The organism is Zhongshania guokunii (genome assembly GCF_040892635.1).
Classification (GTDB): domain Bacteria; phylum Pseudomonadota; class Gammaproteobacteria; order Pseudomonadales; family Spongiibacteraceae; genus Spongiibacter; species Spongiibacter guokunii.
In genome coordinates this window covers 230,687-288,357 of record NZ_JBFRYA010000003.1, presented here as the reverse complement: position 1 = coordinate 288,357, position 57,671 = coordinate 230,687, and the positions used below count along the sequence as shown (strand labels likewise).

Below are 57,671 nucleotides of genomic sequence, written 5' to 3'. Positions count from 1 at the left end.
TCGACAATGGCGATGTGCAGCTCACGGTCTCAAACTCTGGTGACTGTCAGGTAAGAACGTTCGAAAGCATATCGAGCTTGCTCAAAGACCCAGTAGTAAGTTACCAAGATCTATTGGTTAATGAGCCGGCGCTGCGGCACATGCTGCAATTGGCAAATAACAAGTTAAGTGAACTGCGTGGAGACATAGCGAATGCTGCCGGTCTGGTAGTTGCCAGTACTATTGACCATGCTTACCTGGTGGCAGAGATATTAAATGCGCTCGGTGAAACGGCAATGGTTGTAGCTAGCGATAGCTTAGATGCTCGCAATCGAATTCAGCGCTTCAGAGAGGGTAACCAGCGATGGATTGTCGCTGTTGGGATGGTGGCCGAAGGCACCGATATTCCGCGCCTACAAGTATGTTGCCATGTAAGCCGCATTCGCACGGAGCTTCATTTTAGACAGGTTTTAGGCAGGATTCTGCGTCGTATCGGTGGTATCGACAAATATGCATGGATGTATATCTTTGCAGAATCCTCTTTGTCAGAGTTTGCAAAGAGGGTAGCAGAAGACCTTCCTCACGATCTTGCCGTTTTGCCAGCAGTTGAGCCAGCATCAGTAATTAGTGTGGGGGCACCTATAGAAATTAGTGGTAGCGACAGCCTTGTCGAGGAGGAGGCGGCGTATCCCCTTGTGTCAGGGGAGCCCGAATCTAATGAAACCGAATTCTACTTCCATAGGACCGCGCGCGAGCTTGCTTTTTCAGAGCACTTTCGCCATCAGTTACTTGCTATCTTCTGAGCTTATGTCATTCCGAAGTGAGTGCTTTCAGCCTCTACCTTCCTTTGTCGGCTTAGCACTTTCGTAAAACGACTATTAGCTATTTTCGGACAGGCATTCGACCGCAGATAAGCGGAGCGGTGTTATATGTCCGCTATTGAAGCCAGACTCCCACAATCCGCAGCACCGGAACCACAAATCTAATCCAGAGTTTGACCTACAGAGCCGTAAAAGCTAATTTAGCTACCAATAACATATATCACGTTGAACAGGATGTTCACTTCGCACTCTGGTTGCCCACAACCGCAGTCACAGCGAACAAATGTCGCGTCATCTATACAACCTAATGAGGCTAATACCCTTGATGTTCAAGGAACGCACTACATGAGTGAAAACGGTAGCACCCAAACCCCTAATAATCTGGCTGCATTTTGCTGGTCTATTGCCGATCTTCTGCGGGGTGATTTTAAACAGAGCCAATATGGCCGTATTATTCTTCCCTTTACCCTGTTACGTCGCCTTGAGGGGGTATTAGAGGGCTCTAAAGAACAGGTGCTGGCTGAACTGGACAGAATTCAAGCCATGAGCCTGCCGGAAGAAGCCCAGGAAAAGCTCTTATTACGGGCAACCGGTGGTTTATCGTTTTTTAATACATCTAAGATGGACTTGTCTAAGTTGGGCGAGTCTGGCATTAAGGCAAACCTGCAAAGTTACATTCAGTGCTTCTCTAAAGACGCCCGTGAGATCTTTGAGTATTTCAACTTCGCTGAATTTATCGGCCAGCTCAATGACGCCAACTTGTTGTATAAGGTGGTACAGCGCGTCAGGCAAACTGACTTAAGCCCTAAGGCCATTTCCAATCACGATATGGGGCTGGTCTTTGAGGAGCTGATACGCCGCTTTGCTGAGGGATCAAATGAAACAGCCGGTGAACACTTTACGCCCCGCGACATCGTACGTCTTACCACCTCCCTGGTATTTATGGAGGATGATGATGCACTGACCAAGCCAGGCATCATTCGCACCATATATGACCCCACAGCGGGCACGGGGGGCTTTTTGTCCTCTGGCATGGAGTATGTGCACGAACTTAATCCCGACGCCAAAATGGTGGCTTACGGGCAGGAGTTGAACCCTGAGAGTTACGCCATCTGTAAGGCCGACATGCTAATCAAAGGCCAAGAGGTGAATAACATTAAACTTGGTAACACCCTGTCTAACGATCAGCTTTACAGTGACAAGTTTGACTACATGTTATCCAACCCGCCTTTTGGGGTGGACTGGAAGAAGATTGAACAAAGCATCAAGGACGAAAATAGCATCAAGGGTTTTGAGGGGCGTTTTGGCCCTGGTTTACCCCGTGTATCAGATGGCTCTCTGCTGTTCCTCTTGCACCTCATTAGCAAGTTACGGGACAAAGGTGCTGGCGATAGTGCTAGTAGCGGCGGTGGCCGTATTGGCATTATCCTTAATGGCTCCCCTTTGTTTACAGGCGGCGCCGGTTCCGGTGAGTCTGAAATTCGCCGCTATATCCTCGAAGCAGATTTACTTGAAGCCATCGTCGCTCTACCCACAGATATGTTCTACAACACCGGCATTGCTACTTATGTATGGGTGCTGTCCAATAAGAAAGCCCCTGAGCGTAAAGGTAAGGTTCAGCTAATCAACGGGGTTAATCTCTGCGGTAAAATGCGCAAATCCCTTGGCTCTAAACGTAACGAAATGAGCGAAGAGGACATTGCCACGATCACTCGTACCTTTGGGGCCTTTGAAGTAGTAGATGCCCGCGAGCTAGACAAACCCGCCGAGCAAAAAAGTAACCGTGGCCGTCAGGCGGCTAATTCCAAAGCCGAAGTAGCCAAAACCTTCTCCAGTAAAATCTTCGCCACCCATGAATTTGGATATCGCCGTATTACCATCGAGCGCCCGTTACGAGAGTCGTATCAGTTCAGTGACGAGCGCATAGCTGAGCTGCGCTTTGCCAGTAAACCCTTTAACGCCCCCATGAAGTGGGTGTATGAGCAATTTGGGGCCACCTGGTCTGACGATGTTGATTGCAAGGCTTATGGCGTGTTGCAGGAGCATGCTATTGAGATACGTGCCTATATCAAAAGCCATTTCACTGACTTAAAAGAAAAACAAATTAAAGACCTGCTCGACAGTAAACTTTGGTTGGCACAAAAGCACATCATGCTTAAAGGAAAACAACTGCAAGCCGCCATCGGTACAGCCCAGCATGACGATATGAACGGCTATGAGGCTGTCTTAAAAGCCGCCTGCAAAGCTCAAGGCATATCCCTTGATACTAAGGAGAAGAAGCACCTAACTGACGCCGTAAGCTGGAAGAACCCAGCAGCAGAGAAGGTTATTAAAAAAATCCACACAACGACAGCCAATCCCCTTTATGGCTTATTTGAAGTAACACTTAAGGGCAAGAAGCAAGTCGTGGAATACAAAACAGACGGTGACCTGCGTGACAATGAAAACGTTGCACTAGACCCCAGCCAGCCGGTCAATGCGCTTAACGAAGCGTATTTTTTAAAAGAAGTACAGCCCCATGTGCTGGATGCCTGGATAGACGCCAGTAAGAAAGATGCCAAGGATCAGGAGATAGGCATAGTGGGCTATGAGATCCCCTTTAACCGACATTTTTACCAGTACCAGCCGCCCAGAGATTTAGCAGCGATTGACGCCGACCTTGATGTGGTGAGCGCGGAGATTATGGCTCTGCTACAAGAGGTGCATTCCTGATGGCAGGTAAACAGCAAGCATACTCTGAGTATAAAGAATCTGGTGTGGGCTGGATGGGTGAAGTTCCGAAGGAATGGAGTGTTTTACCTTGTCGTGCGGTTGTTAAAAATATTGCTGATAAAAATGAAGGCGCTAAAGATCAAAACTACCTGTCTCTAATGGCAAATATTGGTGTAATTCGTTACGAAGATAAAGGTGATATAGGCAATAAAAAACCAGATGATTTGAGTAAGTGCAAAATTGTTAGGAAGGGGAATCTTGTTATTAATAGTATGAACTACGCTATTGGTTCATATGGGATGTCAGGCTACGATGGCGTTTGTAGTCCTGTTTATATCGTGCTTGATGCTAACTCTGAAGTTATCGAGCAGCGCTTCGCTTTAAGAGTTTTTGAAAATCGGCCATTTCAAAAATACTTAGCAACTTTTGGCAACGGTATCTTAGAGCACCGAGCTGCAATTGGTTGGGATGATATTAAAGGGGCATACATTCCATTACCGACTAAAGGTGAGCAAGTTGCCATCTTAAATTATCTCGACCATGAAACCGCCAAAATCGACACCTTGATCGACAAACAACAACAGCTGATCACACTACTCAAAGAAAAACGCCAGGCCGTTATCAGTCATGCCGTCACCAAGGGACTCAACCCCAACGCCCCCATGCGCGACTCAGGAGTTGAGTGGTTAGGGGAAGTGCCCGAGCATTGGGCGGACAGTGAAATTCGTTATATTATTCGGCAAATGGGTGGCGGCACGCCCAGTAAAGAAAGACCTGATTACTGGAATGGAAGTATACCCTGGGTTTCTCCCAAGGATATGAAGATTGATTATATTGATGACGCCCAAGACAAAATTACATCACAAGCCGTTCAGGAATCATCAACGAAACTCATACCCGTTGGAAGTGTTTTGATAGTAGTGAGGGGAATGATATTAGTTCACTCTGTGCCCGTAGCTCTCACGCAAAGTGAAGTAACAATCAACCAGGATATGAAAGCCCTAATTCCTATTAAAGGCATAGACGGCGAGTTTCTGTTGTTTTTTATTAAAGGGTTAAGAGACTTTATATTAGATTTAGTCGAGGAGTCTGCGCACGGGACAAAGTGTTTGAGAAGTGAAGCATTTGAGAGGATGAAAATAGCGACACCTGAACTTGAAGAGCAGATTGAAATTGTTGCGCAACTTAAAAAAAGAATAGGGATAGTTGATTCGCTAATTGAGAAAGCTAAATATGGTATAGAGTTACTTAGTGAGCGTCGCACAGCCCTCATCTCCGCTGCCGTCACAGGCAAGATAGACGTTAGAAACTGGCAATCTCCAGCCCCCACAAATAACAACAAGGAAGTTGCCGCATGAGTGTATTGTCAGGGAGTGGTAAAGCCAACGAGTTCACCTTTCAAAACGATATAATTGCGCAGCTGGTCGCCAACGGCTGGCTGCTGGGTAAACCCGAAAACTACAACCGTGAACTGGCCCTATATCCTGAAGACCTGCTGGATTTTGTACAGGAGACCCAGGACGAGCAATGGCAGAAGTTCACCGCTCTGTACCCGCATAACGCTGAGCAGACCTTTTTAGAGCGAGTCGCCACCCAACTAAACAAAGCTGACCCCAATGCCGCCAACAAGCAAATGCGTACCTTTGGCACTTTAGGGGCTTTGCGCCATGAATTGCGTGACCGTGGCACCCGTTTTAGCCTTTGCCAGTTTAAGCCAGAGCATGAACTTAACCCCGATACCTTAGCCGCCTATAAAGCCAACCGGTTACGGGTAGTACCTGAGCTGGTTTACTCCCCCTGGGCCACTGAAGAACATTTAGCCGAAACCGGCACCAAGGCCAAAGCCTGGCGCATTGATCTGGTGTTATTTGTGAACGGCCTGCCCGTGGTTACCTTGGAGTTAAAGTCGGAATTTAAGCAGGCGGTGCACAACGCCATTAAGCAATACAAAACCACGCGCTTTGCTACTGACCCTAACACCAAGAAGCCAGAGCCGCTGCTAACCTTTAAACGGGGTGCTTTGGTGCATTTTGCTGTGAGCCAATACGAAGTGTATATGGCCACTCGTCTGGAAGGGAACGACACCTACTTTTTACCCTTTAATAAAGGCACAAGTGAGGGTGGAGCCGGTAATGATGTACCGGACGATATAAACCAATACGCCACCGACTATTTGTGGAATGAGGTATTACTGCCGGATAACCTGCTGAACATACTTGCCCGTTTTGTGCATTTGCAGATTGAAGAAAAGGAAGACTGGGAGGGGCGTAAGTATAAAAAAGAGACCCTTATCTTCCCCCGTTACCATCAGTGGGACGTGGTCTCTAAACTGGTTAATGCCGCCCGTATTGAAGGGCCGGGGCATAAATACCTTATTCAGCACAGCGCGGGTTCGGGCAAGTCCAACTCCATTGCCTGGGTGGCACATCAGCTGTCAGCCCTGCGTGACGAGAACGGCAACAAGAACTTTGACTCGGTGATCATCGTTACCGACAGAACCGTGCTGGACGACCAGCTACAAGACACCATCTATCAGTTTGAACATACTGACGGCGTTGTTGGACGTATTAACAACAAAGAAGGCGATGGCTCAAAATCTGAAAAGCTTGCTAGCGCGCTAGAAAACTCGCAACCCATTATCATCGTTACGATTCAGACTTTCCCCTTTGTGCTAAAGGCTATTGAAGATAGCGTCAGCCTTAAGGAACGTAAGTATGTAGTTATTGCTGACGAGGCCCATAGCTCGCAAACCGGCTCCACGGCACGCCAGTTAAAAGAAGTGCTGATGGTTGATTCCAGCGACTCGGAAGAAGAGCTGGGCACAGAGGATATACTCGATGCTGCGGTAGCATCTCGCCGCGCCTCAGCCAACCTGAGTTATTTAGCCTTTACTGCCACGCCTAAAACCAAGACCCTTGAATTATTTGGTCGCCTGCCTAAGCCAGAAGAAGCGCCTTCTAAAACCAATAAGCCCGAAGCCTACCATGTGTACAGCATGCGCCAGGCTATTGAAGAAGGCTTTATTCTTGACGTACTAAAGAACTACACCAACTACAAAGTGGCCTATAACCTGGCCATGAAAGTAGCCAGTAACGACGAAGAGGTAGAGAGTAAAAAGGCTAAGGTAAAACTTAACCAATGGGTACGTCTGCACGACTACAACATCAGCCAGAAAGTACAGGTGATCGTTGAGCACTTTAAAAACAATGTGATGGGCTTGTTAGGTGGACAGGCTAAGGCCATGGTAGTGACCAGCTCCCGTAAAGAGGCAGTGCGCTATAAATTAGCCTTCGATAAGTACATCACTGAAAAAAGTTATCAGAAGATCTTTGCCATGGTGGCCTTCTCCGGTGAGGTGGAGTTTACCGACAAAGATCCGAATTCGTCGGGCATAATTGGCGACAAGTTTACCGAAATCAATATGAACCCCAACCTTAAGGGTCGGGACATGCGTAAGGCTTTTGATAGCGACGATTATCAGGTGATGATTGTGGCTAACAAGTTTCAAACGGGGTTCGATCAGCCCAAGCTGTGTGCCATGTACGTAGACAAAAAACTCGGTGGCGTAGAGTGTGTACAAACTTTGTCACGGCTAAATCGCATCTTCCCCAGCAAGGCCCAAACTGGCACCTTTGTACTGGACTTTTTTAACGACTCCGAAGAGATACTGGCGGCCTTTCAGCCTTACTATCAAACGGCTGAACTAGACGACGTATCTGATCCCAACCTTATCTTCGAGTTATTCGACAAACTACGAGAGGCGAAAATATTCAGCTGGTCTGAGGTGGAGCAGTTTTGTGATGCGTTCTTTGTGAAGAACAAGAGTAATGCCGCCATAGCGAATATCTGTAAACCGGCAGTACAACGATGGTCGCAGCGGTATAAATCGGCCGTAGAAGCCTACAAACAAGCCAAGATGATGTTTGAACGCACAAAGAAGACCAGTGATGCGGTATTGATCGCCAACGCTGAGAATAGCTTTAAGGACTGCAAGAGGGAAAAGGACGCGCTAGAGATATTCAAAAAAGATCTAGGCACCTTCGTACGCTTTTACGAGTTCATGTCGCAGATTGTTGATTATGACAACAAAGACCTTGAGAAGCTGAGCCTATACGCTCGTAACCTTCGCCCCATGCTGCGCGAAACAGTGGTAGATGAAGACGACATAGATCTAAGCAATGTAGAGCTAAGCCACTACCGCCTGTCTAAGATTAAGCAGCAAGACATTAAGCTGCAAGTAGACGATCCTGACAGTAAATTAGTGCCAGGAGAAGGGTTGGGTACGGCTAGCCCCAAGGATAAAAAGGAAGAATTCTTATCACAGCTGATAAACCGCTTAAACGAGCTGTTCATTACCGACCAGTTAACAGAAAAAGATATGGTGAACTACGCCTATACCATTCGCGACAAGGTGAGCGAGAACGATCGAGTGATGCAGCAAATTAGAAATAACAGCTCAGAACAAGCCATGCTAGGCGACTTTAGCACGGCCATTGATGACGCAATCTTAGGCAGTAGTGACGCGCACCAAAATCAAATGATGCAACTTTTGTCGGATGCAACGAAAGCCGCTGGTTTTTCTAAGTTGGTGTTTGATCTATTGAAACAACGGAATGATTGAGAATGCTTAGCAGCTTAGCTTAGATACTCACCCAGTGAGTCAAATAGTGCTTCGATTTCGATAGACCGTGCGCCTATCTCGGTCGCTCATTATCTTTCAATGTTCTCGGTTGGGTTGTTGGACCGCAAGCTTATTCTGCTTTGAGCGCCGTGAATTGAGGCCTCTAGCTCCCGAACCCTCTCCACAAGCATCAGGTTTTGAGTGAGAACCTTATCAAGTATCTCTTTCATTGCAGTCTCATTAGCCTTTGCTTTCTCGGCGGCACTGAGGGCACGACTAATGCGCTCCACGGTGGGCTGCGCGCCAGGCTTTACACCACCCCTCAAGCTGTCAATCCTTGCAATAAGTGGCCGGTGCGGCACCCTACTACGCTTAAGGTAGCCTTTATCAAACCCCGCTTCCACACTAACCATGGATGGGGTAATGTCGGCACTTCTGACACCCACATGCTCTCGACGATTGGGCCTACCATTAACAAGCCTTTCAAACGCATCTTCACATTTTTTCAAACCTTGAAACTTTGCCATTACGCAATCTCCATTACCGCGATTAAATTATTTTCTTTAAACGCGCGAAGTTTAGATATCTCTGAATTCAGAAGTTGATACTCGGCACTATCGGCTGCATAGCCTTTGAGTTCGTCAATCGTACTAGAAAGCATATTATGAACTTTGTCGCTGTTTACCACTGCATCACCACAGGATAGACAAGCTGTAAAATCACCCATCAACTGATCATCGCAGGGGCCAACTTTAGTGCAGCTGCCCAACAACGTTATACGATGGCTAATATCTCCGACAGCAGCCATTTTTTCAGTTTCCTCCCGCACTTCAAAGATGGTTATCTCACCCCTACCAATTCGCTTTTTCTGTTTCTCAAGATAAGACCCTGTGCCTCCAAGCGTCACCCCGTCATTGTCTAATACATCTTGAATAAGCATTTTTACTGCATTTATAGGCACAGCCATCTGATAATCATACGCAACATGACTCTCTGCCTGCCTTCGATGATCTTGAGTGTTACTAAATATAGAAAGGAACCGTTCATTTCCTCTGGAGTAATACTGGGCCATTAGTTTAGATAGCTGCTTAAACTGCGATGTTATTGTCGGACTCGTCACAAACTCACTGTTGCTAGCGTAAAAAGCAAGTGACCGACGAAATTGATGTGATGATAATGGCCAAGTATTACCAACATTAAACTTCTCTTCAACACTAAAATCCCTATCTGGATCGGTATTTGAAAGCTCAGCTAGATCTTCCGCTTTGATCTTAAATCTACCTTGAGCAATTAATTCTAAAAAACCTTTTTTCCCAGAATTTAGTGTTGATTCTGCTTTCATTTCTGCGTCTTTTTGGTGGATTATATGTGGACTGAGAAACAACGGAACTTCGTCTAATTTTTTACCATATAGCTGAGACAAGGCCTCACAGATACTTTGAGCTATAACTATTGTTTTTATAACGCGATCTGGAGCGAGCCACGTATCAGTTCTCTGATATCCGCTGTATTTAGTAGTAGATGAAACTAAACTTATCATGCGAGAAGAATCAATTATGTCTCCCTTGTCGTCGAAAAGCGCTGCATCAATTTCATGTTTTTGCACACATGAGTAAGGCACCCTAGCTCCTTCTTGGTCGCGCATTCCCGTATAGAAGTGCAGAGAGTGCTTCAAGACATACAGAATCTGTCGTATAAACTTCCCAAATTGCTTTCTATGTGGCCCAACTGACATAAACGTATTCATCATCAGGTCGTAGAGCCCGTACTCATTAAGAAGTTCTTCCATAGTTGGAAAAAATTCTATTTTACATTTTCTCTCATTTACGGGGATCTTGTAATAAAATTCCTTCTGCGCTCCAATACCATGCCCGCACCGACGATTATCCATTTCAAGAATCAGGGCCTTGATATTGTCGCGCAAAGGATATACGGCATCAACCAACTCGTCCAAACGCAACATAATCTCTAAATAGATACTCGATGGAATTACTGGATGTTGCTTATATTCTAATACCTCAAAATCAAAATGACTTTTTGAACAAACATTAAAACCGAGTTGATCTCGTCCTATAGCATTAAGCTTAGCCAACAGTTCGCCAGTCCTTTCGATGTGACCACTCCTTACGCCAATATGATTAAGATATGCAGCTAAATAAGAAGCATTCGACAAAAGGTCAAACAATGATACGACTTGAGAAAAGCGATTTTCTGACTTTCTTGCGCAGAATTCTGCCATAGAACGAACAGTAATGAAGACTTGATACATAGTCGACGCACTAGTCATTCCCAGCCTACCAGATCGAGGGGCGTACATTAGGCGAAATACGATCAACTTTAGTTCACTAATCAACTGTTCCTTCAAATCAGTATCTCGACAGTCGATATCAAAATGAAACTTACATATTTTTTTTGCGGAAAGACGGTATGGATTGAAGTCCCAAATATTCCTCCCATACACTGCAGTCGCTTTATTGGTAGCGTCTCGACATAGCACGAAATCTGGCCCTGGCGTGGAAATATAGTCATCCGGCGCAAGCCCTCCAATTCCGTTTTTAACGCCGCGATTATTGAAAAGCATATTCGCACGCGCATTCATTATAAAACCACTCCCATTTCCTCATAACGGCTAAGCCTAGATTCCCAAAATGGTGTTAGTATGCCCAACTCAAAGACCTCCTTTCTCACCCTGGCAATCACTTCACTTGTCTCCGGGTATAGCTCAGCAATTTTTTTAACTAGAGCCTCCACGCGAATACAAATATCTTTGAAAAGTTGCTCAGCCCTTTCAATTTCATCCGCACCGTTTCTGACTGCATCCATAACGTACTTTAAGCAGAATAGCTTTCTAATATCTTCTTCATCAGCATGACAAGCATAATGTACGCAATAGAGGCATCCGTACTGCGTGCCACAATTCGGTTCGATAGGTACGAATGCTTCTGCAGGCATTGGCTCACCAATTTCATCGCAGTGACCTACTATCGTAGATCTTGATTCAGTGTCTCCAGGAAGACGAACTTGAATAGTGCGGACTGATAGCTTAACTGCATTCCAATATTCCCCAAGTTCAATTTTCATGTCATCCGTGCTTGGAGTATCGTAATAATCTTCACTAGTTTGAATGCCGTGATTTAAAGCAGTTGCCGATTCAGATGCCCGTAATCCAATCTTTTTCAGAACAATACTTTTATGTTTCCGCATCTGAGTAGGCGTCACACTCTTTATATCAGGATCTAAAACGCTACCCGACAGCTGGCTAAATAATTTCCGCTGAAAATCAATCTTTAGTACTGCAGGGGAGGTAACAACCCCTCTAGAGTCTATATCCTGAAAGAACAAAAACTCACATTTACGCCCATTTAAATACCACTCTCGAAAGTCCATATATTCACGCAAAAGCTTTAATCCCTGCCGGCCACCAATAGGATAAGAAACAAGCTTTCCCGCTGCCCTAAACTTCACGGAAACTAGATCTTTCTTAACGGAGTCCGTTGACACATCAAGATTGGAACTGGTCTTCATACATACTAAATCACTGGAATTTATACCCGTAAGAGCTTGAATTAAAAGCGCGTAGCCACGAATCACTTTTTGAGCCAACTTCCTTCGGTACAGTGCACCTTTTTTATCGATATTATGAGCGGCAATATTTGATATTGCCCTCAGATAATCACGTTCAATTTTCCAAACAGGACCTAAAAAGCCAAGTTCATCGAGTTTATACAATCTATTATTAGCGGCATCAAAAAGTGAATGTATATCAGAAGCACTAACATACGGTGATATCGTGTGACGTGCATTGCACGGCAGCAACGTAACATCGTAAGCGCCGCAGTTGACCGTCAAGGGAAAATCACTGTTCATTAATGCCGCCCTCAGGTTCCTTACAAACGGAACAAGCGGCTTCAGGAAGCTCTCCACAACCTTATTCTCTGGTGCAGCAGAGGGCTTTCTTTGGCCTGAAATCGTGGGAACCCGAGAAATAAGACCCGCATGATCCTCTGGATACATTACCCTTAACAGCATTCTGCTTGTCGACTGAAACCTACGAGCGGTGGCTGGTGAGAGATCCTTCTTCCCTAATATTCTATCGTACAGTGAGTTACTGTATGCCGAGTATGCAGCTACGAATGACTGACAGTCCTCGGCGAATCTATCGTGGCCATTGTTATCAACCCACTCAACAAAATATTTAACTTCGGTGATAATTTTGTACATAGAGGTTTGTCTCTGCCCACTAACAGATAACACATCCAACAACCTCAAAACAAGTTCACGTCGTTTACGATCAAGCGAACTAACGTCTACCTTCCTGCCGGAGAGGATAGCGCCTCCACGAAACCCCTGGCGAATTATTTCGCGACGTTTGTAGCACAAAGCTCCAATATCAAAGGGTAGGCTTTTAACATTCTTATCAAATTGAATAAGTAGATTTTCAGGGTGAAGGTACTCCTCCCCGAAACCCTCCACCTTGATCACCTGAACATTTCTATCAGTAAAGAAATTCATCTCTGATCGTTATCCATCATGCTTCCAGAAAATAGAATATCCTCAAACAATTCTTGCGCCATGAATTGCACATCGATATTTTTAAATAGCTTTAAGTAGTTTTCTGTTGTCTCTCTACTCTTATGACTGAGCCTATTCTGTATGAAGCTTAAAGCTTCCGACTCACTTAATGTTCCGCTATCAATGCTTTTCTGAAGGCCTAACCAAAGCAGAAATGCATAGGTAGCACGCAGCCAGTGGTAGTAAAAATCTCTAGGGAAATTATCTGTCGCGCCTCTAAATATCTTACGTTTTAAATTATCAACAACCTGGCCTGATGGCCTTGACTTGACAATTGGATGCCTTGGGTCGTCAGTTGCCATGTAATAGCAGTTACCCTGATCAGACATAAACAAATATAGATCATCTTCTTCAAACTCAGGCAGGCCGGGATACTCCATTCTATATTTTAGTTTGAATTTCTCTCTACGTTTTCGAGACTGCTCACAATGGCCGTAGATAATTAATTCCGTCCTAAGCTGGCTTGGAATATAGATATTATGTTTCTTGCTATTTTTAGTGTTTATGAGCGTTCCTGGCCCGACCTGCAATTTATAGCTACCATCAGATTGTGGTTCCATATCAGACAGCATTCTTATATGTCTAAGCCTAATAGTCAGAACTGTTTGCTTCCTCGCACCCGTCAATAAAGAGAACAGGACTATTAACCGCTCGATTGGCTCCCATGAGCTACCATTAACAATTTTTTTAAGCTCAGATATTTGTTCTACATTTAACGGGCGCAGAACCTCACCGTCTTCGCGCACATAGCCAGTTGGAATCTTCGACGTCCCAGGTGTTCTTTTTGTCTGAGATCGCTTTAGAACTTCTCGGGAGCTAGAGTACTTATAACTCTGATAATAAACTCTGATAGTTTTTACTGAATCAACCCGCTCCATTTGTATACTTTCTGGGTGCCAGCTTCTTGAAGTGTATTCGTAGAAAGAGTAAACATCACTAGTATATTGATTTACAGAAGCAGCACTGAGAGCCCTTATTTCACACAAATAATAGAAATATCGATAGGTAGGCCTTGACGATAAACGCCTTCCACTAAAGTCCAGCCAGTCAAAACCTTCATCCTCCGTAAATAGCTTGTAATCCAAAAGTCTCGCAGCTTTACGGCGCGCATCATCGGTAGGCCTAGACATAACGTGCTTATTTTCAACGAGATAACACAGATATGCATTTGCTTCCCACCACGGAGTCCCATCGTCGTTGAGCAGAAAAGGCATGTTGTAAACATTTCTATTATCGTCACAGCCGATAAACTCGGGAGTGAGATATATGGGCGTATCAGAGCCGGCTAAAACCTGCTTAACCGCGCCCATTTTTTTTTCCGTTGAATAACTGCCAAATAGATCAGCAGCCACATCGATATTTAGGAGGCGGCCTCTATGTCGCGCGTTTTCATAGCTCACCTGCACCACCACTTCATTTAGTAAGTGTCAACTATGGCATGTTATGCGAAAGAGAGTCAACAGCAAGGTTATGTGGTGGTTTAGGATAGCGCCCCTTCATTTCCTTCTTAACATCGTGATAACTACCCTGCCAAAACCCCGCTAAATCTTGGGTAACTTGCAGAGGCCGCCGCGCTGGCGACAGCAGATGCAACAGCAAAGACTGGCGGCCATTACCAACCGCAGGGTTCACTGTGCAGCCAAACATCTCTTGCAGTTTTACCGCCAGCACCGGCGGGCTCTGGCTGTAATCAATTCGAATATTAGAACCTGACGGCACCGTAAAGCGCTCAGGAAACAAGCTATCCAGCGCCTGGCGCTGGGGCCAATCAAGCGTCGCCGCCAAAATCTCACCCATATCCAAGCGCTTAAAATCATTTAATGAATTAACGCCAGATAAATACGGCGCCAACCACGCAGCGACCGTGCTCAACAAAGCATCATCACTTAAATCAGGCCAGCCACCGGGCGGACAATTCAATTGCGCGGCCAACATCACTCGCGCCCGCCATTGCTGAACGTGATCGGGCCACTCAAACACCACTAGACCTCGACGCTGCACAAAGGCAAGTAGCGCCTCGGTCTTTTGCTCAAGTGAAATTGTGCTCAGAATTTCTCGCTGCCAAACTAGGCTGCCAACTAAATGACTGCGCTCAGCAATAAAGCGACCCTTGGCATCATTCCAGTCGGCGCGCTCAATCGCGTGTACGCGGCTCGCCAATAATCCACTAAAATGCGCTGGATTTAGCGCTGCCGCGAGCTGAATATAATCACTGCGCCCGCCCGCCGTGCCGCCCAAGCTGGCAACCACCAACCATGGCGCAGCATTTAGTGCATCCGCCTCACTCAAGCTGGCGGCGCGGCCATTACTTAGCACATAGTCGCGGCCGCGCTCGCGACGTTGTTTAGCAATACGATCGGGGTAGGCGTAGGCCAGCAGCACCGCCGGATCAATATCCACTGGGGCACCTTTCGCCCCGCCGCTACGCTCCAATATTCGGGCGTATTGTTGCTGTTGCTTTTTTAAGCGCGCGACAATACCTTGCTGCTGACGTTCGGCGCGCTGCTCACCTTGCAATACTGCCAAGCGAGATTGCATATCGGCATTGTCACGGGGACCAAAATCTCGCTCGCCCAGCAAGGCGGCAATAGCGCAGGCCAGGGGCGCCGATCCGAGTTCACGACCCTTTAGTAACATATGCGCTAACCGCGGATGCACTGGCAGCCCAGCCATAGCCTCGCCGTGTGGGGTAATTTGCAGACGGTCATCCCGCTGTGCTAGCGCGCCCAAGTCGACCAGTAAGTCCAAAGCTTGCTGGTAGGCGGCGGCAGGCGGCAAATCTAACCATGTTAATTGCGTGGGGTCGGCGATGCCCCAGCGCAGCAATTGCAAAGCCAGCGCACTTAAATCAGCTTGCAAAATTTCGGGCTCATTATAGGCCGCCAACTCATGCTGCTGCGACTCGCTCCACAGCCGGTAACACACGCCTTCACTTAAACGCCCCGCTCGACCAGCGCGCTGCTGAGACGAGGCCTTGGACAGGCGTTTGGTATTCAGCCGCGTCATACCGGTGCGAGGATCAAACGCTGGCACCCGCGCCAAGCCACTGTCGACCACCACGCGAATACCATCAATAGTCAAACTGCTTTCAGCAATACTGGTGGCCAATACCACTTTTCGATGGCCCGCCGGCGACGGCGCAATGGCCAAGCGCTGGTCTGCCAAGCTTAAATCGCCATACAGCGGGGCGACAATAACATCGTCGCCAACGCTATTTGCCAAGTTCGTCACGCAGCGCCGGATCTCACCCTGACCAGGCAAAAATACGAGGATACTACCCTGCTCATCACGCAGTGCATCCAAAACTATTCGACACACCCGATCCACTGTGTTTTGGTCAAACCGATACGGCTCAGCGTAGCGCAAACTGACTGGGTACTGGCGGCCTTCGCTGCGCAACACTGTCGCGGCAGACTCTGCTTCCGTGTTGAAAAGATCGGCAATACGGTCACCATCCAAGGTCGCCGACATCAACAAAATCTTAAGCGGGCTGTCGCGCAAATCGCCAAACAGGCTGCGCCCCTCTAGCGTGAGCGCGAGGCCTAAATCGGCATCGAGGCTGCGCTCGTGAAATTCATCAAAAATTAGCAGGCCAATACCTGCCAACGAGGGATCGTCTTGCAGCATGCGGGTTAGCACGCCCTCGGTAACCACTTCGATTCGGGTTTGCTCACTTATCGCGCTGTCCATGCGCATACGATAGCCCACGGTTTGACCCACCCGCTCGCCTAAAACATCGGCCATGCGCTCTGCCGCCGAGCGCGCCGCAATACGCCGGGGTTCCAACAGCAGAATTCGCTGATCCGCCAACCAAGGCTCTGTCAGCAAAGCTAATGGCACCCGCGTGGTTTTACCGGCGCCAGGCGGCGCCTCCAGCACTAATTCATCCGCGCGCGCTAAGACGCGGCGAATATCGGGAACAAGGGCTTCAATAGGCAAGTCAGCCATGCGTGGCATAGGTTCCAAGTGATTACAGTTGTTTCTAGAAGCGCAGTATAAAGCAGTTTGCCGCATGCTTGAGGGGAGACGCTAAAAACCAAGTTCGCTCGCGGCTAAAGCCGCAAGCTCACTGAGTGCTAAATCGCGGCTTTCGCCCGGCGCCAAACTTAAATCTAATTCAAGACTGCCGATGCGATGGCGATGCAGGGCTAAAACCTCATTTTGGAAACGGCCGAACATGCGTTTGACCTGATGGTAGCGGCCCTCGCGCAAACTCACCTCCGCCACGTAATCAGACACAATTCGCAGCTGCGCGGGAAGCGTGGTGACGTTCTCGTACTCAAAATACATACCCTCTGCAAAGGCCGCCACGTAATCGTCGGTTAATGGCTTGGCGACAGTGACGGTATACACTTTTTCAATATTGCGCTCTGGCAAGCTCAGTTGCCGCGACCAATGGCCATCATTGGTCAGCAATAATAGCCCTGTCGAATTAAAGTCTAAGCGACCGGGAATATGCAGTTGCCCGCGATCGTTGCGCGCGAGCAAATCTATAACCGTTGTATGCTCTTTATCTTTAGTCGCACTCACAACCCCAGAGGGCTTATTCAGCATCAGGTACACCGGCGTTTGCGCCTGCAGCGCGCAATCGTCAAGCCATACTTGGGAAAACTGAGTGATTAATTGCGCGATATCAGCAGCCACTTGTCCGTTTACACGAACTCGACCTTGGGCAAGAAGCGCTCTTACATCACCGCGTTTTATACCAGTCTGGCGACTGATAAAACGATCGAGGCGCGACTTATACGACGACAAAGGTAAACCAATTAAAATAACAGCATTGGATGGCACTATTGAACGGCATAAATATGGTCAATTCATTTTGCCGTGAGCGGCTTGGGGTGCTTCACATAAAGCAAGCTGCCGGTATCAAAGCCCAGCGAGCGCGCCTTATTTACAAAGCGACTAATCAATTCGTCGCTAACCACAGGGGTTCTTGCCAGTAGCCAAAGGTAATCTTTGTTATAGCCACTAACAAAGGCGTACTGATATTGATCCGGCTCTGCATCGCCATCAGCAGAAACTAAGCCAAGGTCGAACACGACATAGGATGAATAAAATGGCCCAAAAAACGATACTTTTAAATGAGCTGTCGACTCCTCGCCAACAAAATAAGCGCGCCCCTCAGCCTCACGCCATTCGCCGTCGGCCGCGGAATAACCGCGATTAACCACCTGAATACCACCATCATCTCGCAGGCTATACTCAGCACTAACCTGACTCAGACCGGCCTCAAATCGCTGATCTAAACGGGCTATTTCATACCATTTACCAAGATATTTGGTTTTATCAAAGCTTTGTACTGCTTCCACGCCACTAGGTAGCTTGGTACAAGCCACTAACAAAACTATAAAGACTAGGCTAATAAGCTTAGACATTCTCTCCCCCAGTAAACTCTACTTATGGGACACAGAATATCACAGACAAAAAAATCGGGCTGTGCTTTGAGCAATTATGCCCTAACACAGCCCGAGATCGACGGCGCAATAAACTGCGTCGAAACGGGAAACTAGACAACCGATAGTTAGCTGTGATCGTCCATTTCGTCTTGCACTTCCTCAACGCCTTCGTTGTAAGCGTCTTTAGTGTTTTCCACTCCCTGATCAATACTTTCGCCCGCCTTCTCTGCTGGCCCTTTCTCACAAGCTGTGACGGCAAACATTGCGCTAGCGATAACAAAAAACGCAACTAGAAATTTGCTGCTTTGAGTAGACTTTAAATTTGAAATTAATTTTTTCATGCTTAGCACTCTCCATGAGTAGATTCAGTTGTTAGGGATTTCTGTACTGAAAAAAACTTACTCATACCGAATAAATCACTTGAGTAGCGAAGCATTCAGCCTGACATTCCCTACAAACATCAGATCCCTACAAAGTAAGTTTGGAATACAACACGCGGAAATTTTAATTACCGCACCGAAATATTTGCATTCGGATGTTCTGACCAACAGATCATGCCAGATGTTCCTTAAACGACAAAAAATCCTTGGCAATCCGCATTAATACCAATTTGGCTAGCGAGAATAAGTACAGCTACTATCGCCAAGTCACAATAAATTTATTAATTTTCACCAAACTGCATTTGCAGAGCGAGCTCAATACCGCGACCTGCTTCAGGCGCGTAATCACGAATAAAAGAACTGGAACTGCGAATTTCTTTATCGCCCAAATTACGTGCTTTCAGCATTACAGTGTATTGTACATCGGCTAATTCAAACACGCGGGAAACCGTCGCATCAATACGCTGGTAGCTCGCGGTTGAAAGATCGTTGGCACCAACCTTGGTTTGCGCGCGAGCGTAAACCACACTCAAATCGGCCTGCCAGTTTTGCGCCTGCCAATTTAAACGTAGGCCGTCACGCGCTGGGGGTAAACGCGGCGCATTATCGCCATTGTCCAGTTCACCGCTGATGCGATCGCCAAACAAACCAAGGGAATACACCGCACTAGCACTGCGATACACCTGCCACTCAAGCTCATATTCTAAGCCCTGAAATATCGCATCTTTCTGGCGGTAGGCCAAAATGTCGACACCATCGAATTCTGTGCCGGTATTATCCAAATAAATGAAATCTTGGAAATGGTTTGAAAAAACGGTGAGCTTGCCATCTACCGTCTCGTATTCGGCGCGCAGACTCAAATCGACATTCTGTGCCTCTTCGCTGCGCAGCTGTGCATCGCCAATCTCAATTGCGCCGGTCGCGCCGTGTACTACATAACTGCCAGCGGTATTAGCAATATTAGAAAAACGCTCCTCTGCGGTTGGCGCGCGCCGCGAGCTTGAAAACGACAAAGATGCCGTCCAGCTGTCATTAAAATCATACAGTGCGGCTAATGATGCGCTCGTGCTATCGGTGTCGTAGTCAGCGATACTAGCGCCAGCCGCCGAAAGATGGTCTAGGTCTACTCGCACCCCCGCCTCTATAGACCAGCGCTTCGCGTGATAGTCTTCAAGCCAAAATATTCCGAGTTGGCGATTGGTATTCGCCGGCACGAAGGACTCCTCACCAAGGGCTGAAAAATCTGCTTCTAACCACTGCAGACCGACCACACCATGCCAATCGCCACCCAACTGGCTAGAAGGACGGTGAGCTAGTTCGAGACGCCCTGTCCACGCTTCCTTGTTGAAGGTCGTACCTATTTCACCACTAGCTTCAATTTCCTGATGTTGATAATCGCTATAGGCCAAACGCCAACGCAATAACTCTATGAAACCATCGAAATGTTGGTCTCCAGCGAGATCCCAGCGCTGTTGACTCACAGCCAGACTAACCCCCTCTTCAGCACCCTCATCCTCATGCACCTCTTCCTCAATTTCGTCTTCATTATGGTGATGATGGACTGCGGCGGGAATGCCGTAGACGTTATCTAACTCACTGTAACTTAACCCAACATATCCGCTATCAAAGTGGTATGCACTGCCCACGGTGCTACGACGAGTACGGCCATCAGCATTCGCAATATAGCCATCGCTGCTTTCATCGGTGTCGTCAATATTACGGGGGCTTACCGCTAATCCTGGAATTTCCGGCTTACCCCAGTCGCGATACAAACTGTCGATATGCACGGCCCAATTACCATTACCAACGTCCACCCGAAACACGCCACTGCGACCATCATCAACACCGCTATGGCGTATCTCGCCAGCCCCGCCAAAACCATCAACCGCCTTATTTGGCACGCGGCTGTCGATGACATTGATTACGCCCCCAATAGCACCGCCGCCATACAGCAAGGTTGCAGGTCCGCGCAGAATTTCGATGCTGTCGGCCAAGATTGGCTCTACCGAAACGGCGTGGTCGGCACTATTTGACGCTACGTCCAAGCTCGACAGACTATTCTGCAAAACCTGAACCCGCGGCCCCTGTTGCCCGCGCACTACGGGTTGGCCAACCGCTGGGCCAAAGCTCGCGCTGCTTAAGCCTGGCGAGTGATTTAGGGTTTCGCCAATTGTCGCCGCCGCTTGACGGCGCAACTCTTCACCACTCAGCACAGTCAAGGGCAGCGCGGTTTGCGCTTCATTTTTGTGGATAGAGGTGGTGACTAAGACGTGTTCTAGATGGGAATTTTCAGCTGCCACCACCCATAGAGGCTGGGCACAGGCACCCGCCAGAGAAATTATCATTTTCCAGTTCATTATGTGTTCCTGAGTATCTAATGTCATATAGCACTGCCCACACAAGACAAACCCGCCTTGCTCTGCAATACAGCGCTAAAAAAGCTCTACAGAAAGCATCAAGCTTGAAGTCGCTAGAAATCCACTGGCGCTCCGCGTTAAATTGCGCGCGCCGTCGATTTACTTAAACAAGCCGATGTTTCGCGAAATACGGTTTAGACAAAAACAACAGGAGGGGCCCGAGCGGGCGGGTGTAACACAGCACTAGCGCGTACGACCGCAGGTAAAGCCAGTTCATGACAACTAGGTACGAATGCAGGAGTATAAGTACTAAAGGGATCGCTTGTGGCCGCCGCACTACTGTAATGGCATACCACACACTCACTAATCGGAGTGTGTTCGGCAACATGAATATGATTACCCTGCAGCCATAGCGACCAGCTGAGGCACAGTAATAACAGTGCCGCCAGGGATAGGCGCTTATGCTGTAGGCTTAGATTCATGTGGGTTTGTGCAGTACTGCGTTAACAAGCGAGCGACTATGCTAACGCAGTATGATGGCCTCCGGCAATAAGTGCCGGAGGGGGCAGCTGTTTAAGCGTCGAAGTCGATACCTAAACGCCGGCCAACTAACTCATAAGACTCAACCACATTGCCAAGGCCTTGGCGGAAGCGGTCTTTATCGAGCTTTTCGCGAGTGTCTTTGTCCCATAGGCGGCAGCCGTCTGGCGAGAATTCGTCGCCAAGATGGATTTCGCCATCGCTAAACACGCCAAACTCCAGCTTGTAGTCAACTAGTAGCATGCCAGCGTCCGCAAACATCTTTTGCAGCACGTCGTTAACCTTAAAGGTTAATTCCTTCATGCGATCAAGCTGAGCATCGTTTGCCCAGCCAAAGGAGCGAATATGGAATTCGTTGATCATCGGGTCATGCAGGGCGTCGTTCTTCAAAAACATTTCGAAGGTCGGCGGATTGAGCTCCAAACCCTCTTCAACGCCTAAACGCTTTACAATAGAACCCGCTGCAATATTGCGCACCACGCATTCTATGGGCAGCATATCCAATTTTTTAACCAGCGCGTCGTTGTCAGACAACAGCTTTTCAAAATGGGTTGGGATACCAGCCGCCTGCAAGGCGTTCATAATGAAGGCATTGAACTTATTGTTCACCATGCCTTTGCGATCCAGCTGCTCTACCCGCAGGCCGTCGAAGGCCGAGGTGTCATTTCTGAAATTGAGGATATAACGGTCTGGGTCGTCAGTCTTGAAAACAGACTTTGCCTTACCGGAATACAACTCTTCGCGTTTTTCCATGGTTTGCCTCATTAGCACAAAAAGATCACGCTATATCTAGCCAGTCGAAACCAGCCTCTTGGTCGGCAGACAGCAGCGCGTCACTGTTTACCAACATCGGTTCTATCGCCATTCTCGCCAGCGCGGGCGTGTTGTTCTTTTCACTCAGGTGGGCAATGACCACATGTTGAAGCCGAGCAACTTCGGCATCTTCCAGCAAACTCGCGGCCTGCTGATTATTCAAATGTCCCCAATCACCGCCCACCCGCTGTTTGAGCGAATAGGGATAGGGGCCATTGGCAAGCATGGTCACATCGTGATTACACTCAAGTAGCAGTGCATCACAGTTCCGATAGTGCTCTCTGACGAAGGGCGTAATACTACCTAAATCCGTGAGCAGCCCAAATGTTTTTTTTCGGTAACTGAACACAAACTGACAAGGTTCGCGAGCGTCGTGGGGAACAGCCACCGGCATTACGGAGATACCGCCGATATCAATTGCTGTACCCAGTTCTAAATGCCGCCAGTGATGAGAGAGCCGCAGTTGGCCGTGCTCTCCCGTACCATAACTGCAATACACCGGCATTTTGTATTTACGCGCCAGCGGCAGCACGCCTTTGATGTGGTCGCTGTGCTCATGAGTCACCAGAATAGCGGTCAAATCACTCGGTGCTCGACCAAGCCTGGCCATGCGCCGCTCGGTTTCTTTAATGCTAAAACCGCAGTCGATCAGAATGCAGCTTTGCTCGGTTTCGAGCAGGGTAGCGTTACCTTTACTGCCACTACCCAGAGATGCGAAACGCACTAATACATATACCCCATGATGCGCTTCAACAGATTTTCGCGTTCAATGTCGCGAAGACGACGACCCTTCTGGTAGTTCAGGTAGATCAACGACTCGCCATTGGCTATTGGGCGCAGCTCAACAACATAGCGGCTCAAATTAGCGCGACGGGCGCTAAATAAGCGAGTGAACCAGCCCATTTCATCGGCCTCGGTGTCGCTGTAGTTCAACCAGTATTTATTCACTTCGCGGCGGTCGTCTTCAATTTCAAAGCCAGCTTTAACCAAAGCCAGGCCTAATGCAGCCCAAGCGCGATCCTCAGGTAGCTGCAGCCTTAAATATTGGCCATCGCCCTCTGGTGAACCTTCTAGGAAAATCTTGCCTTTACCGTCTGAGCGTTGAGCCAGCATCGACACCGAGGCATCTTGCTCGCTGTCGGCCAAATACTGGGCAACCACGCGCACCATCTGCGATTCACGCTCTAAAGAGTCAGACTGTACTGGCCATTGCTCGCCACCATTAATCTGGGTGAGAAGGTGTATTTCGCTCGTGCCTTTTTGCACACCTTGCTCCAGGCGGAAACGGAAGCGCTCGCGTGTATTGCCATCGCCGTTCGGGTCGCGCCACTCGGTTTCAATCGTAGACGTAGCGCCATCGGCACGAGCAACCTTTAGGCCCGCACGACCAAGGAAAACCCGCATCCGCGGCCAAACTTGATTTGGGTCACCGTCGAGCAATATCCAGCTTTTGCCTTCCAGAGTTTGAATTTTAACTTCCGCAGTACCCACATTTTTAGCCAAAGGCTCTGGGCGCTGCAATTCAAATTCGCCAGGCAATACGGTGTGAGTCTGCAGACCAGGCACGACGTATTTATCGTCCAACGAGGTTGAGCTAACACCTGGTGGCAACTCTAAGGGCGCGCTTAACTTGGCTTTGCGGTAGTCATTACCACGATCTCGAAATGCACCATCAGACGCGCAGCCAGACAAAACTGCCAGCCCCAAACTTACGGTCATTACTCTAAACACAGTGCTGTGCATATGATTGCTCATCTAGTCGATTAATCCCGCTTTTTGAAGGGCTTCGGTCACTTGTGGTTTGGCGGCATCGCTGAGCACGGTCAGAGGCAAACGAATACCATCTTCCATCATGCCCATAGCAAGCAATGCCCATTTCACTGGAATAGGGTTTGACTCTACAAACAAGCGCTCGTGCAAAATTCGCAGTGGCGCGTCAGCCAAGTCGGTGGCCGCTTTATCGCCCGCCATAGCCGCCACACACACAGCTTTGACCGCTGCAGGCGCGATATTGGCAGTAACCGAAATATTACCCTTGCCACCCAGCAGCATCAATTCTGCTGCGGTTGCGTCATCGCCAGACAATACATCTAATTTATCGCCAACGGCGTCAATCAGCTCTTTGCCCCGCGCTAAATCGCCTGTGGCATCTTTGATAGCAATAATATTGGGGTGTTCTGCTAAGCGGATAGTGGTCGAATTAAGCATGTCACAGGCGGTACGGCCCGGTACATTATACAAAATTTGAGGAATCGCCACAGCATTGGCAATCGCCATATAATGTTGATACAAGCCCTCTTGGGTAGGCTTGTTATAGTACGGCGTCACCAATAAACAGGCATCGGCGCCCACTTCACGGGCAACTTCGGTGAGTTCGATAGCCTCAGACGTAGAGTTTGCACCCGTACCGGCGACAACCTTGATACGGCCAGCCACTTGGTCGACACAGGCTTTAATCACCATCTTGTGCTCGTCCATGCCCAGAGTTGCTGACTCGCCAGTGGTACCCACCGCCACAATACCGTCAGTACCCTGTTCAACATGCCAGTCTATCAAGCGCGACAAAGCCTGCCAGTCTATACTGCCATCGCTGTGCATCGGTGTTACTAGGGCGACAATGCTACCCGAAATCATGCCTGTATCTCCAAAAATGGTGCAAGCCGCCAATGGTACTGGCCTGTGCCACACAGCTCAAGGGACAAATCACTGTAAGCTAGCGGAATCTCGAACGAATCCATGCAAACATGGTCTATAACGTATGTCTTGGTGGCGTTAAGACCTATAATGCACCGCGTTTTGCCCATGTGAGACAGGAGAAAAGTCAATGCGTTTCCTAGTGATAGTATTTCTGTTTATTTTGGCGCCAATGAGTATTGCCGACCCTTGGCGCACCGACCCGATCACGCCCATGGACGAACGTTACATGGACAATAGCCGCAAGGAGCTCAACGACCTTGCCCGAATTGAATTGGGCCGCAGCTTCGGCGAAGGCCGCGACAGCGACCTGAGACTGATGCAAACTCTGCTCGATCGCAAGCTGGTTAAAGGTGATCAAACTGCACTATTGCAGGCCATGGGCATTGTTATTGGCGACCATCTACGCAAGGAGCACAATTTAAAGTGGGTCATCTATATTGACCGCGTCGGCCGCAGCCGAGCGTTAGACGTGCCGATGAAAGACGAGGCCATATTCCCCGTCACGCAAATCTCTAGCCGCGCCGCGGTTGGCGCCGATGTTGACGTTAAAGCAATCTACGAACGCCTCGAAGGCGAAATTGCCCGCGCCAAAAAGAAGATCATCGTCCGCTAAACCCTCCTTTAGCGCACACCAAGAAAATAGAGTAGAACGGGGATGCTAATAAAGCTGATCAGGGTAGAGCTAACAACCATCCCCGCCACGGTATCCGGCTCCCGCCGGTACTGCATAGCAAGCAAATAATTAAACACCGCCGCAGGCGTTGCCGATTGCAGCAATACCACATTGCGGACCATGCCCTCCAAGTCTAGAACATATACCGTCGCCACGCCGCCCCCCAAACCGACCAATAGGCGCAGGCAACCCAGCCCTAGCGATTTACCCACGCCCTGCAGGCGCAGACTGCTTAAGGAAACCCCAAGGGTAATTAGCATAAGTGGAATCGAAATCCCGCCCAGCAACTCCAAGGTGTTTTGCAGCGCTAAAGGCAAATGCCAATGATTAAAAATCAATAGACAGGCAAACACCCCAGCATAAATTACCGGCGAGCTGAGCACGCCCCTAATCATGGCTTTACCGCTGAGTACCGCAACCCCAAAGGAAAAGTGTGAGATGGTGGTAACAAGGAATACCCCCAGCCCAATCGCCAACCCTTCCTGACCAAAAGCAAACAAACAGAGAGGCAAGCCCATATTGCCAAAATTGCCAAATACCAGCGGTATCAAAAAATCGCGCAAGCTCAAACGCAATAAGACACAAGCCACAGCGGCAAACACTGCTGTAAAGGCCAGCATACACATACTGGCGAGCAAAACGTGCTGCAGGAGCTCCGCAGATATCACCGTTTTACCCAAGGTTCCTACGATCAATGCCGGCGCGCTAATCCAAAGCACAATACGCCGTACAAACTCATGGTCGAAGGGCTGTTTAAAGCGCACCCAAAACACGCCAATAGCCGCGCAGAGTATTACCGGCACAATAATCGGCACTAAAGGAGAGATTAAGGACATGAGATTCCGGTTAGAAGTGCATTATTACGAATCAAAGAATCGCCATTATCAGGGCATTACGCGGCTTTTCCAAGGCGCAGCAGCGCATCTAAATGACCAATTACTGCGTAATATAAATATCAAATCCGCTTAGGCCATCACAATGAACGTCGTTAATCCCAAAAAACTCCTCAATAGTAAATGGACCGCCGTTAGCCCAGAGAATAAAGAAAAGCATTTTATTGTCACTGAAGCCAAATTCGATGAATATCAGACCCTCTACCACTGCGAGCTCGAAGCAGTGATGAGCAAACGGAGCTTCACACTGCAGTGGCGAGAGCTGAAGGACGCCAATCGTTGGCTCTGCGGCTGGCAATAACAAACCGCTGCGGGCAATTACTAGGGCGCGCGACATGGTGGCTGTGCAAAATATACTCAACCGCGAGTAAATACCTAGGCAGGCAGAAGGTAAAAATTCTATCATTAGCGCGATGATAGAACGTACTATTGAAGGCCGCATTAGCAAACAGCTAAGGCTTGCGTGACTCCAAATTAAATACAATGTCCTTATTCAACATAAAGACATCAACACCTAAACCAATAAAGGATTCTAAAAATGATCGGATATGTAACCTTAGGCGTTAAGGATTTAGCCGCCGCCAAAGCCTTTTATCTTGAACTATTGGCAGATATGCACGTGCAACTAATTTTTGATATGGATCGCATCGCGATGATTGGTCGCCCTGGCGAGCCAATGCTAAGTGTTTGCGTACCCTACAACGAAGAAGCCCCCTCTGCGGGTAACGGCAATATGGTTGCGCTCGCACCTGGCTCAACTGAAGCAGTAGACAAACTCTATGCTAAAGCAATTTCAATGGGCGCGACCAGCGACGGCGAGCCCGGCTGGCGTATAGAAGGCGTATTTTACGGTGCTTACTTTTTTGATAAAGACGGTAACAAGGTCTGCTTTTTCTTCATGCCAAGCTAAATTTGGCTAGCACAGGCTTTTAGCGATAAACCCCAGCCAAATTGACTGGGGTTTATTTTTGCCTTTTACAAAAGCAGGCTCTGATCAATAATCCCATTAATGACTTACTACTTAATTATTATAGTAAGAAAACCATGCATACCAGCAGTATCCGCTAGCCTTTACTATTTCTTATTTAGTTTATCGCAATCACATCATCGCCATTGCGGTGTTTACTACGCCCATACTTATCAGCTGGCGTATTTATTAGCTCGACAAGTGGCAGCGCGTTGCGGGATCGCAAACACTGCTCCGGATCAGCAGGGCCATACAAGGTATTGCGTTGAAATGGCTGACGGCCAGCGCGATATATTCTAGCCTCCATCAATTCCGGCGCCGTTTCTTGACCATGCACGGCCCCTGCAGCGCGGGTAATGGTTTCATTCATCAAAGTGCCACCCAAATCGTTCACGCCAGCATTCAATAAGGCGGCAACCCCCTGTTCACCCATTTTCACCCACGAGGCTTGAATATTGTCGATGAGGCCGTTGAACACGAGCCTAGCCACCGCATGCATTAAAATAGCTTCGCGAAAGCTTGGGCCCCGCCGCGCTTTGCCCTTTAGGTAGATCGGCGCCTCTGCGGGTACAAAGGGCAATGGCACAAACTCAGTAAAACCTCCAGTTTGTTCTTGTAAATTCCGCACGCGTAAAAGATGGCGTGCCCACGATAAATAGCCGTCAACATGACCGTACATAATGGTCGCCGTCGAGCGCAGCCCAACTTTATGAGCGCTTGCCATCACCTCTAGCCACTGCGCGGTATTGATTTTGTCGGGGCACAAAACTGCTCTTACGTCGTCGTCGAGGATTTCGGCTGCGGTGCCAGGCAGGGAGTGTAAACCTGCGTCCTTTAGCTGGCGTAAATAGGTTTCCAGATTGAGACCAAGGGTTTGAGCGCCCTGCCAAACCTCCAAAGGAGAAAAGGCATGGATATGCATGTTTGGTGTTTCTGCGCGCAAGGTAGCAAGAATATCGAGGTAGGTTTGGCCGGTGTATTCAGGGTGAATACCGCCCTGCATACACACTTCTGTCGCACCCCGCTGCCACGCCTCCTTGGCGCGACGAGCGATTTCGTCGCCGGATAAATCATAGGGCCGACCACGCAGATTTTCGCTGAGTTTACCCTTAGAAAACGCGCAAAACTGGCATTTGAAATAGCACACATTGGTGTAATTAATATTGCGGGTAACAACATAGCTCACGCGGTCGCCACAGCGCTGCTCGCGAAGGCGATTAGCTGCTTGGCAAACCGCCGTAAAATCTGCGCCTCGCGCAGCGAACAAACGAGCAATATCACTTTCACTCAGGGCCTGTGCTCGCATCGCCGCAGCGATAATGGCTTGGATATCCGCCGATACTGGCGCAGCAAAATCGCGATTATTCGCCTTACCGTTTATAAGGTCGATCTCCGCCGTAGGCGCTTCAAAATCCTGCCCCGCCACCCAGCCATCTTCCTTAGGCAGGCCTTGACCATCGCAGTACTGCAATACTTTGCTGTGCAGCGCGATATCTAACCAGCGGGAGTAATCCCGCACATAGCGCGGATAAATAGTTAGGCGCTCATGCAGGTGCTTGCCTGCGGCCGCGGTTTCTGTCGCCAAAGTTTCAAGATGCGGCCACGGCGCCTCGGGGTTTACAAAGTCTGGTGTTAAAGGCGACACCCCGCCCCAGTCGTTCAAGCCCGCCGCGATCAACTGCGGCAAAACGCCGGGGCTGAGGTTAGGCGGCGCTTGAATACTCATCTGAGCGCCAAAAATCAGCCGCGCCACCGCGATTGTCCACAGTAGCTCATTCAAATCTGGCTCTGGCGCCTTTGCCATTTTAGTTTCTGGCTTGGCGCGAAAATTTTGAATAATCACTTCTTGTAAATGGCCATAGCGCCGATGCAGCGCACGCAATGCCAGCAGTGACTCTACGCGTTCAAGACGCGTTTCACCGATACCAATTAAAATTCCCGTGGTAAAGGGCACGGCTGCGCGCCCCGCCCGCTCAATCGTTGCCAAACGCAGCTCAGGGTCTTTGTCAGGTGAGCCGTAGTGAGGCATACCCTTAGCGCATAAACGACTCGATGCCGACTCCAGCATTATCCCCATTGATGCCGACACTGGGCGCAACATGGCGAATTCCGCATCGCTCATGCAACCGGCGTTAATATGCGGAAGCACATTGGTTTCCGCTAAGACTCTGGCAGCAACATGAGCGAGATACTCCAAGGTCGTAGCAAAACCCATAGCCAGTAGCGCTTCACGCGCCGCGCGATAACGCAGCTCGGGCTTTTCTCCTAAGGTAAACAAGGCTTCCTTACAGCCCATACTCTCGGCTACTTTGACCTGCGCCAGCACTTGTTCAGGGGGTAAAAAAGCCTGTTCGATTTTTTTGGGGGTTTTAGCAAAAGTGCAGTAATGACAGACATCCCGACATAAATGAGTCAGTGGAACAAACACTTTTCGCGAGTAACTTACGCAGTTAGAAAAACCGCGATCACGGAGCTGAGCAGCCACCCGCATCAAAGCCGGCGTTTCGTCCTGCACTGCTAAATTTAAAGCATCTGCCACACATAAGCCTGTATCAGCAATGGGGCTCCACTCCCCAGCTAACACAGCCCCTCGCGAATCCAGCTGTTGAAATCTAGCCAATATCGTCTGCATATTGTCCGTCATAGTACACTCCAATCAGACATGGCCGACTGGGTATTCATCACCACTGCAGTCGAATTGGCATTAATATTTACTTCGCCACTCATCAAATTTAAACGCTGGGCTATGCCGCTTTCCTGCAAAAATTTGCGTGTATGCTGGGCAGTGCTGTTCTGGGGCATGGCAAGTAACCGCAGTAAGTCACCACTGGTATCAATGTCTTGGGCAATACCAGATAAGTTTAAGATTTGGACGGGAATCGCCAGGCACTGCGCTTCGCGATAGTGCAGCTCACAACTTGCTTGGCCATACGCTAGCTTTGGCATCCGCGCGGGATTACAAACCAAAATATTTGTGCCGCGCCGATAGTGATCAGTCACTATACTCAATCCCGACGGGCCCTCATTCAACAACTCAGCGTGGGCATCAAACACGGCATCTAATTCGCGGTGGCTTAGCAAAGGTAAATCGCCGTGCACGACCATCACATTACTGCGCGGCGCGACACGATGTATATTCGCCAGCGCTGCGCCAACCACCTCGTTCAGCCCGCGGACCCCAAAATCGCGTTCAGGCCAGCACGCAACGCCATAGTGCTCGGCTAATAAATGCGCAGATGGATCGTCTGAAACCAGCACCACCTGCTCGAAACGAGGGTACGATGCTACAACTCCCAGCACATCCTCAACCATTGAATGAAACAAAACTCGACGCTCAGACACCGTTAAACTACCTGCCAGTCGTTGCTTGGCCTGTACAAAGTCCTTTAACGGCAGTAATGCCCACATAATTTCGCTACGCTTCTTATGAATGATTATTGTTATATTAAATTCGCCAAAGCCTTGTTATTTTTTCTTCGTAATTCGGCTAGCGAAGTCTAATATTGTCTCAGCCAACTGGGTTTTACTAGCAACATCACTCATCATTGTCTGGCTTACACAGGTATCTAAGCCCATTGCCGCCACTTCGTCGGCATAGCTCGCGTCTAAATCATCTAAAACATAGCCATCAATTACGTCACCGTAATAAGCTGCTACTGCCGATGCGGTGGCGGGCATCGCCAGCTCGCGCATCATTTTTGCAGCTGGACCTTTCACTGCGCGCCCAGCAATGATTGGCGACACCGCAACAACCGGCGCCTTGGCTGCTTTCAATAATTCACGACAGCCCGATAAGGCCAAAATGGGGTCAACGCTTACAAAGGGATTAGAGGGGCAAATAATAATCGCGCTCAGCGTATCATCTGCCAGCAGCGCGGCTAATTTGGGATGCAGTTGCGCAGACTCTAGTCCATCAAATAGTACCCCCCGAACCTCAGGCTCGCACTTATCGCGAACAAAATACTCTTGAAACTCCAAGCACCCCTGATCGGTAATGACCTTGGTAGCCACCCTGCCTTCCGTCATCGGCAGCAGAGTGTGAGGAATGCCCAAACCGCAGCACAGTTTTTCAGTTACCGCGGCCAAACTATCGCCTTTAGCCAACAGTTGTGTGCGCAGAATATGAGTAGCAACATCCTGATCCCCAATTTGAAACCACTCGTCACCACCCAGTCGGCGCATTGCTATGCGGGTCCGCCAACTTTCGTCCTTTAAGCCCCAGCCGCGCTCCTCGTCATTTAGGTCTGCCAATGCGTACATAACCGAGTCGAGATCGGGACAAATTCGCAGCCCCCAGTAATCAAAATCATCAGCCGTATTCGCGGCAATTGTTAACTGAGCACCGGATAAAACACCAGCAAGCCCCCGCGCCAATTTGGCGCCACCAACACCACCAGTCAAGGCAAGTACTTGTCCGGTATAAGGCGACTCTGTAGTTAAAGATGCGTACATTAACGGAACATATCCTTTTCGCGATCACGAATTAATGAAGCCGAGCCAGCCGCAGAGGAACGTAAATTCGCACCACGAATTAACACCAGCGGTATTGCTTCATCACCTTGACCCATCATAAATGACGCAGCCGCCGCTAATTCATCAGCCACTGCAACTTCAGTTACTTCTAGCGCGCGGCCAAACAGATCGCGCTCCCCGATTCGATTTTCCAGTGCGTCAAAACCCGCCGTGGCAATAGCGAAACCTACCGTGCCATTTCGCCACGCTCGGCCAGCGCTGTCATTAATAATAATATTAGCCTGTATCCCCGTTTTTACATACAAGGCGGCGCGCAAAGCCTTAGCACTGGCATCGGGGTTTTCCGGAAGAAGTAATAATCGCGGGTTCTCTGGGTCGTATGCAATGTTTGAACGGTCAATCCCAGCATTAGCATGCACATAACCTAATTTGTGCTCAACAATGACCACCCCCGGCCGCTGGCGCAACACCGCCTGTGACTCCCCCAATAAAACTTCCATATGACGGGGATCTTTGTCGCAGCTTGCCGCCAAGGTAATCGCCTCCGCGCTAGGCTCCACCCCATTTAGGTAGACATAGCGCCCCTCTGCTTTGGACACTATTTTTTGCGCCAACACCAGCAAATCGCCGTCTTGCAAGGGCAGGCCCGCAGCATCCAGGGCCATCACCAGTATCTGCGCCAGATCATCCCCCGGCTCAATCATGGGAATACTCGGTACTGCATACAGCGTCATGGCGTTATGCGCAGTACTCATGAGTTCTCCATGCCGGTAACCTTGATCCCCGCATGGCATTTGTACTGTTTATTTATAAAGATCAGTAAGGATGTCATCGCTTCTACTGCCGCTGCATTAGCAATACTCCCCGCATGTAGACCGCGCAAACCCGCGGCCTCGACCAACTCAATCACCTGAGCGCGAGCTTCTTTATTGTCACCACAAACAAGGACATCGCAATCCATACCCTGCCCTTCTTGTAAATGCACTGCTGCCACATTTTGAAAAGCCGACACCACCCGAACCCCTTCGCCCAATATATTTTGTGCGATTTGCCCTGCAGAGCCGTCTGCTGGCAATTGCACTCGGGCAACCTTAGGGGGGATTAAGGGTACCGTTACGTCGATCAAAATTTTGCCTTGCAGCGCATTTTTAACGCTCAACAGGGTACTTGTGTGATGCGCAAAAGGCACAGTGAGCGCCACGATCTCGGCAGCAGTGGCTGCTGCGATGTTATCCATCGCCAAAACTTGAACCGACCCTACGCCGCGCTCCTGCATTAGATCACGCAATTCACTTGCCGCTAGCTCAGCTTTGTCTTGAGTGCGCGACCCTATAATAATTTGATAACCGGCCTCCGCCCAACGCCGGGCCAAGCCTGTACCAAGCCCGCCGGTACCACCTAAAATAGCCACTATTGGTTTGTTGTTCACCATAATTTTTATCCTTATTTTATCGATCAATACCACATTTTTAGTGTCGACCAAGTTTGCAGTGTCTACAAGACTAAACTGAAGCTCGGAGCATTAACACTGCTCAACAAGATCTAGTTATAAGCTGATAGACAACCGCCATTGCGGTAATTAACTATATCGCCCTCGGATACCTCTAATAATCAAAGATCGAAAAATCAGCTAGATTAAAACCATAGCAGTAATGACAGCGAAGTTTATTCCGGCATCGATACGCGACCTTGAGGCGCTAGCCATGACCCCACAGCAGATCAGTATTATTCAACGTGATTTCTTGACGGTGACCGCCATTAGCCGCCCCTTTGCTAGAGTCTTTTATCTACGACTATTTCAATTATCACCCGAGCTGAGCCGCCATTTCGATAGCCGATCTGACTACAAAGGCCGCAAACTCAATGCCCTACTCGGCACAGCAGTGCGGTCTTTACACAATATTGATGGATTAAAAGTGGTGGTCAGTAGTTTGGGGCGCCGCTATACAACGCAAGGCATTAGCGCCACGCAGTTCAAGCACTTTAATCAAGCATTACTAGAAACCCTAGAAATGGCATTGGGAGATGAATTTAGCGGTGAGGCGCGTGCTGCGTGGACTAGCCTCAGCACTCTACTATTAACGACGCTGCTCGAATCAAGCACTAACACCAAGCTAGCGCACTGCCCCTGGGGCTTCGAAGTACCCACAGCATTAGCCGCGGTACGCTAGAAAGCCAAGAAACAGCACTACCGGCCGGTCTACAAAGACTTTACTCTATTAACTCACCCGCACTATTTTTAGGGTGTTGGTGTGACCGTCGACACCGACCTCGTCGCCAGTAGTACCCAAGATCAAATCACCGGCAACCACATGCCCTTTAGCTTGGATCTTTTCAACACAACCGCTAATTTCAATGCCGTTAGCTGGGCTCGATACTGCGTACACGCCACGATATAAGCTTACTCGGTTGCACGTAGCCGGGTTTCGGCTAAAAGCAAAAATTGGGATCCCAGAGGTCAAGCGCGACATTAGCAGCACCGTGCGGCCGGTTTCGGTCATCGACACAATCGCTTTCACACCGACCTGATGATTCGCCGCGTAAACTGCACTCATCGCCAAGGTTTCTTCCACTGAATCAAACTTACGCTCAATTCGATAGCTGGATTTCCGAGCCGATGGGTATTGCTCTGCACCCTCACAATTGCGCGCCATAGCTTTCACCGTTTCGACTGGGTACATCCCCGACGCGGTTTCCGCCGACAACATCACTGCGTCGGTTCCGTCCAATACCGCATTCGCAACGTCGAACACTTCGGCGCGAGTCGGCACAGGGCAGCTGATCATCGATTCCATCATCTGGGTTGCGGTAATTACTGGTCGGTTCAATACGCGTGAGCGCTTTATAATATGCTTTTGCAAGCCGATGAGACTCGCATCACCGATCTCTACCCCTAAATCACCCCGCGCCACCATCACGCCATCGCAAGCCCGAATTAACTCATCAAGGTGTTCGTCATTTGCCACCGCCTCAGCGCGCTCGATTTTACCGATAATATGCGCAAAACAACCCGCCGCTTCTAGCTTTTGGCGAGCATCAATAATATCGGCAGCGCTGCTAGGAAACGACACCGCAATAAAATCGAGGCCAATATCGGCAGCAAGCTTAATATCCTCGAGATCCTTTTCGGTCAAGGCAGGCGCCGACAAACCACCACCAAGGCGATTAATACCTTTGCGCGAATGCAAATTACCAACACTTTCTGAGCGACAGTAGACCTTTTCGCCAACAACCCGATCAACCATTAAGCGCAAACGACCGTCATCCAGTAACAAAGTGTCGCCAGCACTTACCGAGCGCGCCAAGGGCTCGTAATCGACACCCAAATGATGTTCGCTGCCTTCGCCGTCGGCCAATTCGGTATCAAGTATCAGCTCAGTGCCTTTTTTCAATACAATTGGATCAACCGCTAATTTACGCAAGCGGATTTTAGGGCCTTGCAAATCGCCCAACAGGCCGACAAAACACTTGGCTTCAGCTGCTAACTCACGAATCAATAACGCCCGTGCACGGTGTTCATCAGCGCTGCCATGGGAAAAATTTAATCGAAATACATTCACCCCGGCGCCAATCATCTCGGCAAGTATTTCCCGAGAGTCACAAGCGGGTCCGACCGTGGCCACAATCTTAGTTCGACGCATGAATACCGCTATCCTTTAAATAAATAGTGAATGATGGCCCTATGTTACACCCCAGCCCCCTGCACAGCGACACCTCGCCACTCAGTTTTTTAAAGCATGTACTCAACACCATGCACAGCCATAACAAACCCGACAAGCCAATTAACGTAAGCCGAGCCACTAATTCACAAACTACCCACAAATAGCCAAGTAAATCACAAAATCAAACATTAAAAATAGAGCACAAATATATGCTGCTATGATGGCTTCCAAACCTCTCAATCAAATTGCTATGTCACACCAATAGGATAATTTTCTCGCTAGGAGCGCCATGAAAGCAAGCCACATCCCAGGCATATTCGCCCTGCTCGCAAAAATAGGCTGCGGCCATCTATTTGCACCGCGACGTCCGCACACGCTAGCGCAAAGACTCACGGAACTGCCTCTAGAAAATGCACCGCTCACCGCGAAAATTGAAATACGCTGGAACGCACAAATGGTTCCATATATTTTTGCGGACTCCGAACGTGACGCTGCAACAGGATTGGGCATGGTTCACGCCCACCTTCGACTCAGCCAAATCACCTTTTTACGCCAAATTAGTCAAGGGCGAATGGCGGAGTTTTTGGGGCCAGCGGCTATCGACATCGACCACACATTGCGCATATTGGATTTTTGCCGCAGCACCCCCGCCAACCTCGCCGCATTACCAGCAAGCACGCAGAACTGGCTAGAGGGCTTTGTGGCCGGCATCAATCATGTCATTGACCATGTCAATCAAGAAGAGCAGCGCCAACCCGAGGAACTCGCTATTCTCGGCGTGAAAGCTGAGCACTGGAGCGTCGCCGACGTACTGAGCCTGAGCCGCTTAAGTTGCGCAGACTTCACCTGGAAAGTGTGGACCAATTTACTGCCACTGCGAGAGCGCAGTGACTGGCCCACTATTTGGCAAAGCCTAATGCAGCATAATGGTGGACCACCCATTCCAGGCCATCACAACAACGACAACACCATCGATTGGCTCAGCGACCACTTTGGCAGACCCGGCGGCTCAAACTCAATGGCAATAAGCCCCAAGCTCAGCGGCAACGGCGCGCCAATATTAGCTGGCGATCCACACTTACCCATCACGCTACCCAATTTATGGTTAATGGCTGGTGTACACTGCCCCACCATGAAAGTCGCCGGTTTTATGCTACCGGGCATGCCCGCCATAATGGTTGGTCGCAGCCCAGACATCGCATGGGGAGGCACGTCTATGCACGCTACCTCGAGTGATTTATTTGATATTAGCGACCTTCCCGAAACTGCAATACGCCAACGCGAAGAGCACATCAAAGTGCGCTGGGGCCGCGACCAGAAACTAATAATTAACGAGAGCGATTGGGGGCCAATTCTGTCTGACGCGCCGATGTTTGGCGGTAATAAATCATCGCTAAATTCCGTCAAGCCAAAACCGCGTTTCGCGATGCGCTGGGTTGGCCACGACCCCAGCGACGAAATAAGCGCCCTGCTCGGCGCCGCCAGAGCAAGCAACTTTACGGAGTTTCACAACGCCCTAGAAAGCTTTGCGGTAGCTGGTCAAAATATGCTGTACGCCGACACCAGCGGCAATATTGGCCAAGTCATGGCCGCGCATTTACCCGCACGCCCCGCCACTCCCAGCAAAGACATGATTCTAGCCCGCAGCGAGCTTCGCTTTTGGCAAACTAAAATCACTAGTTCTGGACTTCCCCACAGCTACAACCCCGTTGAGGGCTTTGTCGCTTCCGCAAATAACCGCCCCAGCGAAGAAAGTCCTTATTTAATCAGCAATTTCTACTCGCCCGATGACCGCATCCAGCGCCTGCGCCAAATACTCGGTGGCGACGCACCGGCCAGCGCCCTATGGAATATATCTCAAGATGTGAGTAGCCCAACGGCGCTACCATTACGCGATGCTATGCTTGCGCTGGCGTCGGAGCCTAGCGACGACAAGCTCAAGCCCTTGCTAGCTTGGGATGGGATTTATAATACCGACAGCCGAGGCGCGCTGTTTTTTGAACTCAGCCTCTATCACTTTGCTATTGCCCTGCACGGCGAAGACTCACTCGCGGTATTCACCGCCAACTGGGATCCCCGCGGCCTACTCCGCGCCGAGCTTGCAAAACAGCCAGAAAGTAAACTCCGTGCAGCCATCGACCAAGCCTTTAGTAAAGCAGCAGCCGACACCGAAAAGTTTGGGCGCTGGGGAAATATTCACCGCGTGAAACTAGCCCACCCACTTGCGGCCCTGCCCTTAGTTGGACGGCGCTGGCGCTTCGCCGACGAGCCCATTGCTGGCGCCAACGAAACCATCATGAAGTCCGCCCACGGCTTCGCCAAGGGCAAACATTATGTGCGAATGAGCTCCAATGCCCGCCACCTTTGCGACATGAGCGATCTCGACAGCAATTGGTTTGTGCTGCTAGGAGGCCAAGATGGCGACCCAGGCTCTGCTTGTTTTCTCGATCAATGGCCGCTGTGGCAAAAAGGCGAAATGGTGCAAATGCCATTGCGGGCAGACACCATCCGCACTTTATTCAGCTACTCCACTAAAATAACGCCGGCGCACTGACGCATCGCAGCCAAAAACTTATCTGTTAGATAGCAAAAAGCCCTCAACAAAGAGGGCTATTAGGCGTAGATAAAAATTAGCCGGCGCATCGCGCCAGCTCAAACCTATCTAATGAACAACATTTCCGAGTACTTAGGCATAGGCCACAAATCGTCGGCAACCAAGGCTTCCAGCGCATCAGCATGGCCACGCACTTCCAGCATCAAACTGCGCAAAGTGCCTGCCGCGTACTGCATGTGCTCCTCAGTAGAGGCAAAGTCGTGAACAGCCAAGGCAGTATTCAGCGTAGACACTGCGGTCATCATCGCATTCGCTTCGCTTGCTACCGCTGCAGCCACGCTGTTATCTAAAGTAATACTCAACGCAGCCATTGCCGAGCTAGTTGACGCCAACTGCGACAAATACTCAATTGCTGCTGGGTAAATGCTAGTAGTGGCCATATCAACAACCAACTTAGCCTCGACCTCGATAGACAACAAGTACTGTTCAGAATACACCTCAAAGCGGCTTTCCAACTCTACTGGAGTGAATACGCCAGTGCTAGAGAACAGTTTAACAATCGCCTCATCACGCAAGTATGGCAGCGCATCTGCGGTAGTAGGCAGATTTTTCAGACCGCGATCCTCAACCGCCGCTCGATGCCACTCGGCGGAGTAGCCATCGCCACCAAAGATAACATTGCTGTGCGCTTCCATAAGTTCTTTAAGCACTTTGATCGCCGCTTCAGGCTTGCTCGTGCCAGTAGCTAATTCAACTTCTAGCTTGTCAGCAATCCAGTTTAAGGAGTCGGCCAGCATGGTGTTCATCGCAACTAACGGACCAGACACAGAAGCAGAAGAGCCCACTGCGCGGAATTCAAAGCGGTTGCCAGTAAAGGCAAACGGTGAAGTGCGGTTACGGTCGCCAGGATCGCGCTCAAACTTGAGAATCTGGCTCAGACCTAGATCCATAAAGCCGCCCAATTCAGACTTCAGCAATTTGCCTTCTTTGATGTCGTTAAAGACACCTTCCAGCTGGTCACCCAAGTACACCGACAAAATGGCTGGGGGTGCTTCATTCGCTCCCAGACGGTGATCGTTGGACGCAGAAGCAATAACAGCGCGCAAAAGCGGTCCATAAAGGTGCACGCCACGAATTACCGCACCACAAAAGAGCAGGAAGTTGATATTGTCGTGAGGGGTGCTACCTGGATCCAGTAAATTTCCCTGGGTTGCGTTACCTACCGACCAGTTTACGTGCTTACCAGAGCCGTTTACGCCAGCAAATGGCTTCTCGTGAAGCAAACATACAAAGCCATGACGCTTGGCAGTGATCTTTAACAGCGTCATCAGCATTTGTTGGTGATCAGAAGCGATATTCGCTGCCTCATAATAGGGCGCGATTTCAAACTGACCTGGTGCCACTTCGTTGTGGTGGGTTTTTGCTGGGATACCCAATTTGTATAGTTTGTCTTCCAAATCTTGCATGAAGACCTGAACGCGCTCAGGGATCGCACCAAAATAATGGTCGTCAAATTGCTGCCCTTTGGCTGGCGAAGCGCCAAACAAAGTGCGGCCAGCTAGGGTAAGGTCTGGGCGGCTAGCAGCAAAATTAGCATCGATCAGGAAGTATTCTTGCTCAGCGCCACAGCTAGAATTCAAGGTGGCAACCTCGGCCTCACCCATCAGCGACAATACTCGCTGACCGGCCTTATCCATTGCAGTATTAGAGCGCAGCAGTGGGATTTTTTTGTCCAGCGCTTCACCTGTCCAGCTCATAAATACGCTTGGAATCATCAAGGTAGAGCCGTTATCGGTGTGCATGATATAAGCGGGACTGGTTGGATCCCAGGCCGTGTAACCACGCGCAGCATTGGTCATCCGCAGACTACCGTTAGGGAAAGAAGAGCCGTCTGGCTCACCCTTAATCAGCAAACTACCAGTGAATTCAGTAATCGCATGACCATCAGAATTGGCAATAATAAAACCATCGTGCTTCTCAGCAGTGGCATTGGTCATTGGGTAGAAAATGTGAGAGAAGAACTTAACGCCCTTGCCCAGCGCCCAATCCTTCATGGCAGCAGCAACCACATCAGCTGTTGCGGCATCAAGCGGCGCCCCCGTTTGCACGGCCTTTTTCATCGCCTTAAAAGCATTCTTAGAAAGACACTGCTCCATCTTTGCAAGATTAAAAACATCGCTTGCCCAGATTTTACCGAGGGGCTCAGGCATCGTAACGGCTTTAGGCGTACGATTAGTAATCTGGGAAATAGCTTGAACGCGCGCTTGATTGCGACTCATTAAGGTGACCTCGCCTTATACAATATTAGGTAATGGATATCACTTGAACTTGCTGAAATGCCAAGAACGAAAATGACTGGGGTTTTCCTAGCAAAATTTGCACCAGCTTAGCGCAGGCAACACATTTTTTTAAAATAACAGCCCCGCTGTTCGGCAGCCACGCAGTATAGCGATGGTGCGCCCAAATACCAGCCTATGTCAGCGCAAAGATTTGTCGGTATACTGCGCGCCAAATACCCTCAGTAAAAGTGACACCCCTACCGTGCAATTTGGCGCAAACCACTTCGACGTAATCATTCTTGGTGCCGGTGCATCAGGGCTAATGTGCGCACTCACCGCCGCCCAGCGCGGACGACGGGTATTGGTTTTAGAAAAAGCCAATAAAGTGGGAAAGAAAATCCTAATGTCTGGCGGCGGCCGCTGCAATTTCACTAATCACTTTGTGGAGGCAGACAACTTTATCTCTGCCAATCCGCATTTCTGCAAGGCCGCACTCACCCGCTATACCCAGTGGGACTTTATCGGCATGGTTGAGCGCTACGGCATTGCCTATGAGGAGCGTAAACACAGCCAGCTATTTTGCCTCGACTCCGCCAAAGACATCCTTAATATGCTCCTCGACGAATGTGCTCAGGCCGGCGCCGAAATCCGCAGTCACTGCACTATTGATAAAATATCGGCATTACCTGAACAAGCGCACTCAGACAAACATGCGCAAGAGAACCAGCGCAGCCGCTACCAAATAACGCTACACCAAGGCCAAACTCCACTGAAACTAGAGTGCCATTCACTGGTGGTCGCCACCGGCGCGCTCTCGATTCCCAGCCTCGGCGGCAGCGGCTTAGGCTACGACATCGCCAAGCAATTCGGCATTGCCCTTACCGAGCGCCAAGCGGGACTTGTGCCTTTTATGTTCAGCGACGCCATGAAGCCCCTCTGCGAACGCCTCGCCGGTCTGGCGCTAGAAGTCGAGGTAAGCTGCAATAAGCGCCAATTCACCGAGAATATGCTGTTTACCCATCGCGGCATTAGCGGTCCAGCCATACTGCAGATATCCAATTACTGGAATCCGGGCAGCGAGATTGTGGTTAATCTGCTCCCCCAGCTTGATATCGCCGACTGGCTGCACAGCGCCAAGCAGCAACAGAGCAAGAGCTTATTGCGAACAGTGCTAGCGCAACAGCTGTCGAAGGGACTCGTCGCCGAACTGCAAACCCTGTGGTGGCCAGACAGCGCAGAACTAACGCTGGCCAGCTTTAGCGACAAACAACTCGCCGCCATTGCCGAAAAGCTCCAGCACTGGCGCCTTAAACCCTCGGCAACCGAGGGCTACCGCACCGCCGAAGTCACCCGTGGCGGCGTTGACACCGCGGCTATTAGCTCCAAAACCATGGAAGTAAAATCCCAAGCTGGCCTCTACTTTATCGGCGAGGTTTTAGACGTAACCGGCCATTTAGGCGGCTTCAATTTTCAGTGGGCGTGGTCGTCGGGCTATAGCGCTGGCTTGGCTTGCTAATAACTGCGCGCAACCCCAACCCACAATCATGATAAAATCCCGCACTTAAAGACCAAATCGGAAATACACCCTGTTCATGCTCAGACTCACCGACATCAAACTGCCTCTTAATCACAGCGACGCCGATTTGCGCAGTGCCGCACTCACTAAACTGGCCCTAGCTGATTCAGAACTGCTGAATATTCATATTTTTAAACGCAGTTACGATGCCAGGAAAAAGCACAACATCCTGCTAATTTACCTGTTGGATATCGAGCTGAGCGACGAGACGGAGCAGCGGGTACTGGCGCAGTTTGCTGGCAAAGGGTTTGTTCGCCCCAGCCCCAATACCAACTACCAATTTCTAGGCCAAGCCCCTACAGACTTCCCCAGCCCCGAACTACAGCGGCCAATAGTGATTGGCTTTGGCCCCTGCGGTATTTTAGCGGCACTGGTGTTGGCGCAAATGGGCTTAAAACCGATTGTACTCGACCGCGGCCAAGACGTTCGGCAGCGGACCAAAGACACTTGGGGGCTATGGCGCGAGCGCAAGCTCAACACCGAGTCGAATGTGCAGTACGGCGAGGGCGGCGCGGGGACCTTCTCCGACGGCAAGCTCTACAGCCAAGTTAAGGACCGTCGTTTTCTCGGCCGCAAAGTCATGATCGAATTTGTTAAGGCCGGCGCCCCTGAAGAAATCCTGATGGTCAGCAAGCCCCACATCGGCACCTTTAAGCTGGTGAAAATGGTGGAGAATATCCGCGCTGAAATTACCCGCCTTGGCGGTGAAATTCGCTTTAATAGCAAGGTCGAAATCCTACATCGCGAATCAGACAATGGCGAACTTGGCAAAGTAACTGGCGTCACGCTTGCCGATGGCAGCCACCTCGCCAGCCGCCATATTATTCTGGCGGTGGGCCACAGCGCCCGCGACACCTTTGAAATGCTGCTAGCGCAAGGGGTTTACCTCGAAGCCAAGCCCTTTTCCATCGGCTTTCGCATTGAGCACCCGCAATCGGTAATCGACGCAGCCCGCTTTGGCGACAATGCTGGCAACCCAATCCTCGGCGCCGCCGATTACAAACTGGTTCACCACTGCAAAAACGGCCGCAGCGTTTACAGTTTCTGCATGTGCCCCGGCGGCACAGTGGTCGCCGCCACCTCAGAAGAAGGCCGAGTGGTGACCAACGGCATGTCGCAATATTCCCGCAACGAGCGCAATGCCAATTCAGCCATTGTGGTCGGTATTGAGCCTGAAAAAGACTATCCCGAGCATGTGCTCGCGGGTATCGACTTACAGCGTCAGCTCGAAAGCTTAGCCTACCAACTGGGTGGCGAAAACTACAATGCCCCCGCCCAGCTCGTTGGCGACTACCTGCGCAACACACCCTCAAGCGAACTCGGCAAGGTAGTGCCCTCTTACAAACCCGGCGTGAGCCTTGGCGACTTAAGCTTGGCCCTGCCCGACTTTGCCAATGCCGCTATTCGCGAGGCGATTCCCGCTTTTGACAAGCAAATCAAAGGCTTTGCAATGAACGATGCGATTCTCACCGGCATCGAAACCCGCACATCGTCGCCGATCTGTATCAAACGTGGTCGCGATTACCAAAACCTGAATACCAAGGGTCTCTACCCAGCCGGTGAAGGCGCTGGCTATGCGGGGGGGATTTTATCTGCGGGTATCGACGGCATCAAAGTGGCAGAAGCCGTGGCGATTGATTTACTAGGATTAGACGTGGCAATACCAGACGGTCGCTGACTTAGCTAGAAAGAGTTCAGCGCACCGGACAGCAGCGTAACCCCCTATAAATCGAGATTGCGCGTCAATACTTCTGCAGATTTAATAATACGGCTAACACGGTACAGCTCGTCGTGCTTTTCTTCTGCCGAGTAGCCTGCTGGCTCGCCGGTGCCGGCATTAACAAGCCAAGAAGTTTCCGGTCTGCGCTTACCCAGTAATTTTTTCAGCTCGGGAGCGGTAATACCTAATGCTTTAGCGGCTGCATTATTGCTGCAACGGGTCTGGTTTTCGTTCAGGTAATCAAGTACGAGGGTAATTTTATCTTGCATTACAATAGGATCCTTACAAAGTTAAGCTAGCGGCAAAGTGTCCACCCTTGCGAGCTTATGTACTTTGTTGACAATAAACCGGAGTTGGATCGACCATTATACCGTAATTAGCGGGCAATTATCTTGTTTGCTTTATCCAAGCAGCAACATACTAATCCTGACAGATAAATTTAGCTGCGCACTAAACAGCCAAACCACTTAGCCACTGGATTCAACCCACAGTTGACGTTAACGTAAACTAGAAGTAAAGTGTTCGCTAAATTAATTCTGCGAACTAGACCCTATGCCAAACCGACGCTACAGCATTTCCGATCTTGCCTCGGACTTTGACATCACTACCCGCACTATTCGCTTTTACGAAGAGAAAGGCCTGCTCAACCCCGAGCGCAAAGGCCAAACACGCATTTATAGCGCCGCCGATCGCATCAAACTAAAGCTCATTCTGCGCGGTAAACGGCTGGGCTTGTCCCTCGAAGACAGCAAAGACATTATCGAGATGTACCACCCAGAGCATGACAACAGCCCCCAGCTCATTAAATTAATCGACAAAATTCGCGAGCGCCGGCGCTTAATAAAAGAGCAATTGCGGCAGCAGCTTCAAGACCTCAACGACATGATCTCGGAGTTAGACCAAGCCGAAGAACGCTGTGTCGAGGCACTTAACGACATGCAAAAAAAGCCCAGTAAAACCGCATAAACACAGCATTAAACGGCCACATAATTTAATAACGCAAACACACAGGTGATTCCCATGAGTTCTAGCTACCCCTCTCTTAATTTTGGCCTTGGCGAAGAAATCGACATGTTGCGCGACGCCACCTACCAATTTGCGCAGGCCGAGATAGCCCCCCGCGCCGAAAGCATCGACAAAGATAATGCCTTCCCAATGGATTTGTGGCGCAAAATGGGCGACATGGGGCTATTGGGCATTACCGTTAGCGAAGAGTTTGGCGGCAGCGACATGGGCTATTTGGCCCACGTTATTGCCATGGAAGAAATCAGCCGCGCCTCCGCCTCGGTGGGCCTGTCCTACGGCGCGCACTCCAATCTGTGCGTTAACCAGATTTATAAAAATGGCAACCAAGCCCAAAAAGAAAAATACCTGCCCAAACTGTGCTCCGGCGAACACATTGGCGCCTTGGCGATGTCTGAGCCCAATGCCGGTTCCGACGTGGTTAGTATGAAACTGAGAGCCGACAAGCAGGGCGATCACTATGTGCTTAACGGCAATAAAATGTGGATCACCAACGGCCCCGACGCCAACACCTACGTGATTTATGCCAAGACCGATATCAATGCCGGCCCGCGTGGCATGACGGCATTCATAGTAGAGCGCGACTACCCCGGCTTTAGCCGCTCACCCAAGCTCGACAAACTCGGTATGCGCGGCTCCAACACCTGCGAACTGGTGTTTGATAACTGCAAAGTGCCCGCAGAAAACATTCTTGGTAAAGAAGGCGAAGGCGTTAAAGTTTTAATGAGTGGTCTGGACTTTGAGCGCACGGTTTTGTCTGGTGGTCCTACTGGCATTATGCAGGCCTGCATGGACGTGGTGGTGCCCTATTTACACGACCGCAAACAGTTTGGCCAAAGCATTGGTGAATTCCAGCTCATGCAGGGCAAGCTCGCCGATATGTATACCGAACTCAATGCCAGCCGCGCCTATTTATACGCGGTAGCCCGCGCCTGTGATCGCGGCGAAGCCAGTCGCAAAGATGCCGCTGGGGTAATTCTTTACGCAGCCGAAAAAGCCACACAAATGGCGCTACAAGCGATTCAAACTCTCGGCGGCAATGGTTACACCAATGAATTTCCCACCGGCCGTTTACTGCGCGACGCCAAACTCTATGAAATTGGCGCCGGCACCTCAGAGATTCGCCGCATGTTAATCGGCCGCGAACTGTTTAAAGAGACTGTATAAATCTAGCCACTGCGATTTTAAATACGGGCCACCCTAAAAACAAAAACACGGTGTGGTGGCCTTAACAAAACACGTTCTCGCCCTAGCGAGAATATGAATAACAGTATTTTGACCCATATAAAACGAAATACAGGCAGCCACCATGACCGTACTGAAATCGACAATTAATCCCCGCGATGCCGGTTTTCTCGAAAACACCGAGCACATGCAAGCGCAGGTCGACGACCTCAAAAACATTGTGACCAAAATCAGCCGCGGCGGCGGTGAAAAATCTCAGCGCCGCCATACCGAGCGCGGCAAGTTACTGCCAAGGGAAAGAATCAGTGCTCTTGTCGATGTCGGCACGCCCTTTCTAGAATTATCGCAATTAGCTGCTTACGAAGTTTACGAAGAAGAACTCGCCGCGGCGGGCATCATTACCGGCATTGGCCGCGTCTGCGGGCAGGAATGCATGATTATCGCCAACGACGCCACAGTTAAAGGCGGCAGCTATTTCCCCCTTACAGTGAAGAAGCATTTACGCGCCCAAAGCATCGCCCAAGAAAACTTCTTACCCTGTATTTATTTGGTCGACTCAGGCGGCGCCAATCTACCCCGCCAAGACGAAGTATTCCCAGACCGCGAACACTTTGGCCGCTTCTTTTTTAATCAGGCCAATATGTCGGCCATGGGCATTCCTCAAATCGCGGTGGTCATGGGCAGCTGCACGGCAGGTGGCGCTTACATTCCGGCGATGGCCGACGAATCCATTATAGTGCGCGAACAAGGCACCATCTTTCTTGCCGGCCCGCCACTGGTAAAAGCCGCCACAGGTGAAGTGGTTAGTGCCGAAGACCTCGGCGGCGCCGATGTTCACTGCCGCACCTCAGGGGTTGCCGATCACTACGCCCAAAACGATCACCACGCGCTGCAATTGGCGCGCAATGCCGTAAAACGTTTAAATCGCCGCAAACCAATTGAACTCGACATTGCGCCCAGCGAAGAACCCGCCTACCCCGCCAAAGACATTTACGGCATTGTGCCTAAAGACAGTCGCAAACCCTATGACGTGCGCGAAATTATCGCTCGCATTGTGGATGCCTCTGACTTTGACGAATTCAAAGCCCTGTACGGCACCACGTTAATCTGTGGCTTTGCCCGCATATTTGGCTACCCCGTGGGTATTATCGCCAATAACGGCATACTATTTTCTGAATCTGCGCAGAAAGGCACGCATTTTATTGAGCTGTGTGCCCAACGCAAAATTCCCCTGATCTTCTTGCAGAACATCACCGGCTTTATGGTCGGCCAGCAATACGAAGCCGGCGGCATTGCCAAGCACGGCGCCAAAATGGTAATGGCAGTTGCCTGTGCCAAAGTGCCAAAGCTTACCGTACTTATTGGCGGCTCCTTTGGCGCCGGCAACTACGGTATGTGCGGCCGCGCCTACGACCCGCGCTTTATGTTTATGTGGCCCAATGCGCGCATCTCGGTAATGGGTGGTGAGCAAGCCGCTGGCGTTATGGCGCAAATAAAACGCGACCAATATGAGCGCGACGATAAAGACTGGCCCGCCGAGGAAGAAAAAGCCTTTAAACAGCCAATTCTCGACACCTACGAAAAGCAGGGCCACCCATATTACGCCTCGGCGCGGCTGTGGGACGACGGTGTTATCGACCCCGCCGACACCCGCATGGTATTGGGCTTGAGCTTGTCTGCCAGCTTAAACAAGCCAATTGAAGACACAAAATTTGGCGTATTCAGAATGTAGTGCCTTGAGCTTTCAACACAAGTTACTCAGCACACTTTTCTAGCACTGAATACTGGCTTATTAAATAATACGGAAGCGCAAGCATGTTTACTAAAATTCTGATTGCCAACCGCGGGGAAATCGCCTGCCGCGTTATCAAAACTGCACGCCGCATGGGTGTCCGCACCGTGGCGGTTTACAGCGACGCCGACCGCAACGCCCTGCATGTCAGCATGGCCGACGAAGCCATCCATATTGGCGGCTCCGCAGCGCGAGACTCTTACTTAGATATTGATAAAGTCATCGCCGCCGCAATAAAAACCGGCGCACAGGCCATCCACCCCGGCTATGGATTTTTATCAGAAAACGCGGCCTTTTGCCGTCGCTGCGCCGCTGAAAATATTGTATTTATCGGGCCGCCCACCCCCGCAATCGAGGCCATGGGTTCTAAATCTGCCGCTAAGCAAATTATGGAAAAAGCCGGTGTACCACTGGTACCAGGCTATCATGGCGACGACCAAGATCCGGAAATAATCCGCAAAGCCGCCAACGACATGGGCTACCCGGTATTACTTAAAGCCACGGCTGGCGGCGGCGGTAAAGGCATGCGCCAAGTGTGGAGCGCAGAGGAGTTTGACACCGCCCTTGACGCCGCCAAGCGCGAAGCCATGAACGGCTTTGGCGACGACACCATGCTGGTTGAAAAATACCTTACCCAGCCCCGTCACATCGAAATTCAAGTGTTCTGCGACAGTCACGGCAACGCGGTGTATTTATTTGAGCGCGACTGCTCCATACAGCGCCGCCACCAAAAAGTAATTGAAGAGGCCCCCGCGCCCGGCATGAGCGAAACCCTGCGTGCCGAAATGGGTAACGCCGCAGTATGCGCTGCCCAAGCCATTGATTATGTCGGTGCTGGCACAGTTGAGTTTTTGCTCGATGCCGACGGCAGTTTCTATTTTATGGAAATGAACACCCGCCTCCAGGTAGAACACCCCGTTACCGAAATGATTACCGGTTTAGACTTAGTGGAGTGGCAGCTGCGGGTTGCCGTCGGCGACTTTCTGCCGCTTAAGCAAAATGAATTAACAATTAATGGCCACGCCATAGAAGTGCGGATTTACGCCGAAGACCCTAACAATGAATTTTTGCCCCAAACCGGCAGTCTTCACTTTTTAGAAACCCCAGCGGAATCGGCCCATATCCGTATCGACACCGGCGTGATCGAAGGCGATGAAGTAAGTGTATTTTACGACCCCATGATCGCCAAATTAATTGTGTGGGACACCGACCGCCAACACGCGCTACGGCGTTTGGGTGGCGCCTTAAAGGAATACCGTTTAAATGGCGTGACTACCAATATCGACTTTCTGTACACGCTTTGCCAGCACCCCGCGTTTGCCCAAGCAGAATTTGACACTGGCTTTATCGGCAAGCATGAAGACCAGCTGCTCAATCGGGATATTCCCCAGCTTGGCGACAATCTCGCACTGGCCGCGCTCTATCTCATTTTAAAACAGAAACAGCTTATTGCCGCCCGCGCCTATGGCAGCAGCGACGCTGGCTCGCCCTGGAACAACCCCCACAGCTGGCGTTTGAATCAACCAGCGCAGCATCACTTTGAGCTGCAATTTGGTGACGACGTCGTCTCGGTCTGCGCCACGGCTCTTGATACCGATCCCACCAGTTTCAATATTAAGCACGGCGAACAAGAATACACCGTTAGCGGTGAACTCAACGAGCGCGTATTACAGGCCGATGTCGACGGCCACCGTCAGAGCGCCAGCATCGCGGAGCACGACGGTAGCTTTAGTATGTACACCGCCGAGCGCGCCGTGCAATTTAATATAAAACGACCCGACTTAGGCGACAGCAGTGGCGACGCCTCTGAGAACCAATTGATCGCGCCGATGAATGGCACCATTGTCAGCCATCTATTAGCCGCGGGTAGCACCGTCAGCAAAGGTGACGCCCTGCTAATAATGGAAGCCATGAAAATGGAACACACTATACGCGCCCCCGCCGACGGTATAGTGAAAGCGTTTTATTACCAAGCCGGCGAGCTGGTGAGCGGCGGTGCTGAATTAATTGAATTTGAGAAAGCCGAATGAGCTGCACCGAACTGCCCAGCCAAGTGCGCATTGTAGAAGTTGGTGCCCGTGATGGTCTGCAAAATGAGAGGCAATTGATTGACGCCGCAACACGCGCCCAGTTAATCGATCTACTCACCGACGCCGGTATAAAAAGTATTGAAGCCGGCAGTTTTGTAAATTCTGCGTGGGTGCCGCAAATGGCCGGCACCGAGGACGTGTTCAAGCTGATAAAACGTCGTGACGATGTTCGCTACGTCGCCCTAGTGCCCAATATTCGCGGTTTTGAATACGCGCTAAAGGCACAGGCCAATGAGGTCGCTATTTTTGCTGCCGCCTCGGAAGCCTTTAGCCAAAAGAACATCAATTGCTCAATAGAAGAAAGCATCGATCGCTTTAGCCCCATTATGAGCGCCGCCAAAGCCGCGGGTATTCCGGTGAGAGGCTATGTGTCCTGCGTGCTAGGCTGCCCCTACGAAGGCGACGTAACACCGGCAAAAGTCGCCGAGGTAGTCGCACGCTTATTGGCAATGGGCTGCTATGAAGTGTCCTTAGGCGATACCGTTGGCGTCGGCACCCCCGCCGCCGTTAGTCGCATGCTTAAGGCGGTACTAGAAATTGCCCCCGTCGAAAAATTAGCCGTGCACTTTCACGACACCTACGGTCAGGCATTAACCAATGTCTATGCCTCACTGCAAATGGGCGTTGCCGTTGTCGACAGCTCGATAGCCGGTTTGGGCGGCTGCCCTTACGCAAAAGGCGCCGCGGGCAATCTCGCCACCGAAGACCTAGTGTATATGCTTAATGGCCTTGGCATTGAACATGGCATTGAACTTCCTAAGTTAATCAGTGCAGGTCAATTTATAAGCAATAAGCTCGGGCGAAGAAGCGGCTCAAAAGTAGCCTTGGCTGCCGTTTAAATACAGCAGATGTAAGGCGTCAGCAGTAACACTGATTAGCAAAAATTATAACGTCCTAGCGCCGCTAATGACCTGCGCACTTCACTATCACACATGATCTCTGCTGCTTTTTATTGAAACAAACCGGATATATATCACGCCAAGAATTGCGGAGACAACCGAGGCAAGTAAAATTGACGTTTTGGCTATTTGAAGGTTTTCCGCTTGTGTATCAAACCCTAGAGCGGCAATAAAGGTAGACATCGTGAAGCCAATACCGGCAATCAGCGAAACACCTATAACATGCTGAAAATTAACCCCTCGCGGCAGGCTGCCTATGTTATAGCGCAAGCCTAGCCAGCAGGCGCCCGAAATACCAACAAACTTGCCAATAACGAGTCCAGCAATAACGCCTAATCCAGTTGGGTGCACAAGACTGTCCATGAATGAGTTAAAACTCATTTCAACACCCGCATTTGTTAATGCAAACAAAGGTAATATAAATAGGGCTACGGGCAAAACTAGCGCATCTTCCCAACGACGAAGCGGTGTGCTGGCGCGCTCAGCAAAATCACGAACCTCAAGTATCTTTTCGTGGTCGCCTCTACTACCGAGAACATCCACAGATTTTGTTTTTTTCTGCATTGCGCCGATTTTCAATTTTGTATTATCTAGTAACTCTCTCGACGCCACCTTTGGCCTTGCCGGTACCGTCAAGGCAATGGCCACACCGGCAACAGTTGGGTGAACACCAGACTCAAGCATCGCCCACCACGCCGCGACACCAATAACGACATAAAATAGGGATTGGCGTATCCCTCCATAGTTGGCCAGTGCCAAAACCGCAATGAGGGCGAAGGCACTTAACAAATGTATTATTGAAATTTCCTGAGTGTAAAATATTGCGATAACAATTATCGCGCCAACATCGTCAACAATGGCAAGGCCGACAATAAATGCAAGGAGACTAAGCGGTATATGTTTTCTTACCAGAGTAAGGGCCCCCAATGCAAAGGCGGTATCGGTCGCCATTGGTATACCCCACCCAATTTGTGAGTCAAGCGACCAGTTAAACAGGGAATAAATTATTGCCGGGCAAACCATTCCACCAACCGCGCAGAGAATGAGCATCCGTCTATTTTCTGGTTTGGCAAGGTCTCCGGCAAGTACCTCTCGCTTTATTTCAAGGCCAAGCAGGAAAAAAAATATCACCATCAAACCATCGTTAATAATATGTTTGAGTGAAGCGCTTACTTCATGCTCATTAACAACAAATCCAATCGAGGTGTGTATCAAATTTTGGTAGGTTGATGAATATGCTGAATTCGCCCACCAAAGCGCTACCAAAGTAGCTAGTAATAGTAGCAGGCTAGAAGTTGTCTGCGCGCGAATAAAATTTGAGAAGGGGTCGTGGATATTTTCTAGTCCGCGTTGCAATACATTTTTTGAGTCACTTGGCATTTTTTTACTCTGTACGCAAAACCAAGGTTAGCGCTCCAAAAAATTAATAACACGAATTAGATGGAAGACCGCACACACATCACTGGCTAGGTCGCGATTGTATTTCCAGTAGTGTTCACGCGATGCAAAACTTATTAGAAGTGATACGGGACGCCAAAGCCGTAGAGATTGTCACAAAATCATTTATCTAAGTCTGATCTGCGTAACATAGCGTCTAACTGATCAACTATTTCAGCCCAATCAGCGTCATCATCTTTTGATTGCTGTAAAAGTGAAGATTGCGACGCACTCCAGAAATGCGCTTTATGCAACTCTACGCCACTGGATAGCGGCGCATTAATCTTAATAAAATCTTGAATAGCCTGTTCTGTATTGTCTAGTCCTAGTTGTTTAAATAGACTAGCTAAAGAATGAGCTTCAACTTCCATAATTACCTCTTTATAGCATTTACATGCATAACATTGTAATAATGAGCAAACCCTATGGATCTGAAAAGGCGATTTACCGAAACCACCATACTTGGTTTAAGCGTAAATAGCGCGCTCCTTGTTATTTAAGGCCTATATCTTAACGGTATACCGGCCATTTACGAATTACCACAATTCAACATACGACAAAAATCGATATCTCATAGATCCATCACCAGGCGGGGGTTGCCATGAACCACGTCGGTAGTAATAGCCCGTTTTCGGCGATTCAGGTTATAGCCCACAAATGCGCAGCGGCTAGGGCCCGCCACGGTGAGAATTGTGCTAGCCACTGCTGCGTCTCCAGCTCACTAATTTTATCGTGGCGAGCTAATAGCAATTGAAGATTACGGCGCACAGCAACATCGCCGTGCAGCGAGCCGTCTAAATAAGCGAAGCCCCTCAGCAAAACGTAATTCACCGTCCACGGGCCGATACCCCGGATACCCAGCAATTGGCGGCGAAGTGTTTCGGTGCTGACGTGATCTAATAGCTGATCGTCGCTTGGGGGGAGTTCGAGTTGGCCACACGCTAGTGCCTGTGCCAAAAATATCAAGGTCTGCGCCTTGGTTTTAGACAAACCGACATCGCACAAAGCCGCAAGCTCACTCGCCGCGACCTGCTCAACACTTGGGTGGCAGCGCAAGCCACTCGAATGTAGGCAACCCAGTAATTCAATAAAACGCCGCCGAATCGACACCGCCGCTGCCACACTGATTTGCTGGCCCGTAACCGCCCAGCACAAGGCCTCAAAAGGATTCACCGACAGCGGCACCCGCAGGTTTGGGCGCTGCTTTAATAAACCGCCCAGTTGCGGGTGCTCGCAATACTGTAGAAAGAACGCTTCCACATCTTGATTCAAACCCAGCATCCGTCTCACCATGGCTTGCAGATTTACCTGCCATTGCGCCGCATGCTTAGCCCTAGAGCTTTGCTCTAAAGACATATCAGAATTTAAAACCACTGTCGCCGCTTGAGCGCTAAACTGTATGCTTAAACAAGCTGGGTAGCCTTCCCAAATCAGAGCCTTTTCCAAGGTGCCGAGCAAGGATTGGCTTAGTGCTTCAACCGGCATAACGCAACGCTCAGACACCTGCTCGCTATCACGGCCATGAAACGCGAGTATATCGCCGACCCTGTAGTTTGCTGGCAGCACTAATTCTAGTGAAATTTTCATTATTTGCAGAAGCTCTTCTAAAATCCGCTCATTCTACTTACAGATTTGCCCCTAACGTACAACACTTCCAGCTAAACCTAGCCCCCTTCAGCTGCGAGTACAGTAGTAGAACAGCCCTACCTCTGACACTCAAATGCAGCACGGCCTTCATCCCGCTTTTGAGCTCACCGAGCACCACAGAAATTCAATGGGATGCATTAGCGAGGACTGTCTGAGCCGAAGGCGAGCTCCGCAGCGATCCCATTGAATTTTGTGAGCGCAGGGTAAGTGATAGCGGGCAATTTAATTAGCTCGCATCATGAAAAATCACGCCGAGAGTATGCCGCTCACCACTGCGCAGTTCACTCACCCCGTGACGATGATTGAGCCGGTAAATCCCACGCGTCCCGGTTGCTGGCCGCTGGTGCACGGCAAAAATCAGGGCATCACCTTGGGCCAAGGGTAGCACCTCCGGCCGCGACTGCATTCGCGGCCGCTGCTCGGTCATTACAAATTCACCGCCACTAAAATCCCGCTTTGGGTCAGACAATAACACCACCATTTGCAGGGGAAACACATGCTCGCCGTAAAGGTCTTGATGCAGGCAATTATAGTCACCCGCCTCATACCGCAGCATCAATGGCGTAGGGCTGCACTGCCCCGCCGCGTGGCAGCGCTGGATAAACTCCTCATGAGTATCGGGAAACCGTGTGGCCAAGCCCATCAATTCATTCCAGCGATTGGCCATCGGCACTAAACCCGCATAAACATCACGGCGCAGTTCGGCAACCAAATCGGGCAAGGGGTAGGAAAAATACTGATACTCACCGCGCCCATAACCGTGGCGCTCCATTACGACCCGCTTGCGAAAAAGCGCCTGTTGAGGATATTGCGCAATCACCTCGCGACAGGTTTCTGCGTTAAACAGGCTTTGAATAAGCGCACTGCCGCGGCTATTTAATTGATCTTCTAGCTGAAGCCAGTCAATTTTGACTAAAGAATGATTTTCGGTGGTGACCACGGGGTGTCCTTTTCTTGGGCAGCGGAGTGCAAAAAGAACATTGTGACGAATCGACGCTATTAATACAGCCCGATTCTTGCGGTAATCAATACCGAGTCAATTTAGGGGGCAGAAGCCCCCTATAAGACCGCCCTTAGCGATGTAAAGACGAAAGATACAACTCGGCAAATTTTGGCGGACGCTGAATAGACACATCCATTTTCAATTTTCGGGCGATGTCGCTGGCCGAGATAACACCGCGTATTTGGTGGTGCGAGCGCTCTACCACCAAACAGTGCTGATGACCGTATTGCCTCAGCACATCCAGCACGTCTGATACGGTCATTAACTCCAGCTCCCTAAAATCAAACACCTTTAAATCTTGCCGCTTGCGCATCATGTCATTCACCTGAAGCTCCTCGCGGTTGTAGCCGTCGGCCACTTTTTTGATCATTTCGCTATCGCTAAGGTCCTCTAGCGCGACCACGCCAAGGAAGCTGCCATATTCATCTACAACCAATTTCAGGCGAACATGTGAGCGTTTCATCATGTTCTCGGCTTCTAGCGCCGAGGTCGTGGCATCGATTACCATCGGTTCATGTACTTTAAAATCGGTAAACACCACCATTGCAGGTGAATCACCGTTTAGCTGGTCGAAGTTTTCTGGGTGCGCCAATTGATCGACGCGATCGGCGTCGTATAGTCCAAACTGTTTCATGTTTTTAACTCTCATTAATTAACAGCAACGGCAAATACCGTCGGTTTTGGTATTAATCAGAGTAGTTTTGGCGGCGCGCGAATTGGCGCATTTAGATAAATGCACTGGGCGCCGAGATTTTGCGGGGCATAAACCTGCGGCTGGTCAGGAAAATCAAGGAGAGTATAAGGGGTATTGGTATTAAGCAGTTTTGCGGGCGGGTCTTCGCTACCGGCAAAATCTGCACGGCATTCCGCAGTATCACTAACACTGCCCGCCAGCCAGCTTTTTGCTGAATGATGCCGATCCGCCAGTGCATTGGCGCACAGCAGTACAACGATCATTGCTAACAGACTGCGAAGCATGATTCTCCCGCAAATATGAACAAATTCTTACAGCAGCATAACACAGCTATTAATTCTGTCTATCGAGTACCGACGGGGAGCAGTGATGGGTGTTACTTGTGATTCGGGCCGTGCTTATCGTTTAATAATTCAAGGAACTCTGCCGCCCTTGGCGCGGGAATTAACCAGCTCCGCAGCAGGCCATCGCCACCAAGATGCGGAGGCGAGGTATAGCACACCAGCAAGCCAGCTCCTCGATATCCAAACTGCGTATAAGTGCGGTGGTATGGTAAGTCTCTATACGCTGGCGGTGTATTATCTTGGGGCCATATCGCGTAGTCACATAATTCAGTATTGCTTATATATTCAAAGGGAATATAGGCATTGGCTCGCGAAACATTATCTCGCAGACACAGCATGTATTTGCCATCACCATCTTCACGAATCCAGCTGCGTATGCCCATGGTTCCCCGCGCAAGTATATACGCCGCTCCAAATAGCCCTACAAACCAGAGCAAAATATGATCATGAGTGAATGAGAATAAGCCCACGGTAAATATGGCAACAAAAGCCGCAATAATGAGACTAACCCAAGGCGGGCTTTGGGCACGTTGTTTTTCTATAGTGCGGTTGTTAAATATCAAAAACTACACCGCTCATCGAATCGAAATCGTCCATTGTCGCTCGGTATCGCATTTCCATATACTTCGCCATAGACCTGCCAATTAATAACCGTTCGACACGGCCAATCTGGGCAAGCGTGTAGTTTAAATAGGAAATCCCGCAAAGCGAGGTACATCCTCCAGCCCATTATCCCAGCTCGCCTTGCTACCCATAAAAATATGGGCCTGCGGCGCAAGGCCAATGTCGGTATTAAGACTACCCGCCGGAATCACAACCGACTCGCCATCTGCCGACGAAAAGGGCAATGCCGAGCCACAGCGGCTACAAAAACTGCGCTGATGCCGCGTGCCCAACACCTTAAAATTAGATACGCTGTCTTTGCCCTGCAACCAAACTAACTCACCGCCACGGCCGAAAAGATTTGCAGCATGCGCCGAGCCCGAGTTTTTACGACAGCGCTGGCAATGGCAGAGAAAGAATTTTTTAAGCTCACCGCCGTATTCATAAATAACATTACCGCAAAGGCAAGAACCTGAGTGTATCATGAGCCACCACGCCTCAAATCATTATAATTGCAGGTTACAATAAGCCATTCCACACTCCCTTTAAAGACCTACACAACGGCCTCGCGATCAATTGACTTTAAGCTCATCATAAAAGCAATATCGGACTATAGAGCGAAGCTAGCCATCTAAGTAAAATCAACACACCCCGCTTCACGCAAGAGGTCAATGAAGCCAAAAAACAATCCCACAACTTAAAATACTCAATGAAAACTTTGGCTATATAAAGACGTTAGATTCAACCCGAAAACAATATATTACTACTTATCAACAAATTCTAAATTAAAGATAAAATCAAAATACACTAATAATCACTGGGTTTTTAATGTGACCTAGTAATATCGCTTTTAAAAAGATATTTAATTTATATCATTTAAAATTAAACTTTATTTTTGCTATTTTTGTGAACTACGTCTAATCTTTGCGAATTGACATTATAAGATCACAAGGAAGCCATCATGATAAGAGCTAAATCCATTCGCAAATGTGCCTTAGCGCTTGCCCTAGCAAGTGCCTCAGTAGGTGTTTTTGCAGCAGGAAAATCACAGGGCCAAAATAATGGGCAGCCCTTTCAGGCAATTCAAGCGCTAATAGATTCTAACTTGGCCTTAATTCAGGCGAACCAGGGCGATATCACCAACCTGCAGTCACAATCTTCTGCGCTATTAGCTTCGTTTGATGATCTCAATAGTCAGTTGACCGAGCTTGATGACCGGGTCACCGCTAACGAAGACGAGCTAAGCTCTGTCAATGCCGAGCTCGA

The 57,671-nt window shown here is 49.7% G+C and carries 47 protein-coding genes (2 of these 47 running past the window's edge); 17 read left to right on the top strand and 30 right to left on the bottom strand.

The window, feature by feature from the left end; translation table 11 throughout:
- The 4 genes from AB4876_RS05405 to AB4876_RS05390 all read left to right on the top strand — a co-directional run.
- A protein-coding gene (locus AB4876_RS05405) for a DEAD/DEAH box helicase (protein ID WP_368380624.1) crosses the window boundary here: on the top strand, positions 1–782 show its 3' portion. 595 nt of this gene lie to the left of the window's left edge; the window shows 782 of its 1,377 coding nt (coding positions 596–1,377); the start codon falls outside the window, past its left edge; it ends in the stop codon at positions 780–782.
- A gap of 363 nt (positions 783–1,145) precedes the next feature.
- Positions 1,146–3,512, top strand: a complete 2,367-nt coding sequence (locus tag AB4876_RS05400; protein WP_368380623.1) for a type I restriction-modification system subunit M — start codon at positions 1,146–1,148, stop codon at positions 3,510–3,512.
- Complete coding sequence (locus tag AB4876_RS05395) at positions 3,512–4,870, top strand: restriction endonuclease subunit S (RefSeq protein ID WP_368380622.1); 1,359 nt, start codon at positions 3,512–3,514, stop codon at positions 4,868–4,870. Before AB4876_RS05400 ends, AB4876_RS05395 begins: the two co-directional genes overlap by 1 nt.
- Positions 4,867–8,133, top strand: coding sequence for a type I restriction endonuclease subunit R (locus AB4876_RS05390; RefSeq protein WP_368380621.1), 3,267 nt, complete (start codon positions 4,867–4,869; stop codon positions 8,131–8,133). The genes AB4876_RS05395 and AB4876_RS05390 overlap by 4 nt, the downstream gene beginning before the upstream one ends.
- Positions 8,134–8,222: 89 nt before the next feature.
- Here AB4876_RS05390 and AB4876_RS05385 read toward each other — a convergent pair whose 3' ends face one another.
- The 13 genes from AB4876_RS05385 to dapA form a co-directional block, all read right to left on the bottom strand.
- Entirely contained in the window at positions 8,223–8,660 is a 438-nt protein-coding gene (locus AB4876_RS05385; protein WP_368380620.1) for a hypothetical protein, read from the bottom strand.
- Positions 8,660–10,732 carry a hypothetical protein gene (locus tag AB4876_RS05380; RefSeq protein ID WP_368380619.1) on the bottom strand — a complete coding sequence of 691 codons (2,073 nt, stop codon included), beginning with the start codon at positions 10,730–10,732 and terminating at the stop codon, positions 8,660–8,662. Before AB4876_RS05380 ends, AB4876_RS05385 begins: the two co-directional genes overlap by 1 nt.
- Positions 10,732–12,645 carry a hypothetical protein gene (locus AB4876_RS05375; RefSeq protein WP_368380618.1) on the bottom strand — a complete coding sequence of 638 codons (1,914 nt, stop codon included), beginning with the start codon at positions 12,643–12,645 and terminating at the stop codon, positions 10,732–10,734. Before AB4876_RS05375 ends, AB4876_RS05380 begins: the two co-directional genes overlap by 1 nt.
- Positions 12,642–14,105 (bottom strand): site-specific integrase, encoded by a 1,464-nt coding sequence (locus AB4876_RS05370; RefSeq protein ID WP_368380617.1) that lies wholly within the window; start codon positions 14,103–14,105, stop codon positions 12,642–12,644. The genes AB4876_RS05375 and AB4876_RS05370 overlap by 4 nt, the downstream gene beginning before the upstream one ends.
- Positions 14,106–14,136: 31 nt before the next feature.
- A complete protein-coding gene (hrpB, locus tag AB4876_RS05365; RefSeq protein WP_368380616.1) occupies positions 14,137–16,653 on the bottom strand; it encodes an ATP-dependent helicase HrpB in 2,517 nt (838 codons plus the stop codon).
- 81 nt (positions 16,654–16,734) lie between these two features.
- Positions 16,735–17,496: a pseudouridine synthase gene (locus tag AB4876_RS05360; protein WP_368380615.1), complete on the bottom strand. Its 762-nt coding sequence runs from the start codon at positions 17,494–17,496 to the stop codon at positions 16,735–16,737.
- Between the two features lie 26 nt (positions 17,497–17,522).
- The gene (locus tag AB4876_RS05355) at positions 17,523–18,083 is read right to left on the bottom strand and encodes a lipocalin family protein (RefSeq protein WP_368380614.1); all 561 of its coding nucleotides are present in this window, start codon (positions 18,081–18,083) and stop codon (positions 17,523–17,525) included.
- A gap of 146 nt (positions 18,084–18,229) precedes the next feature.
- Complete coding sequence (locus AB4876_RS05350; RefSeq protein ID WP_368380613.1) at positions 18,230–18,445, bottom strand: hypothetical protein; 216 nt, start codon at positions 18,443–18,445, stop codon at positions 18,230–18,232.
- A gap of 320 nt (positions 18,446–18,765) precedes the next feature.
- Positions 18,766–20,841, bottom strand: coding sequence for a TonB-dependent receptor (locus AB4876_RS05345; protein WP_368380612.1), 2,076 nt, complete (start codon positions 20,839–20,841; stop codon positions 18,766–18,768).
- 573 nt (positions 20,842–21,414) lie between these two features.
- Positions 21,415–22,134, bottom strand: coding sequence for a phosphoribosylaminoimidazolesuccinocarboxamide synthase (gene purC / locus AB4876_RS05340; protein ID WP_008249045.1), 720 nt, complete (start codon positions 22,132–22,134; stop codon positions 21,415–21,417).
- A gap of 25 nt (positions 22,135–22,159) precedes the next feature.
- Positions 22,160–22,918, bottom strand: a complete 759-nt coding sequence (locus AB4876_RS05335) for an MBL fold metallo-hydrolase (protein WP_368380611.1) — start codon at positions 22,916–22,918, stop codon at positions 22,160–22,162.
- Positions 22,918–23,949, bottom strand: a complete 1,032-nt coding sequence (locus AB4876_RS05330) for an NlpB/DapX family lipoprotein (protein ID WP_368380610.1) — start codon at positions 23,947–23,949, stop codon at positions 22,918–22,920. The genes AB4876_RS05335 and AB4876_RS05330 overlap by 1 nt, the downstream gene beginning before the upstream one ends.
- Positions 23,950–24,828: a 4-hydroxy-tetrahydrodipicolinate synthase gene (dapA, locus tag AB4876_RS05325; RefSeq protein WP_368380609.1), complete on the bottom strand. Its 879-nt coding sequence runs from the start codon at positions 24,826–24,828 to the stop codon at positions 23,950–23,952. It abuts the gene before it with no gap.
- 190 nt (positions 24,829–25,018) lie between these two features.
- Between dapA and AB4876_RS05320 the strand changes: the two genes are divergently transcribed.
- Positions 25,019–25,504 (top strand): DUF3806 domain-containing protein, encoded by a 486-nt coding sequence (locus tag AB4876_RS05320; RefSeq protein WP_368380608.1) that lies wholly within the window; start codon positions 25,019–25,021, stop codon positions 25,502–25,504.
- A gap of 8 nt (positions 25,505–25,512) precedes the next feature.
- On the opposite strand, the gene AB4876_RS05315 is transcribed toward AB4876_RS05320, so the two are convergent.
- A complete protein-coding gene (locus AB4876_RS05315; protein WP_368380607.1) occupies positions 25,513–26,400 on the bottom strand; it encodes an AEC family transporter in 888 nt (295 codons plus the stop codon).
- A gap of 142 nt (positions 26,401–26,542) precedes the next feature.
- On the opposite strand from AB4876_RS05315, the gene AB4876_RS05310 reads away from it, so the two are divergent.
- A complete protein-coding gene (locus AB4876_RS05310) occupies positions 26,543–26,758 on the top strand; it encodes a TIGR02450 family Trp-rich protein (RefSeq protein ID WP_368380606.1) in 216 nt (71 codons plus the stop codon).
- Positions 26,759–26,995: 237 nt separating this feature from the next.
- A complete protein-coding gene (locus AB4876_RS05305) occupies positions 26,996–27,367 on the top strand; it encodes a VOC family protein (protein ID WP_368380605.1) in 372 nt (123 codons plus the stop codon).
- Between the two features lie 175 nt (positions 27,368–27,542).
- On the opposite strand, the gene cofH is transcribed toward AB4876_RS05305, so the two are convergent.
- From cofH to npdG, 5 genes are read right to left on the bottom strand one after another with little or no spacing between them, the layout of a single operon-like run.
- The gene (gene cofH / locus AB4876_RS05300; RefSeq protein ID WP_368380604.1) at positions 27,543–30,068 is read right to left on the bottom strand and encodes a 5-amino-6-(D-ribitylamino)uracil--L-tyrosine 4-hydroxyphenyl transferase CofH; all 2,526 of its coding nucleotides are present in this window, start codon (positions 30,066–30,068) and stop codon (positions 27,543–27,545) included.
- On the bottom strand, positions 30,065–30,832 hold the full coding sequence (cofC, locus tag AB4876_RS05295; RefSeq protein ID WP_368380603.1) for a 2-phospho-L-lactate guanylyltransferase: 768 nt from the start codon (positions 30,830–30,832) through the stop codon (positions 30,065–30,067). Before cofC ends, cofH begins: the two co-directional genes overlap by 4 nt.
- A gap of 57 nt (positions 30,833–30,889) precedes the next feature.
- Positions 30,890–31,876, bottom strand: a complete 987-nt coding sequence (cofD, locus tag AB4876_RS05290) for a 2-phospho-L-lactate transferase (protein WP_368380602.1) — start codon at positions 31,874–31,876, stop codon at positions 30,890–30,892.
- Positions 31,876–32,652 carry a coenzyme F420-0:L-glutamate ligase gene (gene cofE / locus AB4876_RS05285; RefSeq protein ID WP_368380601.1) on the bottom strand — a complete coding sequence of 259 codons (777 nt, stop codon included), beginning with the start codon at positions 32,650–32,652 and terminating at the stop codon, positions 31,876–31,878. The genes cofD and cofE overlap by 1 nt, the downstream gene beginning before the upstream one ends.
- Positions 32,649–33,329 (bottom strand): NADPH-dependent F420 reductase, encoded by a 681-nt coding sequence (gene npdG / locus AB4876_RS05280; protein WP_368380600.1) that lies wholly within the window; start codon positions 33,327–33,329, stop codon positions 32,649–32,651. The genes cofE and npdG overlap by 4 nt, the downstream gene beginning before the upstream one ends.
- A gap of 220 nt (positions 33,330–33,549) precedes the next feature.
- On the opposite strand from npdG, the gene AB4876_RS05275 reads away from it, so the two are divergent.
- A complete protein-coding gene (locus tag AB4876_RS05275; RefSeq protein ID WP_368380599.1) occupies positions 33,550–34,068 on the top strand; it encodes a globin domain-containing protein in 519 nt (172 codons plus the stop codon).
- 48 nt (positions 34,069–34,116) lie between these two features.
- Here AB4876_RS05275 and pyk read toward each other — a convergent pair whose 3' ends face one another.
- Positions 34,117–35,538 (bottom strand): pyruvate kinase, encoded by a 1,422-nt coding sequence (pyk, locus tag AB4876_RS05270; protein ID WP_368380598.1) that lies wholly within the window; start codon positions 35,536–35,538, stop codon positions 34,117–34,119.
- A 310-nt stretch (positions 35,539–35,848) separates the two neighbouring features.
- On the opposite strand from pyk, the gene AB4876_RS05265 reads away from it, so the two are divergent.
- Complete coding sequence (locus tag AB4876_RS05265) at positions 35,849–38,113, top strand: penicillin acylase family protein (protein ID WP_368380597.1); 2,265 nt, start codon at positions 35,849–35,851, stop codon at positions 38,111–38,113.
- 104 nt (positions 38,114–38,217) lie between these two features.
- Here the strand turns inward: AB4876_RS05265 and AB4876_RS05260 are convergent, their stop codons facing one another.
- Entirely contained in the window at positions 38,218–40,392 is a 2,175-nt protein-coding gene (locus AB4876_RS05260; RefSeq protein ID WP_368380596.1) for a glutamine synthetase III family protein, read from the bottom strand.
- Between the two features lie 262 nt (positions 40,393–40,654).
- Between AB4876_RS05260 and AB4876_RS05255 the strand changes: the two genes are divergently transcribed.
- Positions 40,655–41,908, top strand: coding sequence for a BaiN/RdsA family NAD(P)/FAD-dependent oxidoreductase (locus AB4876_RS05255; RefSeq protein ID WP_368380634.1), 1,254 nt, complete (start codon positions 40,655–40,657; stop codon positions 41,906–41,908).
- 76 nt (positions 41,909–41,984) lie between these two features.
- Positions 41,985–43,646: an NAD(P)/FAD-dependent oxidoreductase gene (locus AB4876_RS05250; protein WP_368380595.1), complete on the top strand. Its 1,662-nt coding sequence runs from the start codon at positions 41,985–41,987 to the stop codon at positions 43,644–43,646.
- 44 nt (positions 43,647–43,690) lie between these two features.
- Here AB4876_RS05250 and AB4876_RS05245 read toward each other — a convergent pair whose 3' ends face one another.
- A complete protein-coding gene (locus tag AB4876_RS05245) occupies positions 43,691–43,957 on the bottom strand; it encodes a hypothetical protein (protein ID WP_301027274.1) in 267 nt (88 codons plus the stop codon).
- A gap of 283 nt (positions 43,958–44,240) precedes the next feature.
- On the opposite strand from AB4876_RS05245, the gene AB4876_RS05240 reads away from it, so the two are divergent.
- The 5 genes from AB4876_RS05240 (at position 44,241) to AB4876_RS05220 (ending at position 50,617) form a co-directional block, all read left to right on the top strand.
- Positions 44,241–44,654, top strand: a complete 414-nt coding sequence (locus tag AB4876_RS05240) for a MerR family transcriptional regulator (RefSeq protein ID WP_368380594.1) — start codon at positions 44,241–44,243, stop codon at positions 44,652–44,654.
- Between the two features lie 54 nt (positions 44,655–44,708).
- A complete protein-coding gene (locus tag AB4876_RS05235; RefSeq protein WP_368380593.1) occupies positions 44,709–45,878 on the top strand; it encodes an isovaleryl-CoA dehydrogenase in 1,170 nt (389 codons plus the stop codon).
- Between the two features lie 142 nt (positions 45,879–46,020).
- The gene (locus AB4876_RS05230) at positions 46,021–47,628 is read left to right on the top strand and encodes a carboxyl transferase domain-containing protein (RefSeq protein ID WP_368380592.1); all 1,608 of its coding nucleotides are present in this window, start codon (positions 46,021–46,023) and stop codon (positions 47,626–47,628) included.
- Positions 47,629–47,711: 83 nt separating this feature from the next.
- Entirely contained in the window at positions 47,712–49,718 is a 2,007-nt protein-coding gene (locus AB4876_RS05225; RefSeq protein WP_368380591.1) for an acetyl/propionyl/methylcrotonyl-CoA carboxylase subunit alpha, read from the top strand.
- A complete protein-coding gene (locus tag AB4876_RS05220; protein WP_368380590.1) occupies positions 49,715–50,617 on the top strand; it encodes a hydroxymethylglutaryl-CoA lyase in 903 nt (300 codons plus the stop codon). The genes AB4876_RS05225 and AB4876_RS05220 overlap by 4 nt, the downstream gene beginning before the upstream one ends.
- An 87-nt stretch (positions 50,618–50,704) precedes the next feature.
- On the opposite strand, the gene nhaA is transcribed toward AB4876_RS05220, so the two are convergent.
- The 8 genes from nhaA to AB4876_RS05180 form a co-directional block, all read right to left on the bottom strand.
- The gene (gene nhaA / locus AB4876_RS05215) at positions 50,705–52,057 is read right to left on the bottom strand and encodes a Na+/H+ antiporter NhaA (protein WP_368380589.1); all 1,353 of its coding nucleotides are present in this window, start codon (positions 52,055–52,057) and stop codon (positions 50,705–50,707) included.
- Between the two features lie 179 nt (positions 52,058–52,236).
- Positions 52,237–52,485 carry a DUF2789 family protein gene (locus AB4876_RS05210; RefSeq protein ID WP_368380588.1) on the bottom strand — a complete coding sequence of 83 codons (249 nt, stop codon included), beginning with the start codon at positions 52,483–52,485 and terminating at the stop codon, positions 52,237–52,239.
- Between the two features lie 268 nt (positions 52,486–52,753).
- Complete coding sequence (locus tag AB4876_RS05205) at positions 52,754–53,701, bottom strand: DNA-3-methyladenine glycosylase 2 (protein ID WP_368380587.1); 948 nt, start codon at positions 53,699–53,701, stop codon at positions 52,754–52,756.
- 286 nt (positions 53,702–53,987) lie between these two features.
- Positions 53,988–54,701 (bottom strand): 2OG-Fe(II) oxygenase, encoded by a 714-nt coding sequence (locus AB4876_RS05200; protein WP_368380586.1) that lies wholly within the window; start codon positions 54,699–54,701, stop codon positions 53,988–53,990.
- Between the two features lie 133 nt (positions 54,702–54,834).
- The gene (locus AB4876_RS05195) at positions 54,835–55,398 is read right to left on the bottom strand and encodes a CBS domain-containing protein (protein ID WP_301027266.1); all 564 of its coding nucleotides are present in this window, start codon (positions 55,396–55,398) and stop codon (positions 54,835–54,837) included.
- Between the two features lie 56 nt (positions 55,399–55,454).
- Positions 55,455–55,742 (bottom strand): hypothetical protein, encoded by a 288-nt coding sequence (locus tag AB4876_RS05190; protein WP_368380585.1) that lies wholly within the window; start codon positions 55,740–55,742, stop codon positions 55,455–55,457.
- Positions 55,743–55,834: 92 nt separating this feature from the next.
- Entirely contained in the window at positions 55,835–56,365 is a 531-nt protein-coding gene (locus AB4876_RS05185; protein ID WP_368380584.1) for a hypothetical protein, read from the bottom strand.
- A 123-nt stretch (positions 56,366–56,488) separates the two neighbouring features.
- Positions 56,489–56,890 (bottom strand): GFA family protein, encoded by a 402-nt coding sequence (locus AB4876_RS05180; RefSeq protein ID WP_368380583.1) that lies wholly within the window; start codon positions 56,888–56,890, stop codon positions 56,489–56,491.
- 476 nt (positions 56,891–57,366) lie between these two features.
- Between AB4876_RS05180 and AB4876_RS05175 the strand changes: the two genes are divergently transcribed.
- Positions 57,367–57,671, top strand: partial view of a hypothetical protein gene (locus tag AB4876_RS05175; RefSeq protein WP_368380582.1) — the beginning only. The gene runs 829 nt beyond the window's last position; 305 of the gene's 1,134 nt are visible here — the first part of the coding sequence; its start codon is at positions 57,367–57,369; the stop codon falls past the right edge of the window.

Excerpts from the sequence above, each read along its gene's own strand:
- cofC (WP_368380603.1), bottom strand. The coding sequence starts at position 30,832 with ATGTGGGCATTACTGCCGTTAAAGGACTTTGTACAGGCCAAGCAACGA.
- AB4876_RS05180 (WP_368380583.1), bottom strand. The coding sequence starts at position 56,890 with ATGATACACTCAGGTTCTTGCCTTTGCGGTAATGTTATTTATGAATAC.
- AB4876_RS05330 (WP_368380610.1), bottom strand. The coding sequence starts at position 23,949 with ATGAGCAATCATATGCACAGCACTGTGTTTAGAGTAATGACCGTAAGT.
- AB4876_RS05320 (WP_368380608.1), top strand. The coding sequence starts at position 25,019 with ATGCGTTTCCTAGTGATAGTATTTCTGTTTATTTTGGCGCCAATGAGT.
- AB4876_RS05195 (WP_301027266.1), bottom strand. The coding sequence starts at position 55,398 with ATGAAACAGTTTGGACTATACGACGCCGATCGCGTCGATCAATTGGCG.
- AB4876_RS05395 (WP_368380622.1), top strand. The coding sequence starts at position 3,512 with ATGGCAGGTAAACAGCAAGCATACTCTGAGTATAAAGAATCTGGTGTG.
- AB4876_RS05220 (WP_368380590.1), top strand. The coding sequence starts at position 49,715 with ATGAGCTGCACCGAACTGCCCAGCCAAGTGCGCATTGTAGAAGTTGGT.
- purC (WP_008249045.1), bottom strand. The coding sequence starts at position 22,134 with ATGGAAAAACGCGAAGAGTTGTATTCCGGTAAGGCAAAGTCTGTTTTC.
- AB4876_RS05375 (WP_368380618.1), bottom strand. The coding sequence starts at position 12,645 with ATGAATTTCTTTACTGATAGAAATGTTCAGGTGATCAAGGTGGAGGGT.
- pyk (WP_368380598.1), bottom strand. The coding sequence starts at position 35,538 with ATGCGTCGAACTAAGATTGTGGCCACGGTCGGACCCGCTTGTGACTCT.
- AB4876_RS05205 (WP_368380587.1), bottom strand. The coding sequence starts at position 53,701 with ATGAAAATTTCACTAGAATTAGTGCTGCCAGCAAACTACAGGGTCGGC.
- AB4876_RS05190 (WP_368380585.1), bottom strand. The coding sequence starts at position 55,742 with ATGCTTCGCAGTCTGTTAGCAATGATCGTTGTACTGCTGTGCGCCAAT.
- nhaA (WP_368380589.1), bottom strand. The coding sequence starts at position 52,057 with ATGCCAAGTGACTCAAAAAATGTATTGCAACGCGGACTAGAAAATATC.
- npdG (WP_368380600.1), bottom strand. The coding sequence starts at position 33,329 with ATGGTGAACAACAAACCAATAGTGGCTATTTTAGGTGGTACCGGCGGG.
- AB4876_RS05245 (WP_301027274.1), bottom strand. The coding sequence starts at position 43,957 with ATGCAAGATAAAATTACCCTCGTACTTGATTACCTGAACGAAAACCAG.
- AB4876_RS05240 (WP_368380594.1), top strand. The coding sequence starts at position 44,241 with ATGCCAAACCGACGCTACAGCATTTCCGATCTTGCCTCGGACTTTGAC.
- AB4876_RS05350 (WP_368380613.1), bottom strand. The coding sequence starts at position 18,445 with ATGAAAAAATTAATTTCAAATTTAAAGTCTACTCAAAGCAGCAAATTT.
- AB4876_RS05265 (WP_368380597.1), top strand. The coding sequence starts at position 35,849 with ATGAAAGCAAGCCACATCCCAGGCATATTCGCCCTGCTCGCAAAAATA.
- AB4876_RS05230 (WP_368380592.1), top strand. The coding sequence starts at position 46,021 with ATGACCGTACTGAAATCGACAATTAATCCCCGCGATGCCGGTTTTCTC.
- AB4876_RS05260 (WP_368380596.1), bottom strand. The coding sequence starts at position 40,392 with ATGAGTCGCAATCAAGCGCGCGTTCAAGCTATTTCCCAGATTACTAAT.
- AB4876_RS05400 (WP_368380623.1), top strand. The coding sequence starts at position 1,146 with ATGAGTGAAAACGGTAGCACCCAAACCCCTAATAATCTGGCTGCATTT.
- AB4876_RS05345 (WP_368380612.1), bottom strand. The coding sequence starts at position 20,841 with ATGAACTGGAAAATGATAATTTCTCTGGCGGGTGCCTGTGCCCAGCCT.
- cofH (WP_368380604.1), bottom strand. The coding sequence starts at position 30,068 with ATGACGGACAATATGCAGACGATATTGGCTAGATTTCAACAGCTGGAT.
- AB4876_RS05235 (WP_368380593.1), top strand. The coding sequence starts at position 44,709 with ATGAGTTCTAGCTACCCCTCTCTTAATTTTGGCCTTGGCGAAGAAATC.
- AB4876_RS05310 (WP_368380606.1), top strand. The coding sequence starts at position 26,543 with ATGAACGTCGTTAATCCCAAAAAACTCCTCAATAGTAAATGGACCGCC.
- cofD (WP_368380602.1), bottom strand. The coding sequence starts at position 31,876 with ATGTACGCATCTTTAACTACAGAGTCGCCTTATACCGGACAAGTACTT.
- AB4876_RS05390 (WP_368380621.1), top strand. The coding sequence starts at position 4,867 with ATGAGTGTATTGTCAGGGAGTGGTAAAGCCAACGAGTTCACCTTTCAA.
- AB4876_RS05315 (WP_368380607.1), bottom strand. The coding sequence starts at position 26,400 with ATGTCCTTAATCTCTCCTTTAGTGCCGATTATTGTGCCGGTAATACTC.
- cofE (WP_368380601.1), bottom strand. The coding sequence starts at position 32,652 with ATGAGTACTGCGCATAACGCCATGACGCTGTATGCAGTACCGAGTATT.
- dapA (WP_368380609.1), bottom strand. The coding sequence starts at position 24,828 with ATGATTTCGGGTAGCATTGTCGCCCTAGTAACACCGATGCACAGCGAT.
- AB4876_RS05305 (WP_368380605.1), top strand. The coding sequence starts at position 26,996 with ATGATCGGATATGTAACCTTAGGCGTTAAGGATTTAGCCGCCGCCAAA.
- AB4876_RS05275 (WP_368380599.1), top strand. The coding sequence starts at position 33,550 with ATGACAGCGAAGTTTATTCCGGCATCGATACGCGACCTTGAGGCGCTA.
- AB4876_RS05385 (WP_368380620.1), bottom strand. The coding sequence starts at position 8,660 with ATGGCAAAGTTTCAAGGTTTGAAAAAATGTGAAGATGCGTTTGAAAGG.
- AB4876_RS05225 (WP_368380591.1), top strand. The coding sequence starts at position 47,712 with ATGTTTACTAAAATTCTGATTGCCAACCGCGGGGAAATCGCCTGCCGC.
- AB4876_RS05250 (WP_368380595.1), top strand. The coding sequence starts at position 41,985 with ATGCTCAGACTCACCGACATCAAACTGCCTCTTAATCACAGCGACGCC.
- hrpB (WP_368380616.1), bottom strand. The coding sequence starts at position 16,653 with ATGGCTGACTTGCCTATTGAAGCCCTTGTTCCCGATATTCGCCGCGTC.
- AB4876_RS05355 (WP_368380614.1), bottom strand. The coding sequence starts at position 18,083 with ATGTCTAAGCTTATTAGCCTAGTCTTTATAGTTTTGTTAGTGGCTTGT.
- AB4876_RS05380 (WP_368380619.1), bottom strand. The coding sequence starts at position 10,732 with ATGAATGCGCGTGCGAATATGCTTTTCAATAATCGCGGCGTTAAAAAC.
- AB4876_RS05210 (WP_368380588.1), bottom strand. The coding sequence starts at position 52,485 with ATGGAAGTTGAAGCTCATTCTTTAGCTAGTCTATTTAAACAACTAGGA.